Raw genomic sequence first — 56463 nt, 5'->3', positions numbered from 1 at the left:
TCGGTCCCTCGGGTTGCGGCAAGTCCACCTCGCTGCGGATGCTCGCCGGCCTCGAGGACGTCAACTCCGGCCGCATCCTCATCGGTGACCGCGACGTCACCGACGTGCAGCCGAAGGACCGCGACATCGCGATGGTCTTCCAGAACTACGCGCTCTACCCGCACATGACGGTGGCCGACAACATGGGCTTCGCGCTCAAGATCGCCGGCACCCCCAAGGCCGAGATCCGTCAGCGCGTCGAGGAGGCCGCCAAGATCCTCGACCTGACCCAGTACCTGGACCGGAAGCCGAAGGCGCTCTCCGGTGGTCAGCGTCAGCGTGTCGCCATGGGTCGCGCGATCGTGCGTCAGCCCCAGGTGTTCCTCATGGACGAGCCGCTGTCGAACCTCGACGCCAAGCTCCGCGTCCAGACGCGCACCCAGATCGCGTCGCTGCAGCGTCGCCTCGGCGTCACCACGGTCTACGTCACGCACGACCAGACCGAGGCGCTCACGATGGGCGACCGGATCGCCGTCCTCAAGGACGGCCTGCTCCAGCAGGTCGGCACCCCGCGCGAGATGTACGACACCCCGGCGAACGTGTTCGTCGCGGGCTTCATCGGCTCGCCGGCCATGAACATCGGCTCCTTCAAGGTCGCCGACGGCAAGGCCAACCTGGGCGAGACCCACATCCCGCTGTCGCGCACGACGCTCGACGCGCTCACCGAGGACGACAAGGGCGAGATCACGCTCGGGTTCCGCCCCGAGTCGCTCGACGTCACCTCCGAGGGCACCGAGGGTGCGTTCCCGGTGAACGTCAACCTCGTCGAGGAGCTCGGCTCCGACGCGTTCGTGTACGGCCAGCTCGCCTCCGCCGAGGCGGCCGAGCACATCACGTCGGGTGCGGGCGAGTCGCAGATCATCGTGCGTGTCGACCCCCGCAACACCCCGATGAAGGGTGACCGCGTGTGGGTCAAGATCCGCGAGGGCGAGCAGCACCACTTCTCGCCGGCGACCGGCAACCGTCTGCCCAACTGACGGTCGACGTCACAGCCCACGAGGGGCGGGTCCGTACGGGCCCGCCCCTCGTGGCGTCTCCGGGCGCCTCCCCGCGCCGTCGACCCGGCGCCGCGGGGTGCCGACGCCCGGCCGCGGCGGCCGGAGGCGTTATGACCTGTCGCACACGGCGCGGATCTCGCTAGGCCGCCCGTGGCGGGCCTGACAGACTTGGGGGCATGCCGGCCGCGCTCCAGATCACTGCCGCCGCGCCCGACCCGGCGCTGCTCGACCTGCCGTGGCACATCCCGCTGGCCGAGTGGCCCGAGGACATCCTCGCCGCCCTCCCCCGAGGCATCTCCCGCCACGTCGTGCGGTTCGTGCGGATGTCCGGTCGCGTGATCGCCATCAAGGAGATCGGCGAGAGCGTCGCGCACCGCGAGTACGGGCTGCTGCGCAGCCTGCAGCGCCTGGACGTGCCCGCGGTCGAGCCGGTCGGCGTCATCACGGGCCGCACGTCCCGCGACGGCGAGCCGCTGGACTCGGTGCTCATCACCAAGCACCTGCGCTTCTCGCTGCCCTACCGCGCGCTGTTCTCCCGCTACCTGGCCCCGGACATGGTGACGCGGCTCATCGACGCGCTCGCCGTGCTGCTGGTGCGGCTGCACCTCACGGGCTTCTACTGGGGCGACGTGTCGCTGTCGAACACGCTGTTCCGGCGCGACGCGGGCGCGTTCTCCGCCTACCTGGTCGACGCCGAGACCGGTGACCTGCACCCCGAGCTCACCCGTGGCCAGCGCGAGTACGACCTCGAGATCGCACGCGTCAACATCATCGGCGAGCTCATGGACCTCGAGGCGGGCGGGCTGCTCCAGGACGTCGAGGACACCGTCGAGATCGGCGGGATGCTCGTGCAGCGCTACACCGAGCTCTGGAAGGAGCTCACCGAGGCCGAGGAGTTCTCGGCCGACGAGCGGTGGCGCGTGTCCGCGCGCATCCAGCGCCTCAACCAGCTCGGCTTCGACGTGGGCGAGCTGCAGATGACCACGGACGTGGACGGCACCACGGTGCAGATCCAGCCGAAGGTCGTCGACGCCGGCCACCACCACCGCCGGCTGATGCGGCTCACCGGGCTCGACGTGCAGGAGAACCAGGCGCGCCGGCTGCTCAACGACATGGACACCTACCGGGTCGCGACCGACCGGCTCGGCGAGGACGAGGAGATCGTCGCCCACGACTGGCTGACCGAGGTCTTCGAGCCCACGATCGCCTCGATCCCGCCGAACCTGCGGCGCAAGCTCGAGCCGGCCGAGGCGTTCCACGAGATCCTCGAGCACCGCTGGTACCTCGCGGAGAAGGCGGGGCACGACATCCCCACGAGCGAGGCGGTCGCCGCCTACGTGAACAACGTGCTGCCGAACCGCCCGGACGAGGAGGCGATCCTCGAGCTCGACACCGCCACGCTGCGCGCGATCAGCGGCGACCTCGACGACGACGAGGAGTAGGCGTCCCGCGCGGCCCGGGTCCGACCCGCGCGAGACGCCGCTAGATCTCGCGCCGCAGCCGACCGGAGACGAAGATCGCGGTGTTGACGACGGCGTCGACCAGCAGCAGCGCGCCGCCGACCGCGACCACCCGCTCGCCCGCGGTGGTGCCGGTGCCCGCGCGCGAGCCGCGCCCGGCGCGCCGCAGCAGCAGCGCCCCCGCCGCGACCTCGACGGCCGCCACGGCGGGCGTCCACCAGGTCTGCCGGATCGGGACCACGACCTCCTCGGTGAAGGTCTCGGCCGCGTCGAACGCCGACTCCGCACGGACCCGGGCGGCCTCGGCGCGCTCCCGCATCTGCTCCGCACGCTCCCGCATCAGCTCGGCGCGCTCCCGCATCAGCTCCGTGCGCTCGCGCACGGACTCGCTCATCTGGGCCTGCGCGTCGGTGACCGCCCGCGCGAACGCGTGGCCGACGCTCTCGGGCTCGACCACCCGGGAGTCCTCGAGGTGCGGCAGGTCGGCGCCGTGGCCCAGGAACCCCACGAGCGACTCCGGCAGCCCGAGCGCTCCGACCAGTCGCGCCGGGCCGGCGCCGGGACCCTCGATCGCCTCGCGTACCCGGGCCGGGTCGGCGTCGGGGAGCAGCCCGACGACCTGGTCGACCAGGGCACCGGTGCCGAGCACGGCGTCGACGAACGGCGTCACGACCGCGGCGGTCTCGGGAGCCGAGGGCACCACCTCGACCGTGGCGTCCCACGTGTGCAGGTGGGCGGTGTCGCCGTCGACGACGGCGACCGCCGGGTAGGCCGTGCCCTGCTCGAGCACGAGCGCCGGCTTGAGGGCCTCGGGCCACTCGAACGCGGCGAGCGCCGGCCCGTCGGTCACGAGCACGAGCTGCCCCTCGCCGTGCGGCGCCGCGAGCACCGGGAGGTCGATCGTCGTCGCGAGCGCCATCACGTCGTCGACGGAGCCGCGCGTGAACACCACCGAGCGGTCCGGCCAGTAGGCGGAGTCGACCTCGATCTCGGGGTCGAACGGGTCGCTGGGGTCGTCGGAGGCGTCGGGGTGCTCGCCGGCGACGACGTCGTCGAAGCGCGCCTCGCCGCTCGTGGCGTCCGCGAGCGCGGTCGCGAGCTCGGCCAGGCTCGGACCGGGGACGATCGTCGAGCGGTCGTCACCGAGGACCGCGACGCGTCCCTCGTCGTCGACCGCGACGACGACGGTCACGGCGTCGGGGTTCTCGGGCTCGGACTCGACGAGCGCGGGCACGAGGGCGCCCTCGAGGAACCCGCTGCAGCGGCCGGCCAGACCGTCCGCGGTCGTGACCAGCCCCGAGCGGCGGTGCCATCCGGAGGTCATGACCCGACCCTAACCGGTGCCCCGGACGTGGCCATCAGGCACTCGCGAGGCGCCGCAGCCGGGCGACCTCGTAGAGCGCGATGCCGGTCGCGACGCCCGCGTTGAGCGACTCCGTGCTCGCGGCGATCGGGATCGAGGCGATGACGTCGCACGTCTCGCGCACGAGCCGCGACAGCCCCTTGCCCTCCGAGCCGCACACGAGCACGAGCGGCTCGGTCGCGAGCTCGAGGTCACCGATGTCGGTGGTCCCGCCGGCGTCGAGCCCGACGACGAAGCAGCCCGCCTCCTTGTAGTCCTGCAGCGCGCGGACGAGGTTCGTCGCGCGTGCGACGGGGACCCGGGCGGCGGCACCGGCGGAGACCTTCCACGCCGACGCGGTGACACCCGCGGCACGGCGCTCGGGCACCACGACGCCGTGCGCGCCGAAGGCGGCCGCGGAGCGCAGCGCGGCACCGAGGTTGCGGGGGTCGGTCACGCCGTCGAGCGCGATGATCAGCGGCGTGCGTCCGAGCCCGTGCGCCTCCTCGACGAGGTCCTCGGGGTCGACGTAGGCGTACGGCGGCACCTGCATCGCGACGCCCTGGTGCACCGCGCCGTCCGCGTGCCGGTCGAGCTCGGCCTTGCCGACCTCGAGCAGCGGGATGTTGCGCTGCGCGACCTCGCGCAGGATCTCTCGCGTGCGGTCGTCGGCGTCGATCCGGTTCGCGATCCACACCGTGGTCGCGGGCACCCCGGCCCGCAGCGCCTCGACGACGGCGTTGCGCCCGGCGACGACCTCGGTCGTGCGGTCGCCGCGCCGCTGCTGCCGCCGCTGGCCGCCCTGGCCGCTCTTCGCGCGCTGCCGCTCGGCGGCCTGCTTGCGCTTGTGCGCGACGTGGTAGGGCCGGTCCTCGGCCTTCGGCGTCGGGCCCTTGCCCTCGAGACCCTTGCGGCGCTGGCCGCCGGAGCCGACGGTCGCGCCCTTCTTGCTGCCGGGCTTGCGCACGGCTCCGCGTCGACGTGAGTTACCTGGCACGCGACGATGGTGTCACACCCGCACGCCCGGCGCGGAGCGAGACGTCAGCGCAGCGACCAGCGGGCCCCGTCGGCGCCGTCCTCGACGACCACGCCGGCCTCGGCCAGCCGGTCGCGCAGCGCGTCGGCGCGCGCCCAGTCCTTGGCCGCACGCGCCTCGGCGCGCTCGTCGAGGACCGCGCGCACCAGCACGTCCAGCGCCGCCTCGGCGCGGCCGCCGTCGCCGCTGGTGCGCCACTGCGGGGAGAGCGGGTCGAGCCCGAGCACGTCGAGCATCGCGCGCACGGCGACAGCCTCCTGGGTCGCGGCACCGCCCGCCGCGAGCGCACTGTTGCCGGCGCGCACGGTCTCGTGCACGACGGCGAGCGCCGCGGAGACGTTGAGGTCGTCGTCCATCGCGGCGACGAACGCCTCCGGGAGCGCGACCGCGGAGAGGTCGGCCGCCGCGACGTCGTCGGCGGCTCCGGCGACCTCGGCGGCCCGGGACACGAAACCGGTGATCCGCTCCCACGCCGCGCCGGCCTCGACCAGCGAGGCGCCCGGCGTGTACTCCAGCGTCGAGCGGTAGTGGACGCCGCCCAGCGCGTAGCGCAGCACCGCGGGCGAGGCGTCGCGCAGCACCTCGCGCACGAGCAGCGAGTTGCCGAGCGACTTGCTCATCTTCTCGCCGCCCACGGTCACCCAGGCGTTGTGGAACCACAGCCCGGCGAAGTCCCAGCCGGCCGCGCGCGACTGCGCCTGCTCGTTCTCGTGGTGGGGGAACCGCAGGTCGATGCCGCCGGCGTGGATGTCGAACGCCTCGCCGAGGTAGCGGTGCGCCATCGCCGAGCACTCGAGGTGCCAGCCCGGTCGGCCCCGCCCGTACGGGGTGGGCCAGGCCGCCGACGCCGGCTCACCCGGCTTGGGCGCCTTCCAGAGCGCGAAGTCGAGCGGGTCGCGCTTGTCCGGGGGCGGGGTCGTCTCGTCGTCGCCCGAGCCGAGGTGCTCGAGCTGCTGGTGGGTCAGCTCGCCGTAGCCTGCCCACGAGCGGACGTCGAAGTACACGTTGCCCGGCTCGCCGGGGTAGGCGTGACCGCGGTCGACCAGCCGCTGCATGAGCTCGACCATCTCGGTGACGTGACCGGTCGCGCGCGGCTCGTAGGTCGGCGGGAGCACCCCGACGGCGTCGTAGGCCCAGGTGAACTCGCGCTCGAACCGGTACGCCCACGCCCACCAGGGCACACCCGCCTCGGCGGACTTCGCGAGGATCTTGTCGTCGATGTCGGTGACGTTGCGGACGAGCCGGACCCGCTGCCCGTTGCGCTCGAGCCAGCGCCGCAGCACGTCGACGGCGACCGCCGCCCGGATGTGGCCGATGTGCGGGGCGCCCTGCACCGTGGCGCCGCACAGGTAGATGCCGACCTCGCCCTCGGTCCGCGGGGCGAAGGGGCGGACGGCGCGCGTCGCCGTGTCGTACAGGTGCAGTCCCACGCTCCGGGAGTCTAGGGCGTGGCCCGCCCCCGGGCGGGGTCCGCGGGCCCCTGCACCGTGACGGGCGGGCACGGTCTCACTCCCTGACACCAGACCATATGTGTGTGCTATACACATGATGGTGACCGACGACCTGACCGCCCTCGACGAGCAGGTGGTCCGGCTGCTGCAGCTGCTGCGCAGCCCCGGCTACCGGCGCGTCGTGCTGCGCGGGCTCCCCGAGGGCGTCGGCATCGGCGGGCTGCGGGTGCTGCGCACGATCGAGCGGCTGCTCGCCGGGGGCACGCTGCCCACCGTCAAGGACATCGCCGCCGACCGCGGCATCGAGCACTCGAGCGCCAGCCGCGCGGTGCAGGCCGTCGTGGCCGCCGGGCTGGTCAGCAAGAGCACGTGCGGCGACGACCTCCGCAAGGCCCGGCTGGACCTCACGCCGGCCGGTCGCGACGTGCTCGCCGTCGCCACCCGCAACCGCCGCGCGCTGCTCACCCGGATCACCGCCGACTGGCCGCCCGAGGACCTCGGACGGACGGTCGCGCTGCTGGCACGCCTCACCGACGCCTACGCCGACCGCCTCGCCGACGACCGATGACCTCCCGCGCCGCCGCCGCAGACCGCACCGCCGGACCCCGGCCGCGGCGGACGCTGCAGCTGCTCGCGGACCGCGACTTCGGCGGCCTGTTCTGGGGCAAGCTCGTCAGCATCGTCGGCATCTGGGCGTTCAGCGTCGCGACGGCGATCGCGGTCTTCGACGCGACCGGCTCGACGCTCGCGGTCGGCGTGGTCGCCGGCGCGCAGTTCGTCCCGCAGCTCGTGCTCGCGCCCGCGAGCGGCAGCTGGGCCGACCGCGGCGACCCGCGGCGCCAGATCGTGCTCGGCCGCATCCTCTGCCTCGCCGGCACCGGCGCGCTCGCGGCCTGGGTGCACCTGGCCGCGCCGACCGGCTGGACGCTGGCGGGCGGCGTGCTGGTGGGCTCCCTGACCGTCGGTCTCGGGTTCGCCGTGGGCGGGCCGGCGATGCAGTCGGTCGTGCCGAGGCTGGTCACGCGCGACGAGCTGCCGCGTGCGATGGGGCTCAACACCGCGCCGATGACGGTGGCGCGGGTGACGGGCCCGGTCGTCGGCGCGGCCCTGGTCGCCGCGGTCGGGCCCGCTGCGGGCATCGGTGCGGCAGCGCTGGGTCAGCTCGTGTTCCTCGTGCTGCTCGGGGTCGTGCGCATCCCGGCCGCAGCGCCGCGCGACCGCGACACCGACTACTCGATCCGGGCCGCCTGGCAGCACGTGCGCGCCGACAAGGGTCTGCTGCTGCTCCTGCTCGTCGTCACCGGCGTGACGTTCGGCGCCGAGCCGAGCATCACCCTCGCACCGGCGCTGGCGGCCGACATGGGCGGCGGGCCGGCCCTGGTCGGCGCGCTGACCGCGACCTTCGGCGGCGGCGCGGCGGCCGGCCTGCTCGTGCTCTCCTGGTTCGGCCGGCCGGAGCGCACGGTCACGATGGTCGCCGTCGGGCTCGGTGCGCTGACCGGCGGCATGGCGCTCGCGGCGGCGCTGGGCTGGGTGGCCGCCGCGCTGACCGGCTTCGCGATCGCGGGAGCGGGCTTCACGATCGGGCTGACGAGCCTGAGCACCGCGGTGCTGCTGCGGGTGCCCGAGCACCTGCGGGGCCGGGTGATGGCGTTCTGGATGATCTGCTTCGTCGGCTTCCGACCGGTCGCCTCGGCGCTCGTGGGCACGGTCTCCGACGCCGCCTCCGCCCGCTGGGCGATCGCCGCCACCGTGGTCGTGACGGCGGTCGCGACCGCCGCGGTGGTCCGGTACCGCGCGCTGGTCCGGCGCTGACCGTCGCACGAAATTCGCTTCCGAGCACACCGCTGCCGCGCGAGGGTGGGTGGCATGCAGGCTCACGACGACCCGTGGCAGCGGCCGCAGGCGGAGCTCTGGGACGAGCAGGCCGCGGCCACCTACGACACCCCGGGCAGCGGCGCCTTCGCGCCCGAGATCCTCGAGCCGATGGTCGCGACGCTCGCCGACCTCGCCGAGGGCGGCCGGGCTCTCGAGATGGCGGTGGGCACCGGCCGGGTGGCGATCCCGCTGCGGGAGGCGGGTGTCGACGTCGTCGGCATCGAGCTGTCGCCGGCGATGGTGGCCCAGCTGCGCACGAAGGTCGGCGAGGACGAGCTGCCGGTGACGATCGGCAGCATGGTCGACACCCGCGTCGAGGGCGAGTTCTCGCTCGTCTACCTGGTGTTCAACACGATCGGGAACCTCTACACCCAGGACGAGCAGGTCAGGTGCTTCCAGAACGCCGCCGCGCACCTGCGCCCGGGCGGCCGGTTCGTCCTCGAGCTGTGGGTGCCGCGGCCGCAGCCGGCCGGCGCCTCGCACGCCCAGGTCTTCACCGCGGGGCAGGGCTATCTCGGGGTCGACGTGCTCGACGTCTCGACGCAGCGGGGCGTGTCGCACCACGTGCGCTTCGGCACCGACGGCAGCGCGCACGTCGGGTTCTCGCCGTTCCGGTACGTGTGGCCCGGCGAGATGGACCTCATGGCACGCCTGGCCGGGCTGGAGCTCGAGCACCGCTGGGCCGACTTCACGCGGGCGCCGTTCACGTCGGCGTCGACGTCGCACGTGTCGGTGTACCGGCTGCCGGGCTGACCGCGTGTCGGGTTCGTGCAAGACCGGCCGACGGCGCCGCAGCAGCATGGCGGCATGACGACCACGACTGCACCCGTGACCGAGATCATCGCCGTCACCCTCGACACCCCCGACGCCGGCGAGCTGGCCCGCTTCTACGGCGCGCTGCTCGGCGGTGAGGTCACCGAGTACCCGGAGTACGGCATCGCCAGCGTCACCGCGCTCGGCAGCACGCTGTACTTCCAGGGCGTCGCAGACTACGCACGGCCGCAGTGGCCCTCGCAGCAGCACCCGCAGCAGGTCCACCTCGACCTGCGCGTCGCCGACCTGGACGCCGCGGTCGCGACGGCGCTCGGGCTGGGGGCCTCGGTGGCCGACGAGCAGCCGAACCCCGACGTGAGCACCGTGATGCTCGACCCGCACGGCCACCCGTTCTGCCTGTGCCCGCCCCGGGAGGCCTGATGCGGGTGGAGGGGACGTTCCGCGTCACCGAGACGCGGCCGGTCGACGGGACGGCCGACCTCGCGGTCGGCCTCCCCGTCGGACACCTGCGCATGGTCAAGGAGTTCACCGGCGACGTGCAGGGGCGCTCGATCACGCAGTTCAGCTACGTGCACGACCCCGCCGTCGGCGGCACCTACGTCGCCACCGAGAGCTTCGACGGCACCGTGGCCGGACGAGGCGGCCGGTTCGCCTTCGTCCACTCCGCCACCGACACCGGCGACGGTCGGCGGTCGGCGGAGCTCTTCCTCGTCGTGCCCGGCAGCGGCACCGACGAGCTCACCGGCATCACCGGCGGGGGCGCGATCGAGATCGACGACGACGGCACGCACCGCCTCGTCCTCGACGTCGAGCTGGGCTGAGCCGCCCGACGCGTGGCACCGCGGCCCCGCGGTGCCACGCGTCGGTGGTCGGTGCGACGATGCGGTGGTGCTGCGCCGGGACCTCGACTCGCCGATCGGAGGGGTCGTCGCGCTCGCCGACGACGACGGCCTGCGTGCGCTGCTGTTCCCCGGCGGTCCGACGGCGGCCGCGGCCGACGAGGTCCCCGTCGGCACCGCGCCGGTGCTCGACGCCCTCGCCGAGCAGCTCGCCGAGTACTTCGCCGGCGAGCGCCGCGAGTTCGACCTGCCGCTCGCCCCGCGCGGCACCCCGTTCCAGCTGCGCGCGTGGGAGGCGCTGCGCACCATCCCCTACGGCCAGACCCGCAGCTACGGCGAGCAGGCGGCCATGCTCGGCGGGCCGGATGCGGGCTGGACGCTGGCCCGCGCGGTCGGGCTCGCGAACAACCGCAACCCGATCTCGATCGTCGTGCCGTGCCACCGCGTCGTCGGGGCCGACGGCAGCCTGGTCGGCTACGGCGGCGGTCTCGAGGCCAAGCGGTTCCTGCTCGACCTCGAGAGCGACGCGCAGCCGCTCTTCTGAGCCGCCTCAGCCGAGCCGGCGGCGGTAGCGCGTCACCGCGACGACCTGCGCGACGACGAGGATGCCGACCAGCCAGGCGAGCGCGACCCAGATCTCGGTCCCGACGGGCTGCTGGGCGAGCAGCGCGCGGATCGTGTCGACGACCGCCGTCACGGGCTGGTGCTCGGCGAACCAGGCGACCGGGCCGGGCATGGTGGCGGTCGGCACGAACGCCGAGCTGACGAACGGCAGGAAGATCAGCGGGTAGCTGAAGGCACCCGCACCCTCGACGCTGCCGGCCGACAGCCCCGCGATCACCGCGACCCAGGTGAGCGCGAGCGTGACGAGGGCGAGCAGCGCCGCCACGGCGAGCCAGGCGGCGACCGACGCGCCGGAGCGGAACCCCACCAGCAGCGCCACGGCGACGACCACCGCGAGCGACGCCAGGTTGGCGACCAGCGACGTCAGCACGTGCGCCCACAGCACCGCCGACCGCGGGATCGGCATCGAGCGGAACCGCTCGACGATGCCGCCCTGCAGGTCGAGGAACAGCCGGTAGGAGGTGTACCCGACGCCGGAGGCGATCGTGATGAGCAGGATGCCCGGGAGCATGTAGTCGATGTAGCGGCCCTCGGCACCGGTCGTGATCGCCCCGCCGAGCACGAACCCGAACATGAGCATGAGCGCGACCGGGACCACCGCCGTCGTGACGATCGTGTCGGGGCTACGCAGGACGTGGCGCAACGAGCGCCGGGTGAGGGCGCCGGTGTCGCGCAGCGCGAGCGTGGTCATCGGACCTCCTCCTGGTCGGTCGGGTCGGGCGTGCCGGTCGACCCGGGGCCGACGACGGCGAGGAAGACCTCCTCGAGGCTCGGCTGCTTCTCGACGTAGGTGACGGTCGTCGGCGGCAGCAGCGCACGCAGCTCGGCGAGCGTGCCGTGGTGCACGATCGTGCCGCCGTGCAGGATCGCGATCCGGTCGGCGAGCTGCTCGGCCTCCTCGAGGTACTGCGTGGTGAGCAGCACCGTGGTGCCGTCGCGCACGAGGCCGCGCACCACCTGCCAGACCTCGATGCGCGACTGCGGGTCGAGCCCCGTCGTCGGCTCGTCGAGCACGACGACCGGCGGGTCGCCGACGAGCCCCATCGCGATGTCGAGGCGACGTCGCATGCCGCCCGAGTACGTCCCGGCGCGCCGGTCGGCCGCGTCGGTGAGCGAGAACCGCGCGAGCAGCCGCTCGGCGACGCCGGCGGGGTCGGCGAGGTGCCGCAGCCGCGCGACCAGCTCGAGGTTCTCGCGCCCGGTGAGGACGTCGTCGACGGCGGCGAACTGCCCGGTGAGGCTGATCGTGCGGCGCCCGCCGTCCGCGTCGGCCGCGACGTCGTGGCCGAGCACCTCGGCGCGGCCGCCGTCGGCGCCGGCGAGGGTGGCGAGGATGCGCACCAGCGTGGTCTTGCCCGCGCCGTTGGAGCCGAGCAGCGCGACGACGCTGCCTGCTGCGACGTCGAGGTCGACGCCCCGCAGCACCTCGAGGTCGCCGTAGGACTTCGTCACGCCCCGGACGCGGATCGCCGGGGCCGCCACGGCCGTCACGACTCCTCCTGCACGACGCGCTCGATCGTCTCGACGAGACGCGTGCGCTCCTTGTCGAGCCAGTGCCTGGCCGCGTAGGCCCGCACGAAGCTCTCGATGAACTCGACCGGGTCCTCGCCCACGACGGCCTGGACCGTCGTGCCGTCGGCCGCGGCCCGCTCCCACAGGTCGACGAGGTCGGTGAGCATCGCGACGAGCGTCTCGCCGTCGCTCACGGCCCCGGACTGTAGGACGTAGCGGTGGAAGGCCTTCGCGGCCTCACGGTGCGCGGCCGGCAGCGCCTCGATCCTGGCGAGGTCGGCCTTGTACTGCTTCTTCTGCTCGAGCGAGCCGGTGAGGGCCTCGATCCATCGGGCGACCATGCTCACGCTCCTTCGGTGTCGTGTCGGGTGTGCTGCAGCTCGTCGATCCGCGCGGCGAGGAAGCTCCAGCTGCTCCAGAACTCGGAGAGCTGCTCGCGCCCGGCGTCGTTGAGCGTGAAGACCTTGCGCGGCGGGCCCTTCTCGGACGGCACCTTCTCGACGTCGACGAGGCCGCGCTGCTCGATGCGCACGAGGAGGGCGTAGACGGTGCCCTCGGCGATGTCGGCGAAGCCGCGCTGCCGCAGCCACGCCGTGATCTCGTAGCCGTAGGCGGACCGCTCGGCCAGCAGCGCCAGCACGATCCCCTCGAGGGTGCCCTTGAGCATCTCCGTCATCTGGTTGCCCACCGGCCGCCCCTTCTACTCTGTGTCGCTGACTACCGGTACACAGTAACGCTGAGTAGCGGTACTTGGCAACAGTGAGTACCGCGGCGCGCGGGTGGGTGCCGCGTCCGGCGCAGCACGCCCGGCGCACAGCGGCCCCGCGCAGCGTCTCGAGCACGGGGCCTGCGCCACGGCGGCGGGGGTCGCCCCGCCGCCCGACACCTCCCGGCGTCAGGCCGGCACCGGCTCCCGGGCGGCGAGGAGCTCGGCGTAGCGGCCGCCGGCCGCGACGAGCTCGGCGTGGGTGCCGCGCTCGACGACGCGGCCGCCGTCGAGCACCACGACCTGGTCGGCGCCCGCGATCGTGGAGAGCCGGTGCGCGATCGTGATCGTCGTGCGGCCGACCGCCAACCGGTCGAGCGCCTCCTGCACCGCGCGCTCTGTCGTGTTGTCGAGCGCGGAGGTCGCCTCGTCGAGCACGAGCACGCGCGGGTCGCGCAGGATCGTGCGAGCGATGGCGAGCCGCTGCTTCTCGCCTCCGGAGAACCGATGGCCGCGAGCGCCGACGACGGTGTCGTAGCCCTGCGGCAGCGCGCTGATGAGGTCGTGCACCTGCGCGGCGCGCGCCGCGGCCTCGATCTCCTCGTCGGTCGCGTCCGGTCGCGCGTAGCGCAGGTTCTCCCGCACGGTCGCGTGCAGCAGGTAGGTCTCCTGCGAGACCACCCCGACGACGCTGCTGAGGTCCGCGAGCGTCATGTCGCGCAGGTCGACGCCGTCGATCGAGACCGACCCGACCGTCGGGTCCGCGAGCCGGGCCACGAGCGAGCCGAGCGTCGACTTGCCGGACCCGGTGTGGCCGACGAGCGCGAGCGAGGTGCCCGCGGGGACCACCAGGTCGATCCCGTCCAGGGCGGGCGTGGCAGCCCCCGGGTAGGTGTAGCCGACGCGGTCGAAGCGCACCTCGCCCCGCACGGCCGCGGGGTCGACGGGCACCGGGTCCTCGGGGTCGTCGATCTCGACGACGAGGTCGAGGTACTCGAACACCCGGCTGAACAGCGCCATCGAGCTGATGACCTCGACCCCGACGTTCAGCACGCCCATGAGCGGGCGGAACAGCTGCGACTGCAGCGCGGTGAATGCGACCAGGGTGCCGATCGTCATCCCGTTCGACGTCGCCGGGAGCCCGGCGACGAGGTAGATCAGCGCGGGGATCGCCGCGAAGACGATGCTCATCGTCGCCATCCGCCAGCGGCCCGCCAGCTGCGAGGCCACCTCGAGGCCCATGAGCTCCGACGACGTGCGTGCGAAGGTCGCCGACGCCGTCGGCGCGGTGCCGAGCACCTTGCCGAGCACCGCGCCGCTGACCGACAGCGACTCCTCGACCTGCGCCTGCAGGTCGGCCATCGTGCGCTGCCGGCGCGCGGTGACCTCGCGTCGCATCGTCGCGACCTTCCGGGTCAGCCAGATCGCCGGCGGCAGCACCAGCAGCGACAGCAGCGACAGCTGCCAGGACAGCACGACCATCGCGACCGCCGTACCGATCGCCGTCGTGACGTTCGCGGCGATCGAGGTGGCGGTGGACGTGACGACCGACTGCATGCCCTGGATGTCCTGGGTCAGCCGCGCCTGCACCTCGCCGCCCCGGGTCCGGGTGAAGAAGTCGACCGACTGCCGCTGCAGGTGCGTGAACACGTCGGTGCGCAGCCGGTGCATGACCCGCTGCCCGATCGTCGTCGACAACCAGGTCTGCAGCACCCCGAGCACGGCGGAGACCACCGTGACCGCGAGCAGCCCGCCGACCAGGGCGAGCAGCAGCGGCACGTCCTGGTCCGGGATCGCGTCGTCGATGAGGTGCTTGGTGATGAAGGGGGTCGCGAGCCCGACGAGCGAGGTCGCGACGATCAGCCCCACCACGACGGCGAGCCGGCCGCGGTAGGGCGTGAAGAGCGCGCCGATGCGGCGCAGGCTCACGGGGTGCTCGGCGAGCTGGGCCTTGTCGGCCGGGTCGAGCCGCGCCACCGCGGGCCCGCCGCCACGTCCGCCGCGGTCGCCCCGCGGCGCTGAGGAGTGTGTGTCGGGTGCCATGCGCACCACCTGCTTTCTCGAGACGTCTCGACGGCGTGACACCGGAGACGAGGTCCTGTTTAGTGAGGTTACCTCACGATGATGTAACCACACGGACGGCTAGACTGTTCCCGTGCACTCCGACCCCGACGCCAGCGAGCTGCTGATGCGCGCCGCTCGGGCGCTGCGGCGGCAGTGGCTGGCCTCGCTGGAACCGTGGCGGATCACCCCGCACGAGCTGCGCGCGCTGCGCGAGGCGGTGGCCGCCGACGGCGGCGCCCGGCTCTCCGACGTCGCCGAGCGCCTGCGCATCGCCCCCCGCTCGGCGACCGAGGTCGTCGACGCCCTGGAGGAGAAGGGGCTCGTCCGGCGCGCACCGAGCCCGCAGGATCGCCGCGCCACGCTCGTGCAGCCCACCCCGGCCGGGACGCGGCTGCTCGAGGAGGTGGGTGCCCGGCGCGCCGCGCTCGGCGAGCGGGCGCTGGCCGGGCTCGACCCGCGCGAGGTGGCGACGCTGCGCGAGCTGCTCGGACGGGTCGTGACGGCCGCCGAGGACGCCGCCGAGGGCGCCGCGCAGCCGCCGTCGGCGCCGCGCAGCCGCCGTCGGCGCCGCGCCGCGGCGACCGACCCGACGCCGGTTGACCGGGTCGGTGCGCGCGCGTGTGCGTAGGGTGAGGACGTCACCGCGAGGTGACCTCGCGCACGGGGGGCACGAGGAGCACGCATGCGCAGCATCAGCCGTCGAGCCGTACTCACCGGGGCGGGGGTGACGGCGATGGCCGCCGCCCTGCACCGGCCGCAGCTCGCGTTCGCCACCGGCGGCAGCACCGCCGCCACGAGCACCGAGACCCTGCTGGCGAACGTCGTCGCGGGCCGGGCGGGCACCGCCGAGACCAACGCGACCGCCGCCGTCCAGCCCAAGCTGGCCGACATCCACGCGAGGGCCACCAGCCACCTGGCCGCGCTGCTGCCCTCGCCGAGCACCGCGCTGTTCGACGGGCTGCCGCTCGGCACCAGCGACAGCAACCTCACGACCACGTACCTGCGGCTCTACGAGATCGCCCTCGCCACCGCGACCCCGATCCCCGACGGCGCGACCGTGCCGGACGACCTGAGCGGCAACGACGAGGTGCGCCAGCGTGTCGTCGACGGCCTGCGCTGGCTCCACGAGGCCTGGTTCTCCGACACCGAGAACGGCTACTACGGCAACTGGTACAACTGGGAGATCGGCATCCCGACGCACGTCAGCCGGACGCTCGCGCTGCTCGGCGAGGGGCTCGACGCCGACCCCGACCTCGCCCGCGACTACGTCGCGACGATGGACGCCTACCTGCGCAACGGCAAGGACGGCGACGTCGACCTCGACTCCCGCTTCCACACCGGTGCCAACCTCGCCGACATCACGACCAACCGGATCGTGCAGGGCGCGGTGCTGGGCGACGTCGCGCGCATCGAGAAGGCGATCGCCGACCAGCTGACCGTCTACCGCGTCATCGACCCCTACGACCTGCAGCACGGCGTCACCGACGGCTTCTACGCCGACGGCTCGTTCCTCATGCACTCCTCGGTCCCCTACACCGGCAGCTACGGCGTCGGCCTGCTCGACCGGGTCACGACGACCGTCGCGATGCTCGACGGCACCGAGCACGCGACCGACCCGGAGCTGCAGCAGCGGATCGGCGACTGGCTGGCGACCGCGTTCGCGCCGGTGATCGTCGAGGGCTGGATGATGGAGATCATCAAGGGCCGCTCGGTGTCGCGCACCACCACCGGCTACCAGAGCGCGACGAGCGTGGTCGAGTCGGTCGTCGACCTGTCGGCGCACACGACGCCCGAGTCGGCCGAGGCGCTGCGCGCCTACGTCGCCCACCTGCACGGGATCGAGCAGATGAGCATCTCGCCGGCGTCGTTCGACGACCCCGCGAACATCGTCCGTCACAGCGAGATCGTCGCCGACGACGACCTCGTGCCAGCCGACCTGGTGCCGGCGTCGGCGACGTTCGCCCTCAACGCGATGGACCGGCACGTGCACCACCGGCCGGGGTGGACGTTCACGCTCGCACGCAGCTCGGAGCGGGTGAGCATGTACGAGTACATGAACGGCGAGAACCTACGGCCGTGGTTCCAGGGCTCCGGCGTGCACTACCTCTACCTCGGGGGCGAGGACCAGCAGCAGGCGTTCGGCGTGGACTACGTCACGGTCGTCGACGCGCACCGCCTCGCGGGTGCGATCGCCCCCGACGAGGAGCGCCTCCCCGTGCCGGAGCTGTACGGGCAGCCGTTCTACGACAACCCGGACGAGGGCTTCACCTCCTCGTCGGAGAAGCAGAACGCCTACGTGTACTTCCCGCTCGCCACCAACGCGTGCTCGGGCGGCACCACGCTCGGCGACCGCGCGGTCGCGGCGATGCAGCTCTCGGACGACGCCGCGTGGGTCGCGAAGCAGGCGGGCGAGCTGCCGGAGGACTTCGTCGCCTACGCGAGCGCGCGTGCCTCACGGTCGTGGGTGATGCTCGACGACGAGGTGGTCGCGCTCGCCACCGGCGTCTCCGACGAGCACGGCCGCGCGACGCTCACCACGCTCGACGCCCGCATCAGCGACCCGACGGAGGAGATCCGCGTGGTCGGGGCGACGCGGCAGGGCGAGCCGGTGACCGGTCCGGGCGTCGTCGGCGACCTCGCGTGGTTGCGCTACGAGAACGTCACGCGCGGCACCGCGGTCGGGTACGTCCTGCTCGCGCCCGCCGAGGTCGAGATCCGGGTCGAGACCGTCGAGCGGTCGCGGCGCTGGGTGCGCACCTCCAACAGCGCGACGCCGATCACCAAGCGGGTGTTCGACGTCGTCCGCACCCGGCCGGCCGGGGCCGCGCCCGACGCGCTCGCGTGGGCGATCCTCCCGGGCGCCGACGAGGCCACGCTCGCCTCCTACGCCGGTGTCGAGGTCGTGGCGCACGACGAGACCGTGCACGCGGTCCGGCACAGCGGCCTCGGCCTGCTGGCGGTCACCACCTTCGGGCCGGGCACGCACCGGGTCGGCAACCTGACGGTCGACGGCGCGGCCGCCGTGCTCGCGCAGGACGCCCCGCAGGGGCGCACGGCGATCGCGGTCTCGGACCCGACCTTCGGGCGCGACGCGGTCACGGTCACGGTGCCGGGGCGGCGCGCGGTGCTCGACGGCGACCCGGAGGTGACGGTCGAGCACGTGCCCGGCGGCACCCGGCTGAGGTTCGGGACCCACCACGCGTACGGCGCGACGCGCACCGTGACGGTGCGCGGCGGCGGGCTCACCTGACCCGGGGGCGGCCGAACCGGGCGGGGCTCACGCTCGCGGGTCGAGGACCAGCGCGGTCGCGATCGCGGCCAGCCCCTCGCCGCGGCCGGTGAGGCCGAGGCCGTCGGTGGTGGTGGCGCTGAGCGACACCGGTGCCCCGGCGGCCTCGGTCAGCCGACGCTGAGCCTCGTCGCGCACCGCGGCGAGCTTCGGGCGCGGCCCGACGACCTGGATCGCGACGTTGCCGATCCGGAACCCCACGGCGCGCACCCGCTCGGCGGCCTCGGACAGGATCGCGACGCCGCTGGCCCGCGCCCAGCGCGGGTCGGAGGTGCCGATCTGCGACCCGAGGTCCCCGAGGCCGGCCGCCGAGAACAACGCGTCGGCGGCCGCGTGCGCGGCGACGTCGCCGTCGGAGTGGCCCTCGAGCGCGGGCTGGTCGGGGAACTCGACGGCCGCCAGCCACAGGCCCAGCCGGCCGTCGGCGGCGAACGCGTGCACGTCGACGCCGACGCCCACCCGCGGCGTCACGACCAGGTCCCTTGCGCGAGCATCGTCTCGACCAGCGCGAGATCGGTGACGGTGGTGATCTTCATGGCCCGATCCTCCCCCGGCACGACGTGCACCGGCAGCCCGACGAGCCGCTCGACGAGCCCGGCGTCGTCGCTGGCGGCGGTCCGCTCGTCCTCCGCGAGGTGCGCGCCGGCCGCGTGCGCCGCCCGGAGCGCCCCGAGGCGGAACACCTGCGGCGTCTGCACGGCGACCAGCTCGCGGCGGTCCACGGTCGCCTGCACGACGCCGTCGACCACCCGCTTGATCGTGTCGGTGACCGGCAGCCCGGGCAAGACCGCCTCCGCGCCGTCCTCCACGGCCGCGACGAGCCGCTGCATCAGCGCGGTCGAGGCCAGCGGGCGGGCGGCGTCGTGGACGAGGACGACGGCCGCGTCGTCGTGCGCGGCGAGTGCGTCGAGACCCAGCGCGACCGAGCGCTGCCGGGTGGCGCCGCCGGGCAGGCAGCGCACCGGCAGGTCGGCGAGCGCGGCGGCGAACGCCTGCGCGTGCGCCGCGGGGCAGGTGACGACCACGTCCGTCGTGCCGGCGTCGACGAGCCGGCCGGCGGCGTGCCGCACGAGCGGCACGCCGGCGAGCGGCACCAGGGCCTTGGGCTCCGACCGCCCGAGCCGGGTGCCCGATCCTGCGGCCGTGAGGACCGCGACGAGCTCGGTCAGCTGGCGAGGACCTCGTCGAGGATGGCCTCGGCCTTCTCCTCCTCGGTCTGCTCGGCGAGCGCGAGCTCGGAGACCAGGATCTGGCGGGCGCGCGCGAGCATCCGCTTCTCACCGGCGGAGAGGCCGCGGTCGGCGTCGCGGCGCGAGAGGTCGCGCACGACCTCGGCGACCTTGATGACGTCGCCCGAGGCGATCTTCTCGACGTTCGCCTTGTAGCGGCGGGACCAGTTCGTGGGCTCCTCGGTGTAGGGAGCGCGCAGCACCTCGAACACCTTCTCGAGGCCCTCGTGGTCGACGACGTCACGGACGCCGACGAGATCGCAGTTCTCGGCCGGCACCTCGATCGTGAGGTCCCCCTGCGCCACCTTGAGCTTGAGGTACAGCTTCTCCTCGCCGCGGATCACCCGCTTGGAGATCTCCTCGATGAGAGCCGCACCGTGGTGCGGGTAGACGACGGTCTCGCCGACAGTGAAGGTCATGAGTTGGCACTCCCCTTTCCAGCGACCGATTCTATCATGGTCAGGACCTCCGACATCCGGGCGCTCCTGACGTTTTCGCAGGTCACCGGCCCGCAGGTCGGCCTCGGTCACGACGACGACGGGCGCCTCCCACCTCGCGACACCCGGCCGCGACCACCCGACCGGGCCCCGCTGGGCCGACCGACGCACCCCCGCCCGCGGCCCGCGACCCGGCTCGCGCACCCCGGCTCGCGCCGGGGCCGGACCCCGACGCACTAGGCTGCGACCGAGCACGACGACACCCGAGCATCGCGAGGAGCGCAGGACATGGCAGGTCGCACCGGTTACCGACACCCACGGCGGTGGACCCGGGCGCTCGCCGCGCTGTCGATCGGCGCCGCGGCGGCGGTCGCGACGGCGTGCGCACCGATCACGACGCAGAAGCCCTACGCCCCCAGCGACGGCTCCCGCGCCGTCCTCGGCGACGAGATCCGCGTCGAGAACCTGCTGATCCTCACCGAGGCCGAGGGCGAGCCCGCGCTCGTCGTCGGCGCGATCACCAACCACGGCGACGACGTCGCCCCGGTCACGCTCACCTTCGGCGAGGACCAGGCGACCAGCACGACCGTGCAGGTGCCGCCGTCGGACACCGTGCTGCTCAACCCCGCGAACCCCGACGGCCAGTCGCTCGTGCTCGACGAGACGCCCGACCGGCCGGGCAGCAGCGTGCCCGTGACGATCAGCACGCCGTCGTCCGGGTCGACCACGGTCCGGGTGACCGTGCTCGACGGCACCCTCGACCCCTACGGCGACTGGCTCGAGCTCATCGACTCCTGAGCCGGCTCAGCCGACCAGCTTGTACCCGAGCCCCCGGACGGTGACGAGCACGCGCGGCTCGGACGGGTCCGGCTCGATCTTGGCGCGGATGCGCTTGACGTGGACGTCGAGCGTCTTGGTGTCGCCGACGTAGTTGGAGCCCCACACCCGGTCGATCAGCTGTCCGCGCGTCAGCACCCGGTCGGGGTTGCGCAGGAACATCTCGAGCAGCTCGAACTCGCGCAGCGGCAGCGCGACCTCCTCACCGCCGACCGTGACGACGTGGCGGTCGGTGTCCATCCGGATCGCGCCGACCTCGAGCACCTCGGTGCCGTCCGCGAGGTCGGTCGCGTCGCCGCCTCTGCGCAGCACCGCACGGACCCGCGCGAGCAGCTCGCGGAACGAGTACGGCTTGGTGACGTAGTCGTCGGCGCCGAGCTCGAGCCCGACCACCTTGTCGATCTCGCTGTCCTTGGCGGTCACCATGATGACTGGCACGTTCGAGCGCTGCCGCAGCGCGCGGCACACCTCGACGCCGGACATGCCGGGCAGCATGAGGTCGAGCAGCACGAGGTCGGCGCCCCGGCTCTCGAACACCTCCAGCGCGGCGGGGCCGGTCGCGACCGCGATCACCTCGAACCCCTCGCGCGTCAGCTGGAACGTCAGCGGGTCGCGGTAGGCGTCCTCGTCCTCGACCACCAGGATCGTCGTCATGCCACTTCCTCGTCGTGGGTGCGGCCGGTCTCGGCCTCAGGGATGCGGAGCGTGAAGGTCGACCCGCGCTGCGGCACCGACCAGAGACGGACGTCGCCGCCGTGCCGGGCGGCCACGTGCTTGACGATGCTCAGGCCCAGACCGGTGCCGCCGGTGTCGCGCGCACGGGCCGGGTCGACACGGTAGAAGCGCTCGAAGACCCGCTCGACGTCGCTGCGGCTGATCCCGATGCCCTGGTCGACGACCGCGACCTCCACGAAGCCCTCGACGGCCCGGGTGCCGACCGTGACGGTCGAGCCGTCGGGCGAGTACCGCAGCGCGTTGTCCAGCAGGTTGCGCAGCGCGGTCACCAGCAGCGCGTGGTCGCCGTAGACCCGCAGCCCGGTCGTCCCGCCGACGACCACCTTCGAGCCCCGCGAGCGGGCGGCGACCGCGACCCGGTCGACCGCCTCCTCGACGACGGCGTCCACCTCGAGCTCCACGAGCTCGGTCTCGGCGTCCGGCGCCTGCAGCCGGGAGAGGTCGATGATGTCGGCGACGAGCGCCGACAGGCGCGCGGCCTCGGTGCGCATCTGCTCGCTGAAGCGGCGCACGGTCGCCGGGTCGTCGGCGGCCGCGGCGATGGTCTCCGCGAGCAGCGACAGCGCGCCCACCGGTGTCTTGAGCTCGTGGGAGACGTTCGCCACGAAGTCGCGGCGCACCTCCTGCAGCCGCAGCGCCGCCGTCATGTCCTCGGCGAGCACGAGCACACGGTCGCCCGACAGCGGTGCCACCGCGACGTCGAACACCGAGCTCTCGGCGGTGCTCAGCGTCGACCTCGGCACCCGCACGGTGCTCTGCTGCGCCGACCCGGTGCGGCGCGCCTCGGCCACGAGCGCGGTCACCTCGGCCGGCAGGATGCGACCGTTGCGCACCAGCCCGTGGCCGTAGGCGTCCGGGCTGACCCGGAGCACCTCCTCCCCCGGGCCGAGCAGCACCGAGGTCGCTGACAGCGCACCGAGCACCTCGGCGACGTCGTCGGGGACCGGGGCCGGCGCGACCGCCAGCGGGGCCTGCCGCTGCTCTCGCTCGCTGTGGAGGAAGGCGCCCACGCTCGCGGCGCCCACGGCGACGCCGAGGACCGCCACGAGCACGAGCAGCCCGATCCCGTAGTCCTCCACGTCGGTCAGCGTAGGCGGCGTCGCAGCCCGTGACCGGCCGGGTTAGGCTCTGGTCCCCTGAGACAGGGTCGTTGTTCACCGTCGGGGCACCGGGCGTTCACCATCGCCTGTCACCGTGGCCGCGGTGCGCGCGCGACCGTCGTGCGCGGTCCTGCCCCGGCACGCGAGACCCGCGACCCGCGGGCGCACCGACCCAGACGTGAGGAGCCACCCACCGTGCGAGCGATCTTCGACCAGGAGCTCGAGCAGATCGGCGACGACCTGCTCCGGATGAGCCGCCACGTCGCCGACGCCATCCGCGACGCGTCGGAGGCGCTGCGCACGGCCGACCTGGAGCTCGCCCAGCGGGTCATCGACGCCGACGCGAAGGTCGACGAGCTCGAGCGCGAGCTCGACGAGCGCTGCGTGCTGCTGCTGGCGCGGCAGCAGCCGGTCGCCACCGACCTGCGCACGATCGTCTCGGCGCTGCGCATCAGCGCCTCGATCGAGCGGATGGGCGACCTCGCCCGTCACATCGCCCAGGTGGTGCGGCTGCGCTACCCCGAGCCCGCCGTGCCCGCGAGCGCGCAGCGGCTCTTCGACGGTCTCGCGGAGGCGGCGGTCAAGGTCGGCACCGACGTCGTCACGCTGCTGGAGACGCACGACCTCGAGCTGGCCTCCGCCGTCGAGCGCGACGACGACGTGCTCGACGACCTGCACACGCAGACCTTCCGGCTCACGCTCGCCGACTCCTGGCAGGGCAGCACGGCCGAGACCGTCGACGTCACGCTGCTGGCGCGGTTCTTCGAGCGGTTCGGCGACCACGCGGTCTCGGTCGCGCGCCGCATCACCTACCTCGTGACGGGCGACCTCGTCGCCGGCAACGGCAACGCCGACGGCTGACGGTCTCAACCCACTCCTGCCCCCTCGACAGGTTTCAACCCACACCTGCCCCCTCAACGGGTTTCAACCCACTCCTGCCCTCCGTCTCGCGGGTCGGGACGCCACCACCCGCCTGATCGCCCGCACCGTGGGCACGGGGGGCAGAAGTGGGGTTGAACGCGGATGGGTGGGTAGGGCCGTGTGAGGCGGATCACCGTGACATCTCAGATCTGAGATATAGCATGGCCGGCATGACGACAGCTGCACTCGAGGACACCATCCACGCCCCGCTCGCCGAGATCGGGGCGCTGATCCGGGCGACCCGCCAGGCCAAGGGCGTCACCCAGGCGCAGCTGGCCGACCTGCTGGGCACCAGCCAGAGCGCGATCGCGCGGATCGAGGCCGGCGGTCAGAACCTCTCCGTCGAGATGCTCACCCGCATCAACGCGGCCCTCAACGCCGACCTCGTCACGATCGGCACCAAGGGCCCGACCCACCTGCGCGTCACCGGCGGCCACCAGCTGTCGGGCAGCATCGACGTCAACTCCTCGAAGAACGGCGCGGTCGTGCTGCTGTGCGCGGCCCTGCTCAACCGCGGCCGCACGGTGCTGCGCAACGTCGCCCGCATCGTCGAGGTGGAGCGGATCGTCGCCGTCCTCACCTCGATCGGCGTCGAGGCGCACTGGTCGACCAACGGCCGCGACCTCGAGCTGATCACCCCGGACACGCTCGACCTCGACGCGATCGACGTCGACACCGCGACGCGCACCCGCAGCATCATCATGTTCCTCGGGCCGCTCCTCGGCCGCCTCGACGCCTTCGCGATCCCCTACGCGGGCGGCTGCGACCTCGGCACCCGCACCGTCGAGCCGCACATGATCGCGCTGCGGCACTTCGGGCTCGACGTCGTCGCGACCCAGGGCGCCTACCGCGCGACGGTCTCGCGCGACCGCGACGGCGACCTCAACGTCGTGCTCACCGAGCGCGGCGACACCGTCACCGAGAACGCGATCATGGCCGCGGCCCGCCACCCCGGCGTGACCACGCTGCGCAACGCCTCGCCCAACTACATGGTCCAGGAGCTCTGCTACTACCTGGAGCTGCTCGGCGTGCGCATCGAGGGCATCGGCACCACCACGCTGCGCATCCACGGCGTCGAGCACATCGACGCCGACGTCACCTACACGCTCGCCGAGGACCCGGTCGAGGCGATGAGCCTGCTCACCGCCGGCATCGTCACCGGCTCGGAGATCACGGTCCGCCGGGTCCCGATCGAGTTCATGGAGATCGAGATCGCGACCCTCGCCGAGATGGGCCTGCGCTACGACATCAACGAGGAGTACACCTCCGCGAACGGCCGCACCCGGCTCGTCGACGTCACGGTGCACCCGAGCGAGCTGCGGGCCCCCATCGACAAGATCCACCCGATGCCGTTCCCCGGTCTCAACATCGACAACCTGCCGTTCTTCGCGGTCATCGCGGCGTGCGCGTCGGGCTCGACCCTCATCCACGACTGGGTGTACGACAACCGCGCGATCTACCTGACCGACCTCAACCGGCTCGGCGCGAACGTGCGGCTGCTCGACCCGCACCGGCTCGACGTCACCGGCCCCACCCACTGGTCGGGCGCCGAGGTGAGCTGCCCGCCCGCGCTGCGCCCCGCCGTCGTGATCCTGCTGGGCATGCTGGCCGTGAAGGGGACCTCCGTGCTGCGCGGCGTCGACATCATCGCCCGCGGCTACGAGCACCTCGCCGACCGGTTGATCTCGCTGGGCGCCCAGATCGAGACCTTCCGGGACTGAGCCCGAGCACACGAACGGGTCCGTGCCGATCGGCACGGACCCGTTCGTCGTTCGTGGGGCTCCTCGGCCGGTCAGCGACCCTGGTTGGCGACGGCGGCGATCGCCTCGGCGGCCGCGTCGGGGTCGAGGTAGCGGCCACCCGCGGTGACCGGGGCGAGGTCCTCGTCCAGCTCGTAGACCAGCGGGATGCCGGTCGGCACGTTGAGACCCGCGATCGTCGCGTCGTCGATGCCGTCGAGGTGCTTGATGATCGCGCGCAGCGAGTTGCCGTGGGCGGCGACCAGCACGGTCTTGCCGGCGCGCAGGTCGGGCACGATCGCGCTCTCCCAGTAGGGCAGCGCGCGCTCGAGCACGTCCTTGAGGCACTCGGTGGCCGGCACCGGCTCGCCCGCGTAGCGCGGGTCGCCGTCCTGGCTGAACTCCGAGCCGGGCTCGATCGGCGGCGGCGGCACGTCGTAGCTGCGGCGCCACGTCATGAACTGCTCCTCGCCGAACTCGTCGCGGATCTGCTTCTTGTCCTTGCCCTGCAGCGCGCCGTAGTGGCGCTCGTTGAGGCGCCAGGAGCGCGCGACGGGGATCCAGTGACGGTCGGCCGAGTCGAGCGCGAGGTTCGCGGTCATGATGGCGCGGCGCAGCAGCGAGGTGTGCACCACGTCGGGCAGCACACCCTCCTGCGCCAGCAGCTCACCGCCGCGGACGGCCTCGTCGCGCCCCTTCTGCGACAGGGGCACGTCCACCCAGCCGGTGAACAGGTTCAGGGCGTTCCACTCGCTCTCGCCGTGGCGGAGCAGCACCAGCGTGTAGGTCATGCCGTCAGTCTGCCGCATCGACGGCGGCGCGGACGCACCCGGTCAGCGGGCGGGGAGCAGGCACATCGGCGCGGGCGTGGCGATCGTCTCTGCGAGCTCTCCGAGGCGGGTCCCCCGCGGGTGCACGCCGATCGCGTCGGCGCGCTCGCCCGCGACCAGGACCGCGCCGTCGACGACGGTCAGGTGCCGCGGCCACGCGACCGTGAGCACCTCCTGCAGCAGCCGGTCGGCGACGCCGTCGGTCAGCCCGACGACGGCGAGGGAGTCCGCGCCGCGCACCCCGACCACCAGGGTGCGTGCGTCGAGCGGCTCGATGTGGGACAGCGTGTGCTCGGTGCCGGTACGCGGCGGCAGCGTGACCACCGTCACGGCGCCGAGGACCTCGGCGCGGCCGCTCGGCTCGTCCCACGCCAGGGTGACGACCTCGCAGCTGAGCTCGCACGCGACGTGCACGCGGTCGCCGACGACGGCGGCGTGCCGGGGTCCGCTCCCCGCGGGCAGGTCGCTCAGCACGGGCTCGCCGCCAGGGCGACCGCCCTCGAGCCGATAGGCGCGCAGCTGGTCGGTGCCGAGGTCGGCGGCGACCAGCCAGCCGCCGCCCGGCGACACCCAGGTCGAGTGCGCGTGCGGCCCCTGCTGGCGGTCCGGGTGCGGCCCGCGGCCGTGGTGCGGCAGCACGACCGGGTCGCCCGTGAGGTCGCCGTGCACGTCGAGAGCCAGCGCGGAGACCACCCCGTCGCCGTAGCACGCCGCGTACAGCCAGCCACCGTCGGGGTGCACGGTGACGTGGCACGGTCCGGCACCACCGATCTCGGCGACGCCGGTGCGGGTGAGGGCCCCCTCGGGGCCGACGGCGAACGCCGCGACCCGGCCGGGGTCGCGCTCGTCGACCGCGTACAGCCGAGGTAGCCGCGGGTGCTCGGCCAGGAACGTGGGAGCGGCCGCGGACCCCGCAGGGGTCACGCGACCGCCGTGCAGCCGCCCGATGCGCTCGGCGGCGCTCCCGACCCAGAAGGGTCGCATCAGTGCGCGGCGGCGTAGGCCTCGCGGATCTCGGCCGACACGCGGCCGCGGTCGCTCACCTGGTAGCCGTTCGCGCGGGCCCACTCGCGGATCGCGGCGGTGTCGCCGCCGCGGCTGCTCGACGAGGAGGTCGACGACGAGCGGCGCGGGGTGCTGCGGCGGCCGCCGGCCTTGCGCGCGTGCCCGATCCACTTCGCAAATGTCTCGCGCAGCTCGGCCGCGTGCGCGGAATTGAGGTCGATCTCGTAGGAAACGCCGTCGACGGCGAAGGAGATCGTCTCGTCCGCCTCGCTCCCGTCGAGGTCGTCGATCAGCAGGACCTTGACCTTCTGTGCCATGTCGTGGCCTCTTTCATGTGGGTGAAGAAATACACGCAGGGACGACGACGTGAATCCGATCGTCGGCGACGAAATAGTGTCATCGACACGCATGGCGTGTCAAAGCCGAGATCTCATTTCTCGACATTTCTCGACGCGGACGAGCAGAGCTCTAGGCGCCGTCGGAGCGCGGCGGCGCGGCCTCGTCGTCCGCTCCGGCCCCGCCCGGCCCGGTGCCTCCGGTGCCGTCGGCCCCGGTCGCCGGCGCCGCCGGACCCGGGCGGGTGCTCGCCTGCTCGGCTGCGATCTCGTCACGGATGCGCTCGCGCGCGGCGCGCTCGCGGCGGTCGGCCCCGACGAGCGCCCGGATGACGACGACGAACAGCAGCAGCACCCCCAGCGGGGGCAGCACGGCGGCCAGGACGTCGTTCATCGCGGCTTCACCAGCGGGAACAGGATCGTCTCCCGGATGCCCTGCCCGGTGAGCGCCATCAGCAGCCGGTCCAGCCCCATGCCGAAGCCGCCCATCGGTGGCATGCCGTGCTCCATGGCCTCCAGGAAGTCCTCGTCGACGCGCATGGCGTCGTGGTCGCCCTTGGCAGCCAGCAGCGCCTGCGCCTCGAAGCGCTCGCGCTGCACGACCGGGTCGACGAGCTCGGAGTAGCCGGTCGCCAGCTCGACGCCGCGCACGTACAGGTCCCACTTCTCCACCACGCCCGGCTGGCTGCGGTGGGCCCGCACCAGCGGCGAGGTGTCGACCGGGTAGTGCAGCACGAACGTCGGCTCCACGAGGTGGTCCCCGACGTAGTGCTCGAACAGCAGCTCGCTGACCTTGCCCGGGATGACGTGCGCCGGGTTGACCTCCAGGCCGGCGGCGTCGGCGAGCGTCATCAGCTCCTCCAGCGGCGTCTCGGGCGTGATCGTCGTGCCCATCGCCTCCGAGGTCGCCGAATACATCTCGATCTGGGGCCAGTCACCTCCGACGTCGTATTCCGTGCCGTCGGCGAGCGTCACGGTCGTGCTCCCGAAAGCGGCGACCGCGGCCGCCTGCACGAGCTCACGGACCAGCGTTGCGACGGTCTGGTAGTCGCCATAAGCCTGATAGGCCTCGAGCATCGCGAATTCGGGGGAATGCGTGGAATCGGCGCCTTCGTTGCGGAAGATCCGATTCAGCTCGAAGACGCGCTCGATTCCGCCGACGACGGCCCGCTTGAGGAACAGCTCGGGCGCGATCCGCATGTACAGATCGATGTCGTAGGCATTCATGTGGGTGACGAACGGCCGTGCCGCGGCACCACCTGGCTGCGTCTGCAGGATCGGCGTCTCGACCTCGATGAACCCGCGCTGGTGCAGCTCCTCGCGCAGCGACCGCACGACGGCGGAGCGCACCCGCACCATCTCGCGCGCCGCGGGGCGGGCGATGAGGTCGAGGTAGCGCCGGCGCACGCGGTTCTCCTCGGAGGACTCCTTGTGCAGCGTCGGCAGCGGTCGCAGCGCCTTGGCCGCCAGCTGCCAGTCGTCGGCGAGCACCGACAGCTCGCCCCGCCGGGAGCTGATGACGCGGCCGTGGGCGAACAGGTGGTCGCCCAGGTCGACGTCGTCCTTGAAGGCCTCGAGCGACTCCTCGCCGACCTCGGCGAGAGAGAGCATCACCTGCAGGCGCTCCCCCGCGCCGTCGGCGAGCGAGACGAAGCAGAGCTTGCCGGTGTTGCGCAGGTGCACCACGCGACCGGCGACGCCCACGACATCGTCGGTCTCGGCGCCCGGCTCGAGGTCGGGGTGGGCGGCCCGCACCTGCGCGATCGTGTGCGTGACCGGGACGGAGACCGGGTACGGGTCGCGGCCCTCCGCGAGGAGCCGGGCTCGCTTCGCGAGGCGGACACGGTGCTGCTCGGGGAGGTCGAGGGAGTCGTCGTGCAGATCAGTCACCGGGATAGTCAATCACCGCATTGTCGATGAGCCGTGTCGCGCCGACCCGGGCGGCCACCGCGAGCATGGTCGCGCGCGTCGGCTGGTCGGCCGGCGCCGGCTCCAGGGTCGTGGGGTCGACGAGCACGAGGTAGTCCGGCACGACGACCGGGTCGGCGCCGTCGAGCACCCGCTGCGCGGCGGCGAGCACGGCGTCGGGACCGTCGGCGGCGGCTGCGGACCCCGCCTGCAGCGCACGCGACAGCACGAGCGCGGCCTCGCGCTCGTGCGGCGCCAGGTACGCGTTGCGGCTGGACAGCGCGAGACCGTCGGGCTCCCGCACGGTCGGCACCGCGACGATCTCGACGTCGAGGTCCAGGTCGGCGACCATCCGCCGGATCAGCGCGAGCTGCTGCGCGTCCTTCTGCCCGAAGACGGCGACATCGGGCCGGGTGAGGTGCAGCAGCTTGAGCACGACGGTGAGGACACCGTCGAAGTGCCCGGGTCGCACCACGCCCTCCAGCACCTGCCCCATCGGCCCGGCCTGGACCCGGACGCGCGGCTCGCCCTCGGGGTAGACCTCGTCGGCCGCGGGCGCGAACACGAGGTCGACGACGCCGGTCGAGGTCAGCCTCTCGAGGTCGGCCTGCAGGGTGCGCGGGTAGCGGTCGAGGTCCTCCTGCGGGCCGAACTGCAGGGGGTTGACGAAGATCGTCACGACGACCTCGTCGGCGAGCTGGGCCGCTCGCCGCACGAGCGCGAGGTGCCCGTCGTGCAGCGCACCCATCGTCATGACGACGGCGCGGCGCCGCGGCGTGAGCGCGGCGCGCAGGTCGGCGACCGTGGTGACGAGCCGGGGCGAGGTGGTCGCGCCGCGCACCGGGTGACCCGCGAGCGCCGAGCGCAGGCCGTCGGCCTGCTGGGCCCGCAGCCGGCCGCTGCGCTCCGCGCGGCGCACCGTCGCCTCGGCGAGCGCGCGGTAGGTGGGCAGCACGTCGTCCTCGGTGCCGTCGGCACCCAGGACCGTGACGTGCTCGGCGACCGTGCCGGCGTCGCCCCGCGACACCGGGCCGGTGAGGGCGCCGTCGCCGGCGCGGAGGGCGCCGTCGAGAGCGGCCTGCGCGAGCGGTGCGAGCGTGGTGCCGGGGTCCTCGACGCCGGCACCGGCGAGCACGCCGCGCGCCTGCGCGACGAGCGTCACGAGGTGGTTCGACGCGTGCGCGAGCGCGGCGTGGTAGCGGCCGCGGGCCTCCTCCGCGACGACGACCGGCTCGCCGCCGAGCTCGACGACGAGCGCGACGGCGATCGGCTGCGCGTCCTCCTCGGCGGTCACCGCGAACGGCGCGCCGGCCAGCCGGGCGAGGTCGAGGCGGGTCCCGGTGAAGGTCATCGCGGGGTGGACGGCGAGCGGGATCGCACCTGCCGCGCGGGCAGGCGCGAGCACGCCGGTGCCGTAGCGGCCCGCGGTGTGCACGACGATCTGCCCCTCGTGGAAACGGCCGAGCCGGGCGAGCCCGTCGACGAGCCCGGGCAGCTCGTCGTCGGGCACGGTGAGCAGCACGAGCTCGGCCCGCTCGACGACCTGCTCGACCTCCAGCAGCGGGACCCCGGGAAGCAGGTCGGCGGCCCGGTCGCGGCTCTCCCGGGACACGCCGCTGGCACCGACGACCGCGTGGCCGGCCTCTCGGAGCGCGTGCCCGAGCACGGCGCCGACCCGCCCCGCGCCGACGACGCCGACCCCGAGGCGTGCGGGACGCTCGCTCACGGCATCTCCTCACGGGCCGGTACGGCCGGCAGCACACCGGCGTACCCGGCGCGCAGCGCCGCCGCGTCGGGCTCTCCGCCCCCGCGGCGGCTCATCCATCGCTCGGGGCCGGCGTGACGACGGGCTCGGCGCGCGCGCTCGGCCTGCTCGAGCAGCAGCGTGCGCGCCGTCTCGACGTCGAGGTGCACGATCGTCGCGGTGACCGGGCCGCTCGTCGAGTGCAGGTCGACACCGGCGAGCCCGCGTCGACGCTCGAGCGGGCCCTGCGTCATCGCCAGCGACTGCGTGCGCTCGTGCGGGACGACGGCGAGCGTGCGCCACCACAGCCCGGTCCGGATCAGCACCGCGGTGTCGGTGATGCGGACGCCGTTGCGGCGCCAGGTGAGCGGGTCGAACACCCGCGCACGGCGCGGCGAGATGATGAAGCCCTCGTCGGTGCCGGTGCCGGTGAGGGCCGCCTGCAGCACCTCCAGCGGGCGGTCGGTGCCGAGGTCGGGCAGCACGAGCGGCAGGATCAGCGCCACCTCCTCGGTGGTCGCGACCGGGTAGAGGACGGTGGTCGTCTCCTCGCCCTCGCCGCCGTAGCCGGCGACGTTCATGCGGACGCGCCACCAGCCCTTGCGGCGCCACAGCGGCGGCTGGGAGAACGACAGCGCCTGCACGCGACCGGGCGGCACGGTGCGGGCCTTCGCCTCGAGGAGACCGTGCCGCAGCCGGATGCCGTCGGCGGAGAGCCCGAGGCGGAACGAGAACTCGCCGGCGAACCGGGACCACGCGTAGCCGACCGCGGCGAGCACGCCGGGCAGGGCACCCGCGAGCTGGAACGTCCTCGTGAGGGCGATGGCCAGCACGAGACCCGCGACGAGCAGGATCGTGACGATCATGAAGCCCGAGCGCACCAGCGAGCCGACGAGCCGGCCGGCGCCGAGCTCGAGCAGCGGCCGCTCCGGCGCCTCCTGCGCGGGTGCGGGAGCCGCACCGGGCGCCTGCCCGGTCCGCCGGACGCCCGCGGCGCGCGCGAGGATCTCGTTGCGGACCCGCTGGGCCTCGGTGTCGGTGAGGTAGGAGAGCGTGAGGTTGGAGCCGGCGCCGCCCGCGGACTCGATCTTCAGCGAGGAGAACCCGAACAGCCGGGCGAGCAGCGGCTGCGTGACGTCGACCGCCTGCAGCCGGTCCAGGCGGACGTGGCGCTGCTGACGCCAGAGCACGCCGGAGTGCAGGAAGACGCTCTCCTCGCCGATGCCGTACCGGGTCCTGCGCCACGCGATCGCGCCGTAGACCAGACCGATGATCGCGCCCAGCACGATCGCCCCGACGACCAGCAGGATCTTCATGGCCCAGGCGAGGTCGAGCTGGGCGAGGTCCTCGCCGTAGTTCCACACCGCCAGACCGAGGATGACCGCGGCCGCCTTCCAGGCGTTGAGGAGCGGCGTCACCTTGTGCAGCCGACGCCACTCGATCCGCTCGTCGGCCCCGGGTTCGCCGGGCGCCGCCGGGGCGTCGGGCGGCGGGTCGCCGGCGTCGGGCCGGGGCTGCTCCGCGGCGGTGGCCGACGGCGGCGGCGCCCAGGGGTTCGGCGTGCTCACAGGCCGGCCAGCCTCGCCTCGCCGGCCTCGGTCAGCCGGTCACGCAGCCGCGACGCCTCGGCCTCCAGGAGGCCGGGGATCGAGGCGTCGGTGCTCGCCGACGCCGTGTGGAGCTGCACCTGCGCCATCCCGGCGCGCCGCATCAGCGGCCCGGCCTGCACGTCGACGTACTGCATGCGGCCGTACGGCACGACGGTGAGGCTGCGGAACAGCACGCCCTTGCGGATCAGCAGGTCGTCCTCGAGCTCGGCGTAGCCGATGGCGCGCACCTGGCGCGGGATCAGCCACCATGCCCAGGCGACGAGCAGCACCAGCACCGCCGGGAGCAGCCACATCGCGGAGCCGACGATCACGGCGGGCACCACGGTCGCGAGCGCGGGGACACCGAGGAACACCGCCACGGTGAGCCGACGCACCCCGATCAGCCTGTCGGACACCCGGTTCCAGGTGACGCCTGGTACGTCGAACGCTGCGGACTCCATACCCCCATTGTGCTGGGTGCGCCCGCCGCGGCCGATCCGTCGGACGGATGAGACCCTCGGCCCTGCGGCGGAGGAGCGTGCGGCGGCGTCAGCCCGCGAGCGGTTCCTCGTCGTCGTCGGACGGCGGCACCTGGCAGCACCACTGCGTGACCATGCCGGCGGCCACCATCGCCAGCGAGGCGAGCAGCGACAGGCCGGACGCGAGCGCGACCGAGCGCGGCTCGGGCGCCTCCAGCCGGGTCAGCGCCAGCCCGAGCGAGGCGGTGAGGTACCCGGCGAGCACCGCGCCCGCGAGCGCAGCGGTCTGGCCGAGCACGAGCGTGCGCGTGGCACCCACGCCGTCGACCTGCTCGCCGCGGCGCACCCAGCGGCGCACGCGGAGCCCGAGGACGAGCGTGACCGCGGCGACGAGCACGAGCAGCACGGCGAGCACGAGCGGCAGCACCGGCAGGTCGCCACCGCGGCTCTGCCACCAGCGCAGCGCGACCGCGCTGACGGTCGCGACCACGAGGAAGGCGGCGCCGAGGGTCGCCCACCGCAGCCGCAGGGTGGGGTCGGGTTCCGCCACGGCCGGCTACCCGTCGGCGTCGTCGCGGCGCACCGGCGCCCAGCGCGGGCGGATGCGCGTCTGCGTCGACTCCTCCCCGCCGTCCCACGGCGCCCGCGGCGGCGACGACGGCTGCGGGGCGACCGGAGGCTCGGGCTGCGGCAGGGGCTCGGGCTGCGGCATCGGCTCGGGCTGCGGGACCGGGCTCGGCTGCGGCTCGGGGACCGGCTGCGGCTGCGGGACCGGGCTCGGCTGCGGCTCCGGCGTCGGCTCGGGCTGCGGGACCGGGCTCGGGGCCGGCTGCGGCACCGCATCGGGCTGCGGGACCGGGAACGCGTCGGGGACGGGCGGCGCGAACGGCGACCCGTCGGGCTCCGGCTCCAGCTGCGACTCCGGGTCCGGCTCGACGGACGCGACAGGCTCGACGGGCTCTGCTGGCTCGTCGGGCGCTGGCTCCACGTCCGCCGCGGCGGCGGCCGGGGCCTGCTCGACCGGTGCGGCCTCGGGCTCGACGGGCTCGGGCTCGCTCTCGCGCCGCACGCGCGAGGTCGACACGTCCTCCGGCGGTGCCGGCGGGGCCACCGGCGCGCCCGGCGGCCCGGGCTGGTACCAGTCGAGCGCGAGCCAGCGCACGCCGTCGCGGTCGGGTGCGGTGTCGGCCAGCGCGGCGACGGGACCGCCGCCGAGACCCGGGAGGAACGCGTCGGGGTCGAGGTGGGCCCAGGGCACGAGCACGAAGGCGCGCTCGTTGGCCCGCGGGTGCGGCAGGCTCAGCTCCGGGTCGGAGCTGGCGACCGTGCCGTAGGTGATGACGTCGATGTCGAGCGTGCGCTCGCCCCAGCGCTTGTCGCGCGAGCGGCCGTGCGCGGCCTCGATCGCGTGCGCGACCTCGAGCACGCGGCGCGGCGAGGCGCTCGTGCGCGCCACGACGACGGTGTTGAGGTAGTCGGGCTGCGCGACGGCGTCCGGCTGCAGCACCGCCGCGGTCTTCGCCAGCGGCGCCACCCCCACGACCTCGAGCACGCCCGAGGAGGCCAGGTCGTCGATGGCGCGGCGCAGCGTGGCGCGCACGTCGCCGACGTTGCCGCCCAGCCCCAGCACCACGTCGACGGGCTCCTCCGGCTCCGCGTCGAGGTCGACCCCGCGCGCCGGCTCGGGCTCGGCGGCCGGCTCCGGCTCGGGCTCGGGCGCCTCCGGCTCGACGACCGCGGGCATCGGCGCCGCGGCGGCGGGCACGACCTCCGCCACCGGTGCGGCGGCACCCGCGCGGTCGCGGCGGATCGAGACCTGGACGTCGGAGAACGGCACCCCGACCGGTGCCTCGGGCTTGTGCACCGTGACCTCGACCCGCTCGACGGCGGGGCGCGCCAGCACCGCGTCCGCGATGCGCTGGGCGAGCGTCTCGACGAGGGCGACAGGGTCGCCCTCGATGATGTCGACGACGTCGCGCGCGACCGCCGCGTAGTCGACCGTGAGCCGCAGGTCGTCCTGCTGCGCCGCGGCCCGGGTGTCGACGTGCATCGTCACGTCGACGGTGAACAGCTGCCCGGCCTGCCGCTCCTCCGGCAGCACGCCGTGGCGGCCCGAGCCACCGAGCCCGACCAGCCTGATGATGTCCGTCGTCGCGGCCTCGCCGTCCGTCGTCATGCGATCTCTCCCGTCCCGATCGTCGTCGAACCCTGCCGCAGCTCCGCCTCCGCGGCACGCCACGCCGTCGCCACCCTGACCGCGTCGACCGATCCGGGCACGTCGTGCACCCGGACGGCCCACACGCCCCGGGCCGCGGCGAGCGCGGACACGGCCGCCGTCGCCCGGTCACGGTACATCGGCAGCAGCGGGACGCCGTCGCGCGCGAGCAGGTCCCCGAGGAACCGCTTGCGGGAGGCGCCCACCAGCACCCGGAAGCCGGTGCCGAGCAGGGTGTCGAGGCCGGCGAGCAGCTGCCAGTTGGCGTGCGCGTCCTTGGCGAACCCCAGCCCCGGGTCGAGGATGATCCGGCTCTCGTCGACACCGGCCGCCGTCAGCGCCTCGACGCGCTCCATGAGCTCACGGTGCACGTCGGCGACGACGTCGTCGTAGGTCGCCATCTCGTTCATGACGTCGGACGGCCCGCGCCAGTGGTTGACGACGTACTCGCAGCCCCGCTCGGCGACGAGGTCGACCATCGCGGGGTCGGCGAGCCCGCCCGAGACGTCGTTGATGCACCACGCGCCTGCGTCGAGCGCCTGCTCCGCGACCGTCGCGCGCATCGTGTCCACGCTCACGCGGGCGCCGTCGCCCACGAGCGCGGTGACGACGGGCATCACGCGCTCCAGCTCGACGGCCTCCGGCACGCGCGCCGCCCCGGGCCGGGTGGACTCGCCCCCGATGTCGAGGATGTCCGCGCCCTGGTCGAGCATGTGGCGCGCGTGCGCGATCGCCACCTCGGGCTCCAGCCACTGGCCGCCGTCGCTGAAGGAGTCCGGGGTGACGTTGACGACGCCCATGACCTCGGTGCCCACGACCTGCGCCCTGGAGCTCACCCGACCAGCCTAGTGCGCACGCGTCGCGGACCTGCGGCCGCGTGCCGCGCGTGGCCGAGGTCCGGTCAGGAGCGGGTGATGAGGCTCATCGCCTCGGCGCGCGTGGTCGGGTTGTGCAGCGAGCCGCGGACGGCGGAGGTCACCGTGCGCGAGCCGGGCTTGCGCACGCCGCGCATCGACATGCACAGGTGCTCGCACTCGATGACGACGATCGCGCCGCGGGCGCCGAGCTGCTCCATGAGGGCGTCGGCGACCTGGGAGGTGAGCCGCTCCTGCACCTGCGGCCGCTTGGCGTAGACGTCGACGAGCCGGGCGAGCTTGCTCAGCCCGGTGACGCGGCCGTCGACCGCGGGGATGTAGCCGACGTGCGCGACGCCGTGGAACGGCAGCAGGTGGTGCTCGCAGGTGGAGTAGACCTCGATGTCGCGCACCAGCACGAGCTCGTCGTGGCCGATCTCGAAGAACGTCTGGAGCACGTCGCCCGGCTCGAGCCCGAGCCCGGAGAACGCCTCCTTGTAGGCGCGCGCCACCCGGCGCGGGGTGTCGCGCAGCCCCTCCCGGTCCGGGTCCTCGCCGAGGGCGGCGAGCAGCGCGCGGACGGCCGCGATCGCCGCCTCCTCGTCGTAGCCGGGCGGGGCGTGCTCGAGGTCGTCCAGGTCAGCCATCGCTGTCCACGGGCGCGTCGGGCGGCAGCTCGCGGTACGACTCGGCCGGGTTCTCGTCGTTCCCGGCGGCGGCCGCCTCGTCCTGCGGCAGCATCGTCGGCGCACCGGTCGCGATCTCCTTGGGGGATCGCACCGGCGGGATCTCGCTGACCGTGCGGTTGGAGCTCGACAGCCAGATCGGACGCGGGGGGCGCTTCTCGACCGGGGCGAACACCTCGGCGAGCTCGGCCTGGTTGAGCGTCTCGCGCTCCAGCAGCGCGTAGGCGAGGGCGTCGAGCACGTGCCGGTAGGCGGTGAGGATCTCCCACGCCTCGTCGTGCGCGGCGTCGATGAGCCGGCGCACCTCGTCGTCGACGAGACCCGCGACCTCCTCGGAGTACTCGCGCTGGTGGCCCATGTCGCGTCCGAGGAACACCTCGCCGTCGGCCTGGCCGAGACGGAGCGCGCCCACGCGCTCGCTCATGCCGTACTCCTTGACCATCTTGCGCGCGGTCGCGGTGGCCTTCTCGATGTCGTTCGACGCGCCGGTGCTGGGGTCGTGGAAGACGATCTCCTCCGCGACCCGGCCGCCCATCGCGTAGGCGAGCTGGTCGAGCAGCTCGTTGCGGGTGACCGAGTACTTGTCCTCGGACGGCATCACCATCGTGTAGCCGAGCGCGCGACCGCGGGGCAGGATCGTCACCTTGGTGACCGGGTCGGTGTAGCGCAGCGCCGCCGCCACGAGCGCGTGACCGCCCTCGTGGTAGGCGGTGAGCTTGCGCTCCTTCTCGTTCATCACGCGGGTGCGCTTCTGCGGGCCGGCGATGACGCGGTCGATCGCCTCGTCGAGCGCGCGGTCGTCGATCATCGTGCGGCCGGTGCGCGCCGTCAGCAGCGCGGCCTCGTTGAGCACGTTGGCCAGGTCCGCGCCGGTGAAGCCCGGGGTGCGCTTGGCGACGGCGTGCAGGTCGACGTTCGGCGCCATCGGCTTGCCCTGCGCGTGCACCTTGAGGATCGCCTCGCGGCCGCGCAGGTCGGGCGCCTCGACGGCGACCTGGCGGTCGAAGCGACCGGGGCGCAGCAGCGCGGGGTCGAGGATGTCGGGCCGGTTGGTGGCCGCGATCATGATGACGTTCTGGTTGCCGTCGAAGCCGTCCATCTCGACGAGCAGCTGGTTGAGGGTCTGCTCCCGCTCGTCGTGACCGCCGCCCAGACCGGCGCCGCGGTGGCGACCGACGGCGTCGATCTCGTCGACGAAGATGATCGCCGGGGCGTTGGCCTTCGCCTGCTCGAACAGGTCGCGTACGCGGGAGGCGCCGACACCGACGAACATCTCGACGAAGTCGGAGCCGGAGATCGAGTAGAACGGGGCGCCGGCCTCGCCGGCGACCGCGCGGGCGAGCAGCGTCTTGCCGGTGCCGGGCGGGCCGTAGAGCAGCACGCCCTTGGGGATCTTCGCGCCCACCGCCTGGAACTTGGCCGGGTCGGCGAGGAACTCCTTGATCTCGCCGAGCTCCTCGACGGCCTCGTCGACGCCCGCGACGTCGGCGAAGGTCACCTTCGGCATCTCCTTGGTGACCTGCTTGGCGCGCGACTTGCCGAAGTTCATCATCCGGCTGCCGCCGCCCTGCACGCGCGACATGAGGAACCAGAACAGACCGCCCAGCAGCAGCACGGTCAGCAGCAGCGGCAGGATCGAGGCCCAGATCGAGGGCTGCGGCACGATCGAGTTGTAGCCCTCGGGGAGCCGGTCGTCGGCGCGCGCGGCGGCGACGGCCTCCGCGACCGCCTCCGCCTGCGAGGAGGCGTAGTAGAACTGCACGACCTCGCCGACCTCGGTGTCGTCGACGACGAGCGGCTCGCTCAGGCTGAGGGTGACGCGCTGGTAGCCGTCGTTGATCTCGACGGCCTCGAGGGTGTCGCCCTCGAGCAGCTCCATGCCCGTGGAGGTGTCGATCGGCTGGGGGCCGCCGCCGGCGAGCAGCCGGAAGCTGGTGAACACGACGAGGAGCGCGATCAGCACCCAGATCAGGGGTCCGCGCAACAGCTTCTTGACGTTCATGTCGTTGGCGACCCCAGGGGGGCCGGAACCTTCTTTCCCTCAGTACCTAGGCGGTGACGCTATACGACCAACGCACAAGAGGCCGAAAAGGTTCGCACGCGTTCGCCGTCGGCATGAGAGCCCGGTCACCTCCGCGGAGCCCGGGGCGCCGTCGGAGCGGGCGCCGTCAGGAGGAGTAGACGTGCGGTGCGAGCGTGCCCACGAACGGCAGCGTCCGGTAGCGCTCGGCGTAGTCCAGCCCGTACCCGATGACGAACTCGTTGGGGATGTCGAACCCGACGTAGCGCACGTCGACGTCGACCTTGGCGGCCTCCGGCTTGCGCAGCATCGTCGCGACCTCGATGCTCTCCGGGTTTCGGGAGCGCAGGTTGGAGACCAGCCAGGACAGGGTGAGCCCGGAGTCGATGATGTCCTCGACGATCAGCACGTGCTTGCCGAGGATGTCGGTCGTGAGGTCCTTGAGGATGCGGACCACGCCCGAGGACTTGGTGCCCGACCCGTAGGACGAGATCGCCATCCAGTCCATCGTCACCTGCGTCTGGAGCTTGCGCGACAGGTCGGCCATCACCATGACGGCGCCGTTGAGGACGCCGACCAGCAGCACCTCGCGGCCGGCGTAGTCGGCGTCGATCTGCTGCGCCATCTCGGCGAGCCTGGTCTGGATCTGCTCCTCGGTGTAGAGCACCTTCTCGAGGTCGTTCCCCATCACACTGGCGTCCACGACGCTGTCTCCTCCACCCTGCTCGCGCCGTGCTGGCCCTGCGCCATCACTCGCCCGACATGGCGAGCACAAGCCTGCCACAGACCCGGCGGGCGACGACCCGACCCGGGAGGTCGACCTCGCCCTGCCCGTGCCAGTCGACGACGAGCGCCTGCAGGGCGTCGACGTGGACGGCCAGCAGGTCGCCGGGCGGCGCACCGGCCGCGACCGCCGCCCGGCGCAGCACCCGGGTGCGCAGCGCCTCGTGCTCGGCGGCGAGCGCTGCGACGTCGAGACCGAGCTCGGGAGAGGCCCCGTCGGCGCAGCGCGACCACGCCTCCTCGGCGAGGGCGTCGAGGAGGTCGGCGTCGGCGCGGGCCAGCCGCGCGGTGCGGGCGAGCGCGGGCGCGGGGTCGCGCCCGAGGGCGTCGGCGAGCGCGGGCAGCACCCGGTCCCGGACGGCGGCGCGCGGCACGGCCCCGCCGTCGGCGCGGCGCCAGGGGCCGTCGACGGCGTTGCTCGGGTCGATCCGGTACCGCAGCCCGAGCGCCTCGCACGCCGCGAGCGTGTCGGCGCGCCGCACACCGAGCAGCGGCCGCCAGAAGGGTCCCCGCACCTCGGCCATGCCGGCGAGCGTGCGGGTGCCCGACCCACGCCCGAGCGCGAGCAGCACCGACTCGGCCTGGTCGTCGAGCGTGTGACCGAGCAGCACGCCGACGGCGCCGGTCGCGGCCCGTGCGTCCTCCAGCTCGGCGTAGCGGGCCTCGCGCGCGGCGGTCTCGGTGGCGCGGCCGCCGTCGGGCGCGGTGCGGACCACGACCGGGTCGAGACCGAGCGCGTCGCAGCCGGCCGCGGTCTCGGACGCGGCCGCCGCGCTGCCGGGCAGCAGGCCGTGGTCGACGACGACGGCGCCCGCCCGCAGCTGCAGCCGGGGCGCGAGGAACGCGACCTGGGACGCGAGCGCGACCGAGTCCGGTCCGCCCGAGCACGCGACCAGCACGAGGTCGCCGGTGCCGAGCGAGCCGGCGTCGAGCAGCCGGTCGAGCAGGTCGCGGACCGCCACGCGGACCGCGGCGACCGGGGCGGCGGGTCCGGGCACCGCGCGCCCTCAGCCGTGCACGCGGCGCACCCACGCCGCCGGGTCGGCGATCTCCTCGGCGCGCGGCAGCTGCTCGGGCCCGGTCCACACCGCGTTGAGCCCGGCGTGCCCGACGGCGTCGAGCACGCCGCGCACGAACGCCGCGCCCTGGCGGTACTGGGCGAGCTTGGCGTCCAGGCCGAGCAGGCGGCGCAGCAGCACGTCGACCAGGCCTGCGCCGTCGCGGCGCGCCTCGAAGACCCGCCGGATGCGCGCGACCGTCGGCACGACAGCGGGTCCGGCCGCGTCCATGATGACGTCCGCGTGACCCTCGAGCAGCGACATCACCGCGAGCACCCGCTCGAGCTCGGTGCGCTCGTGCTCGTCGAGCACGGCGGCGACGATCGGGCCGCCGGTGGTCGCGTCGACCGGGCCGCCCGCGAGCGCGCGCGGCAGCGCCTCCAGCAGCGCGCGCAGCCGCCGGGCGGCGCCCTCGCTGCTCGAGACCGACGTCGACAGGTTCCCCATCGCGGCACGCAGGTACCCCGGCAGCCAGGGCGCGGCCGCGATCTGCACGGCGTGGGTCTGCTCGTGCAGGCACACCCACAGGTGGAAGTCGGCGGCGTCGAGCCGCAGCTCGCGCTGCAGCCGCAGCACGTTGGGCGCGACCAGCAGCAGCCGCCCCGGTCCGGCCGGGTCGGGGCTGAAGGGGTCGAGCTGGCCGAGCACGCGGGTCGCGAGCAGCGACAGCATGAGCCCGAGCTCCTCCCCCGCGAGCCTGGCCGACCCCTCCGGCATCGGCAGCCCGTCGAGCAGCTCGGCGAACATCGTCACGTTCGCCGACGCCCAGCCCGGCCGGTCGACGACGTAGACCGAGCGGGTCGCGGCGGTCGCCGCGGCGTCGGCCAGGTCGGTGACCTCGCCGACGACGGCGGGGGCCCGCACCGCGGCCGCCCGCAGCGAGGCGACCAGGTCGAGCGCCTCGTCCCGCGTGACGCGCGGCCCCGGCGGCACGACCACCGCGGCCCGCCGGCGCGCGGCCGTCCAGTCGATCGCACCCGGCCCGCTGGTGGCAGTCATGGGAAGGAGCCTACGGACCCCGGGCCCACCCCTGCCCGGCTCCACCCACGACCGGCCCCAGCACCGCCGCTCTCAACCCACCTCTGCCCCCGGTCCCGGTCGTGAGACACGCGAGACGGTCCACGTCCCGGATGGCGGGCAGGTGGGCAGACGCGGGTCGCGAGCGGATGTCTCAGCAGCCGCACGCGGCGAGCGCGGCGGTCCAGGTGTCGATCGCCCCGCGCGCGCCGGCGATCGCACCGGTGGGTACGTCCCCGACCATGACGGCGAACGCGACCAGCCGGCCGTCGTCTGTCGTCGCGTAGCCCGCCAGGGTCGCGGTCGCCCGCAGCGTCCCGGTCTTGGCGGCGACGAGACCCGCCGCCGGCGGCTCGCGCAGCCGGTCGGAGAGCGTGCCCTCCAGGCCCGCGACCGGCAGCCCGCGGGCCACCGCCCCGAGCTCGGGCCGCTCGGCGACCGCGAGCAGCGACGCGACCAGGGTGCGCGGCGAGATCCGGTTGGTCGAGGACAGCCCCGAGGTGTCGTGGAGCTCCAGGCCCGCGACGTCGACACCGAGACCGTCGAGCACCTCGGCGATCGCCAGCCCCGCCCCCGTGAAGCTCGGCTCCTGCTCGGTCGCGTGCGCGACCAGCCGCCCGATCCCCTCGGCGAGGATGTTCTCGGAGTGGCGCAGCATGTAGGCGGCGAGGTCGCCGAGCGGCGCCGAGGCGACCGAGGCGATCTCGACGGCGTCCGGCGAGACCGTGACGTCGGCCACCTCGCCCTCGACGGTGACGCCCTCGGCGACCAGCGCGTCGACGAACGCCGCGACGGCCTCGCCGGCGGGGTCGGCGACGCGCTCACGCCGCCCCTCCTGGCGGCCGATGTCGATCGCGAGCGGCGCCATGTGCATCGCGTCGCCGATCGCGAGGTCCTCGTCGTCCCACCGCGGTGGCATGTCGGGCCCGACGTAGTAGCCGACGTCGAGACCGACGGTGACGCTCGTCACCCCGCGCTCGGTGAGGCTCGCCGCGGTCGCCGCGGCCAGGTCCGCGAGCCCCGCGTGCCCGACGACCGCGTCCGGGTCGCCGACGCCCTCGGCGAGCGCGAGGTCGCCACCGCCGACGAGCACGACCCGGTCGCCGTCGTCGACCACCCGGGTCTCGAACCGGTGGTCCGCACCTGCTGCGGCCACGGCGGCCACGGCGGTGAGCAGCTTGGTCGTCGAGGCCGGCACATGGGTCTCGTCGGCCGCGACCGCGTGCAGGTCCTCACCCGTGAGCACGTCGGTGACCAGCACGCCGGCGCTGCCGACCGCGGCGTGCCCGAGCAGCTGCGCGGTGATCGCGTCGAGGTCGTCGGCGGCCGGCTGCGCGGCCGTCTCGTCCGGGCCGGTGACGGCGTCCGGCGCCTCGGCCGCGGGCACCTCGGCCTGCGGGAACGGCGGGTCCGGGCGCCGCTCGGGACGCGTCGTCAGGACCCCCGGGACGACGTCGGCGACGTCGGCTGCGACGTAGCCGCCACCGAGCAGCACGGCCAGCAGCGCGACCGGGACGAGCACGCGCCCGCGACGCCGTCGAGCCCGCCCTGCCATGCGGGGAGTATCTCGCACCCGCGCCGGTGCGCCACACTAGGGCCAGACGACCGCAGGTATGGAGGCGCAGGGTGGAGTTCGACGTCACGATCGAGATCCCGAAGGGGCAGCGCAACAAGTACGAGGTGGACCACGAGACCGGTCGCATCCGGCTCGACCGGATGCTGTTCACCTCGACGCGCTACCCCGACGACTACGGCTACATCGAGGGCACCCTCGGCGAGGACGGCGACCCGCTCGACGCGCTCGTGCTGCTCGAGGAGCCGACGTTCCCGGGCTGCCTCATCCGGTGCCGCGCGCTCGGCATGTTCCGCATGCGCGACGAGGCCGGCGGCGACGACAAGGTGCTGTGCGTGCCCAAGGGCGACCAGCGCGCGTCGTGGCGCTCGGACATCGATGACGTCTCGGAGTTCCACCGGCTGGAGATCCAGCACTTCTTCGAGGTCTACAAGGACCTCGAGCCCGGCAAGTCCGTCGAGGGCGCGCACTGGGTCGGCCGCGAGGAGGCCGAGGCGGAGATCCGGCGCTCGTTCCAGCGCGCCAAGGACACCGGGTACACCCACCCCCAGCCCCACATCGGCTGATGCGCGACGAGGTCGTCGACACCTTCACCGGCGACGACCTCGACCGTGCGCGGTGGCTGCCCGCATACCTGCCGGCGTGGGCCTCGCGCGCCGAGAACGCCGCGCGCGACCGGCTGACCGGCGACGGCCTCGTGCTGGAGGTGCCGCCGGACCAGGGTCTGTGGTGCCGTGACACCCACCAGCCGCCGCTGCGCACCTCGACGATCGCCTCCGCCGACTGGTCCGGGCCGCTCGGCAGCGAGCGAGGCCCGCAGCCCTTCCGACCCGGCCTGCGCGTGCGCGAGGAGCAGCCGCGCTTCGTCGGCTGGCTGGTCGACGGCGGGTACGTCGAGATCCGCTGCCGCATGTCGCTCACACACCGCTCGATGGCGGCGCTGTGGCTGGCCGGCTGGGACGAGGACCCGCACGACTCGGGCGAGCTGTGCGTCGTCGAGGTGTTCGGCTCGGCCGCCGAGCCCGGGCGCTCCGCCGAGGTCGGGATGGGCATCAAGGCGCTGCGCGACCCGCGGCTGCGGGACGACGTCGCCGCACCCCGGCTGCCGATCGACGTCGCCGACTGGCACACCTACCGGGTGGACTGGGACGACGCCGAGGCGCGCTTCGCCGTCGACGGCGTCACGCTGCGCACGTGCCCGCGGCCGCCGCGCTACCCGCTGGTGCTGATGATCGGCGTGTTCGACTTCCCCGACGGCACCGAGACCACCCACACCCCGGCCCTGGAGATCAGCCGGGTCGCCGGGACCGCGACGCGCGAGGGTCAGGGACGCACGGCGTAGGGCAGCACGTTCGGCCACCACATCGAGACGAGCTCGACCTTCTTGCCCGGCGACGGCGCGTGCAGGCGCATCCCGTTCCCGGCGTAGATCGCGACGTGGTAGATCCCGCTGGGCGAGCCGTTGCTCGAGTAGAAGAACAGGTCGCCCGGCTGCATCTGCCCGACCGGCACCCGGTCGCCCGCGTAGTACTGGGCGCCGCTGGTGCGGGGGATGCTGATGCCCGCGTTGCGGTAGGCCATCATCGTCAGCCCCGAGCAGTCGTAGCCGTTCGGGCCGGCGGCGCCGTACACGTAGGGCTTGCCGATCTGCGTCTTCGCCCAGGCGAGAGCGGCCGCGTTCGCGCTGCTCGGCGGCGGCGGGGGCGGCGGGGTCGTCGCCGGCGGCGGGGTCGTCACCGGCGGCTTGGTCGTCGGCGGCGTCGTGGGAGCGGGCGTCGTCGGCGCCGGGGTCGGCCGCACGGTCGGGGACTGCGTGGGCGTCGGCGTGGGCCGCTGCGTCGGCGCCTGGGTCGGTGCCTGCGTGGGGGCCTGGGTCGGCGCCTGCGTGGGCGCCTGCGACGGGCGGCTCGTGCTGGGCTCGCCGCCGGGCTCGGCGGCGGGCGCCTCGGGCGCGGTCGCCGCGGGAGCCTCCTCGACGCCGAGCCGTTCCGCGGCCGCGGCGTTCTGCTGGGCGAGCCGTGCGGCCTCGGCGGCGGCCTGCCGCTCCTGCTCCATCTCGACGCTGGTCTGACGCAGCGCGGCGAGCTGGACGACCAGCTCGGTCCGCCGGGCCTCGGTGTCGGCGAGGATGCGCGCGGCGTCGGCGGCGGAGGCCTCCGCCTCCTCCTTGGCGACGGCGAGCTCCTCCGCGGCGGCGGCGCGCGCCTCGACGGCCGCGGCGGCACGCTCGTCGGCCGTCCGCGCGGCGAGGTCGGCGTCGGCCCAGCGCTGCTCGGCCTGCGCGCTGCTGGTGCCGAGCACCTGGAACGTCGTGGCCTGGGCGAGCGCGTCCTCGAGGCCGTCGGCCGACAGCAGCGCCGAGAGCTGGGCCAGGTCACCACCGGAGCGGTAGCTGGCCATCGCCAGCTCGCCGAGCGCCGTCGTCGCGGCCTCGAGCTCGACCTGCGCGGCGGCGGCCTCCGCCTCGGCCTCGGCCTTCTCGGCCTCGGCCTCCTCGAGCGCGATCACCGCCTGGTTGTACTCCTCGGCGGCGACCGCGGCGGCCACGCCCGCGGCGTCGGAGGCGGCGCGGCTGCTCGCGAGCTCGGCCTCGAGGGCGGCGATCGCGGCAGCGGCCTCGCCGGCGGCTGCGTCGACCGCGGCGATGTCGTCGTCGGACGGGATCGTGGGCGAGGCGACCGCCGCGCCGGCGAACAGCCCGAAGCCCGCGAGGAGCGCCACCGTCACGCCCAGCGGGCTCACAACTCTGCGTCGCACGCCATCCCCCGTCGCTCTTTCGTGGTCAAGCACAGGCATGCGTCGGCGTGTCGCGTTGACACACGCAGCGCATGCGTCCCACACGGTAGTGCACAAATCGCTCTCGCGACACACCAGTCACAAGATTCACATGTGTCCCATCCTGTGCTAGCGCGAATGACATCGGTGTGGTTCCGACGGCGTCCGGTCGCCGGGCAGGGCGCCCTCCTCGTCCGAGGGGGCGACGGGCCGCGGATGTAACGCGGAGCAGGTGGCCGCACGGCCGCGCGCCGAGGAGAGAGCGCGCGTGGACGACTGTCCGGAGACGGCCACGTCTCGCCATGCAAGACGTTTCGCCCGCGGGCTGGTCACGGTGCGGCGTCTGGCCCTAACGTCACCCACATGTTCCGTCGAATGTGCCGCTGACGCGCACGTTCGGCATGCCCTGACGAGGTCACCGCGCTCTGCGGAGTCGTCACAGCGCACGTGCGCACCGAACCCCCACCACCTGGGATCGGCTGTCGGCGCACGTCTGCCCTGCCGGTCCTACCGAACGCAGGAGACAGACAACCGATGAGCACTCCCTGGAACTTCGAGACCCGTCAGATCCACGCCGGGCAGGAGCCCGACGCCGAGACCGGCGCCCGGGCGCTGCCGATCTATCAGACGACGTCGTTCGTCTTCAAGAACACCGACGAGGCCGCCGCGCGCTTCGCGCTCGCCGAGCTCGGGCCGATCTACACGCGCATCACCAACCCGACGCAGGCCGCCGTCGAGGACCGCATCGCCTCCCTCGAGGGCGGCGTCGGCGCGCTCCTCGTCTCCTCCGGCCAGGCCGCCGAGACGCTCGCGATCCTCAACATCGCCGAGGCCGGCGACCACGTCGTCGCCTCGCCGTCCCTGTACGGCGGCACGTACAACCTGCTCCACCACACGCTGCCCAAGCTGGGCATCACGACGACGTTCGTCGACGACCCGCAGGACCCGGAGTCGTGGCGCGCGGCCGTCCAGCCGAACACCAAGCTGTTCTTCGGCGAGGTCATCCCCAACCCCAAGGGCGACATCCTCGACATCGAGGCGATCGCGGGCGTCGCGCACGAGGTCGGCGTGCCGCTCGTCGTCGACAACACGGTCGGCACCCCCTACCTGGTGCGGCCGCTGGAGTGGGGCGCCGACGTCGTCATCCACTCGGCGACCAAGTACCTCGGCGGGCACGGCACCTCGATCGCCGGCGTGATCGTCGACGGCGGCTCGTTCGACTTCGGCGCGCACCCGGAGCGGTTCCCGAACTACAACACCCCGGACCCGAGCTACAACGGCCTGGTCTACGCCCGCGACCTGGGCGAGGGCGGCGCGTTCGGCGTCAACCTGTCGTTCATCCTCAAGGCGCGCGTGCAGCTGCTGCGCGACCTCGGCACCGCCGTCGCACCGTTCAACGCGTTCCTGCTCGCGCAGGGGCTGGAGACGCTGTCGCTGCGCGTCGAGCGGCACGTCGAGAACACCCGCAAGGTCGCCGAGTACCTCGAGCAGCACCCGCAGGTGCGCTCGGTCGCGTGGGCCAGCCTCCCGTCGAGCCCGTACTACGAGCTCGCCCAGAAGTACACTCCCAAGGGCTCGGGCGCCGTGCTCGCGTTCGAGATCGAGGGCGGGCTGGACGCCGGCAAGGCGTTCGTGGACGGCCTCGAGCTGCACTCGCTGGTCGCCAACATCGGCGACGTCCGCTCGCTGGTGATCCACCCGGCGTCGACCACGCACAGCCAGCTGACGCCCGAGGAGCAGGCCGCGAGCGGGGTCACCCCCGGCCTGGTGCGCCTCGCCGTCGGCATCGAGCACATCGACGACATCCTCGCCGACCTCGACAAGGGCTTCCAGGCCGCGGCCGACCGGCTCCGTGCGCCGGCCGCCGCCGAGGCCCAGACGACGCAGGCGTGACCAGGTGCGGCCCGAGGTGAGGATCGTGAGCTCCCCGAACCCGTGGGACCGGACCGACCCCGCACGCACCCCCGTGCGGCCGGTCCGGCACCCTGCGCGCCCCCGGCAGCCGCTCGGTCCGGTGCCCGCCACCGGTGCCTGGCGTGCCGAGGAGGGCGTCGGGAACCGGAGGTTCGTGCACCTCGGGCCGCTGCACCTGGAGGCCGGCGGCAAGCTGCCGGACGTCACGATGGCGTACGAGACCTGGGGTCGGTTGAACGAGCGCGGCGACAACGCCGTGCTGGTGCTGCACGCGCTCACCGGTGACAGCCACGTCACCGGCGACGCGGGCCCCGGGCACCGCACCGCCGGCTGGTGGTCGGAGATGGTCGGGCCGGGGCGCCCGATCGACACCGACCGGTACTACGTCGTCGCCCCCAACGTGCTAGGCGGCTGCCAGGGGTCCACCGGCCCGTCGTCACCGGCGCCGGACGGCACGCCCTGGGGCTCGCGCTTCCCGTATGTGACGGTGCGCGACCAGGTGCGGGCCGAGGCCGAGCTCGCCGACCGGCTCGGGATCGGCTCGTGGGCGCTGGTGATCGGCGCGTCCATGGGCGGGCACCGGGCGCTGGAGTGGGCGGCCGGCTACCCCGAGCGGGTGCGCCGCCTCGCCGCGATCGCGACCACGGCGCAGACGTCGGGCGACCAGATCGCGTGGGCCCACAGCCAGCTCGCGGCCATCCGGGCCGACCCGCGGTTCCGGGGCGGCGACTACTACGGCGCGGCCGACGACGACGGCCCCCACGTCGGGCTCGGGATCGCGCGCCAGATCGCGCACACCACCTATCGCAGCGCCGCCGAGCTCGACGAGCGCTTCGGGCGGCTGCCGCAGGGCGGCGAGGAGCCCCTGGGCGGCGGTGGCCGGTTCGCCGTGCAGTCCTACCTCGACCACCACGCGGGCAAGCTCGCCCGCCGCTTCGACGCCAACAGCTACGTCGTGCTCACCGAGTCGATGCTCACCCACGACCTGGGCCGCGACCGCGGCGGCGTCGCGTCCGCGCTGGCGGGCATCACCGCGAGGACGCTGGCGGTCGCCGTCGACAGCGACCGGCTGTTCCTGCCCGAGCAGTCCGCCCGCATCGCCGCCGGCGTGCCCGACGGCGAGCTCCGCGTCATCCGCTCCGCCTACGGCCACGACGGCTTCCTCATCGAGTTCGACCAGCTCGGCCCGATCGTCGCGGACTTCCTCGCCACCGACGACGACGCCCTGCCCGACCCGGAGTACGTCATCTAGCCACCGCGCACCCGCCACTTTCACCGCACTTTGCAACAGCCCGCGGTTTCACCGCACTTTGCAACAGTCCGCGGTGTCGCAGCCCTACGTGCCGCGGCCCGGTTCCGCAGCTCTCGCCGCGGCCTCGCCTGATCTCCTCCACGGGCCGCCCGCAGACGTCGACGGCGGATCTCCCTGCGCGCGCACGGCGGACGTTCCGTACGCCTGGGCGACGGCGCCCTCCCCGCTCGTCTACAGCGTGCGCCGACGGGCGCCGCGGCACGAAGTGCGGTGAAAGTAGCCAATGTTGCAAACAGCGGTGAAACTAGCCGATGTTGCAAACAGCGGTGAAAGTGCTCGATGTTGCAAAGTGCGGTGAAAGTGGGCCGGGGGTCAGCGGGGGTGGTCGTGGAGGGCGACGCCGACCTGGTCGGCGGCCTGCTGGAGCACGGCCTGGACGGCGAGGGTGTCGGCGAGAGGCATCGTCGGCGACTCGAGCAGGCCCTCGGCGAGGCAACGGTTCACCTCGTCGATCTCGAGCGAGTAGCCGGTCCCGGGCGGGGGCGCCACGATCTCCTCGGGGTCGTGGCCGCGGCGGTGCAGCACGATGCGGTCCGGGTGGTGGAAGCGGGGCGGCACGTCGACCCAGCCCTCGGTGCCGAGCACGCGCGCGGCTCCCGGCGTCTGGTAGAACGCCGTGCGCAGGGTGGCCGACCGGCCGTCGCCGTAGCCGAGCAGGTAGCCGACCTCGCCGTCGACCCCGGTCGGCAGCAGCGACCCGGTCGCGTGCACCTCGGTCGGGTCGCCCAGCACCATCTGCGCCAGGCTGACGACGTAGACCCCCAGGTCGAGGATCGTGCCGCCGCCGAGGTCGAGGGAGAACAGCCGGTCCTCCGGGTCGAGGTCGCGCGCCGCACCGAGGTCGGCGACGACGCCGCGCACCTCCCCGATCGCGCCGTCGGCCAGGAGCTCGCGCAGCCGGACGATCGCCGGCTGGAAGCGCGTCCACATCGCCTCCATCGCGAAGACGCCGCGCTCGCGCGCCGTCGCCACGACGGTCTCGGCACCCGCGAGCGTCGCGGTGAACGACTTCTCCATGAGCAGCGCCTTGCCGGCCTCGAGCACCGCGCAGCCGTGCGCGACGTGCCACGAGTGCGGGGTGGCGACGTAGACGGCGTCCACCTCGTCGTCGGCGAGCAGCGCCTCGTAGCTGCCGTGCGCCCGCGGGATGCCGTGGCGCTGCGCGAACGCCTGCGCCCGCTCCGCGGACCGGGAGCCGACGGCGACCAGCTCGCCGTCACGCACGTGGCCGAAGTCGGCGACGACCGACTCGGCGATCCGACCAGGTCCGAGCACCGCCCAGCGCACCATGAGCGCGAACCTATCGCGCATGATGGGCACATGCCGACCCTGGCCGCGACCGCGACGGACCTCCGCGAGCAGTGGGAGCGGCTGCGCGCGTGGCTGGAGGAGCTGCCCGACCCCGCGAGCGACGAGCCCTCGACGCTGCCGGGCTGGTCGCTCGGTGTGCTGGTCGCGCACCTGGGGCGGGTGTGGGACTCGATCCGGGCGCTGCGCACGCCCGAGCCCGGCGACGACGCCGAGCCGCTGACCCTCGCGGAGTACCTGGCGACCTACCGCGCGGACGACCCGGAACGGCTGGACCGGCTCGCGCACGAGGTCGCCGCGTCGGTGCGGCAGGACCCGCTGGCGGCGATCGACGCGCTCGCCGAGGACGCCCTCGCACGTGTCGACGACCTCGTCGCCGAGGGCGACGTCGTGCTCCTCGCCCGTCGCGGCCCGATCCGGCTGGGCGACTTCCTCGTGAGCCGGCTGATCGAGCTGGTCGTGCACGCCTACGACCTCGCGCCCACGCTGCCGCTGCCGCCCCCCGTCGACCCCACCGCCCGCACCCTCGTCGCGCAGGCCCTGCTGGACGTCGGGACGCAGCGCACCGGCACCGCGATCGAGGTCGCCGACGAGACCGCCTGGGTGCTCGCGGCGAGCGGACGGCTCGACTGGCGCAGCGCCGTCGCCCGCGGCGCCGTGCGCCCGAGCGCCGTCTCCGACGGCACACCGGACCTGACCGACGCGCTGCCGCTGCTGTGAGCACCACGGGCAACCGCGGTCGTCGGCCGCCACGGACCAGACCGGCGCGCCCGCGCTCCGACCCGCCGCCGCGCCCCGTCGACGAGCGGCACGCCGAGCCGGTCGCTCCGCCGCCGCCGCCCGTCGGCCGGTGGGGTCGGGACATCCTCGGCGACGACTTCCAGGCGCGCACCTTCCCGCAGCCGGACGACGACGAGGGTGCCGTCGTCACGACGCTGGTCCGGTACCGGCCGGGCGGGCGCCCGCTGCCTCGCCGCCCACGGCTGGCGGTCGTGTACGTGCACGGGTTCGCCGACTACTTCATCCAGACCGAGCTGGCCCGGTTCTGGGCCGATCGCGGCGCGGTGTTCTACGCCGTCGACCTGCGCAAGTCGGGCCGCAGCATCCGCCCGCACCAGACGCCCTGCTTCGTCGAGTCGCTGGAGGAGTACGACGAGGACCTGCAGCTCGCCGTCGACGTCGTGCGGCGCATCCACGGCGCGTCCGTGCCGCTCGTCGCGGTCGCGCACTCGCAGGGCGGGCTGACGACGGCGCTGTGGGCCGCGCGGCACCCGGACACCTTCCGCGGTCTCGTCCTCAACGCGCCGTTCCTCGAGGTGCACGGCTCCACCCTCGCGCGTGCGCTCGGGCACCCGCTGATCAGCCAGGTCGCGCGCAAGCAGGCCCGGTGGCCGGTGCCGATCTCGGCACCGGGGTTCTACGACCGCACGATCAACGCCCGCATGGAGGGCGAGTGGCAGATCGAGCCGGCCTGGCGCCCGGTGCCGACCCACCCGGTGCGGCCCGGCTGGCTGGCGGCGGTGCTCGCCGGGCACGCCAAGGTCGCGGCGGGGCTCGACCTCGAGATCCCGATCCTCGTGCTGACGTCCCACCGCACGGTGATCGGCCCGCGCTGGCGCGAGGAGATGCGCTCCGCGGACACGGTCATCGACGTCAAGCAGGTGTGGCGCCGCGCGCCCTCGTTGGGGCGCACCGTCACGCTGGCGAAGGTCACCGGAGGGCTGCACGACGTGCTGCTCTCCCCGCAGCCGGTCCGTGAGCAGGCCTACCGGGAGATCGACCGCTGGTTCCGCGGCTACGTCGAGCCGGAGCTCTGACGGCCGGGGCGGCTCACCGCGGCGTCCTCGCCGCGCTCGCGCGCGCCGCCGCGTGCCCGGCGGGCACGGTCACGTCACGCGCTCCCGCGCCCCGCGCGTGAGCAGCTCGGCGAGCGTCACCCCCGTGACGCCGGCGAGCTGGTCGGCCTGCGTGCGGCAGGAGAACCCGTCGGCGAGCAGCACCGCGCCCTCGGGCGCCTCGCGCAACGCCGGCAGGATGCCGTTCTCCGCGACCGCGACGCTGACGTCGTAGTGGCCCTTCTCCATGCCGAAGTTCCCGGCGAGGCCGCAGCAGCCGGCGATCGTGCGCACCGTCGCACCTGCGCGCTCGAGCAGCGCGAGGTCGGGCCCGTAGCCCATCACCGCGTGCTGGTGGCAGTGGGGCTGTGCGACGACCTCGAGGCCGGCCAGGTCCGGCGGCTGCCAGTCCTCCCCCGGCCCGAGCGGCGCGGGTGCGGTCAGCAGCTCGGCGAGCGTGTGCACGCCGCGCGCGAGCCGCTGCGAGCGCGGGTCGTCGCCGAGCAGCTCCAGCAGGTCGCTGCGCAGCACCGCGGTGCAGCTGGGCTCGATCCCGACGATCGGCACGCCACGCTCGACCCACGGCGAGAGCACGTCGAGGGTCTGGCGCAGCCGGGCGCGGGCGCCGTCGAGCTGGCCGGTGGAGATCCAGGTGAGGCCGCAGCACGCCTGCTGGTCGGGGAGCCGCACGGTGTACCCGGCGTCGGTGAGCAGCCGCACCATCGCCTGCGCGCCCGCGGTCGAGAGGGTCTCGCTGAAGGAGTCGACCCACAGCAGCACCTCCCGCTCGCCGCCCGACGGCGTCCCGCGCCGCGCGCGGTCGCGGAACCATCGCGTGAACCGGGTCGTCGCGAACCGCGGGACGCCGCGCCGGGTGTCCATGCCGCCGCCGGCGAGCACGGCCTTGCGGACGGGCGCGACACCGAGCGCCGCGTTGGCGAGCGCGGCCAGCCCGGGCACCGAGGTCACCAGCCGGGACCAGCGCGGCAGCCAGCCGAGCGCGTAGTGGCTCACGGGGCGCAGCCGGCCGCGGTAGCGGCGGTGGGTGACCTCGGCCTTGTACGTGGCCATGTCGACGCCGGCCGGGCAGTCGGAGCCGCACGCCTTGCAGGACAGGCACAGGTCGAGCGACTCCTCGACCTCGGGGGCGTCCCAGCCGCGCACGAGCGAGCCGTTGGCGAGCTCCTGCAACACGCGGGCGCGGCCGCGGGTGGAGTCCTTCTCGTCCCGGGTCGCGAGGTAGGACGGGCACATGAAGCCGCCGGCGGCGGAGGTGTCGGCGCGGCACTTGCCGACGCCGACGCACCGGTGCACCGCGGTGGTGAGGTCGCCGCCGTCGTGCGCGAACGAGAACCCGCCGGGCACCACCGGGAGCGGGCGGGCGTGCGGGCGGCGCAGGTCCTGCGCGACACCGCGGGGGCGCACGACCACACCCGGGTTGAGCCGGTCCTCGGGGTCGAGGAGGCCCTTGACCTGCTCCATCAGACCGATCGCCTCGGGCGAGTAGATGTAGGGCAGCAGCTCGCCGCGTGCGCGGCCGTCGCCGTGCTCGCCCGAGAGCGAGCCGCCGTGGCTGGCGACCAGCGCGGCGGCGTCGTGCATGAAGTCCCGGAACACCGTGCTGCCGCCCGGCCGGTCGAGCGGCAGGTCGATCCGCACGTGGATGCAGCCGTCGCCGAAGTGGCCGTAGGGCAGGCCGTCGACGCCGTAGCGGTCGAGCAGCGCGTTGAAGTCGCGCAGGTAGGCACCGAGCCGCTCGGGCGGCACGGCGGCGTCCTCCCAGCCGGGCCACGCCTGCGCCCCGGACGGCGTGCGCCCGGCCAGGCCGGCGCCGTCGGCCCGGATCTGCCAGATCCGGCTGGCCTCGGGACCGGCGGGCAGGATGCGGACCGCGCGGGTGCCGGCGTCGGCCGCGAGCGCCTGGGCGTTGGCGAACGCCTCCTCCTGGGTGGCGCCGCCGACCTCGACCAGCAGCCACCCGGCGCCCTCGGGCAGGTCGGGGATCGGGGCGGTCGAGTGCCGACGGACGACGTCGAGCAGCCGGTCGTCGAGGCCCTCGACGGCGAGCGGGCGGTGGGCGAGCATCGCGGGGACGGCGTCCGCGGCGCTCGGCATGTCCGGGTAGCCGAGCGCGACGATCGTGGGCGAGCCGGGGATCGGCACGAGGTCGACCGTCGCCTCCAGGACCGTGACGAGGGTGCCCTCGGTGCCGACGAGGAACTTCGCGAGGTCGCGCCCGTTCTCCGGCAGCAGGTGCTCGAGCGAGTAGCCGCTCACCTGCCGCCCGAAGCGGCCCATCTCGGTGCGGATCGTCGACAGGTTCCCCGCGACGAGCTGCTCCAGGCCCGGCACCGCCGCGAGGTCGCCGCGACCGGCGGTGAACCGGCGCCCGGTGCCGTCGACGACGTCGAGCGCCGCCGTGTTGTCGGCGGTGCGGCCGTAGGCGACCGCGTGCGGGCCGCACGCGTTGTTGCCGATCATCCCGGCGATCGTGCAGCGGTTCTGCGTCGAGGGGTCGGGCCCGAACCGCAGCCCGTGCGGCTTGGCCGCCGCCTGCAGCGTGCTCATCACCGTGCCCGGCTGCACGCGGGCGGTGCGCGCCTCGGGGTCGATCTCCAGGACCTTGTCGAGGTGGCGGGAGAAGTCGAGGACGACGCCTGGCCCGACGGCGTTGCCCGCGACCGAGGTGCCGCCGCCGCGTGCGGTGACCGGGCTGCCGTGCGACCGGGCGACCTCGAGGGCGGCGAGCACGTCGTCGGTGCTGCGCGGGAACACCACGACCTCGGGGACGACCCGGTAGTTGGAGGCGTCGGTGCTGTACTCCGCACGCCGGCGGGCCGAGGCGTCCACGTCGCCGCTCACGGCGGCCCTCAGATCGGCGAGCAGGTCGGGCACGTGCTCAACCTACCGACCGCCGAGCGGTCCGTGTCCGCTGTGCCCGCGAGGCGGGCAGACGTGGGTCGCGACCTCGTCGTGGGCGGAAGTGGGTTGAAACCTCGTGAGGGGGCAGAAGTGGGTTGACACCGTCAGCGGGCGTCGAAGTCGAGCGCGTCGTCGGCGAGCGCGAGCACCGACCAGGTGAGCCCGTCCGGGCTGGACAGCGACCACGTCGGCAGCAGCACGTAGGCGCCCTCGGGCAGCGTGTAGCCGGCCAGTCCGAGCTCGGCGTCGGTGATCTCGTAGGCGCTCACCGGCCACGGGATGTCGGCGCCGGGCGCCACGGGCGCCGGCGCGGAGGGGACCTCGGGCGACACCGGGTCGCCGACGCTGCCGCCGTCGTCGAGGATCGTCACGCCGCCGCCGTCGACGGGTCCGGTCGGGTGGCCCGGACCGAACCGCGGGTCCATCAGCCGCTCGACGGCGTCCTCCGCCGAGATCACGTCGTAGCTGCCGAGCGAGACCCGCGGCGCCAGCCGTCCCCACGCCGAGTACACGCCGTCGGCGCCGACCATCAGGTTCCACTCCGGCGCGCCGCTGCCGACGAGCTCGGGCAGCGACGCCTCGACAGCGGTCACGCCGCCGCCGACCTCGGAGGTCACGATCTCGAGGCCGGCGGTGTCGACACCGAGCGTGGTGAGGAAGTCGCGTGCCGCGCCGGCCGGGTCCGGGTGGCCGGTGCCGTCCTCGGGGCAGCCGGCGAACGACGAGCTGGTGCCGTCGCCCTCGTCGCCGCCGCTGTCGGGCACGGGCTGGTCGCGGCCCTCCTCGGTGCACAGCCACGGGTCGACGGTCGGGTCGTTGTAGCCGACGGAGCCGGTGCCGTCGGGGTGGACCTCGATCGTGCGCCCGTCGCCGCCCTGCACGGTCCAGGACCAGCCCTGGTCGACCGCCTCGCCCTCGATGCCGAGCGCGGCCGCGAGGTCGGCGACCGTGCTCGCCGGGTCGACGGCGGTCGCGTCGTAGCCGAACGCCTCGGCGCTGCCGGGCTCGTCGGAGAGCCCGGAGGAGGTGAAGACCGCCCGGTCCCAGGCGATCATGATGTCGGCGTCCCCCGCGCCGGCCACGCCGTCCTCGGTCGCTCCGCCTGCGCTCTCCTCGGCCGCGCCGCCGGCGCTGCCGTCGGCCGCGCTGTTCGGCACCGCACCCTCGTAGGCCGCGTCCGCGCCGCCGCCCGCGCTGTCCGCGGTCGGCGCGGCGGTGCCGACACCCGCGAGGTAGCCGCCGGTCCCGACGACCAGCGACGCCGCGGCGCCCGCGAGCCACGCGCGGCGCC

General features: G+C 74.1%; 51 protein-coding genes and 3 pseudogenes (1 of these 54 only partly in view). 19 read left to right on the top strand and 35 right to left on the bottom strand.

All coding sequences use genetic code 11. The annotated features are described in order from the left end of the window. A protein-coding gene (locus tag GPA02_RS13740; protein ID WP_156200644.1) for an ABC transporter ATP-binding protein crosses the window boundary here: on the top strand, nucleotides 1-1016 show its 3' portion. 109 nt of this gene lie to the left of the window's left edge; the window shows 1016 of its 1125 coding nt (coding positions 110-1125); its start codon lies off the left edge, out of view; the stop codon is at nucleotides 1014-1016. Nucleotides 1017-1213: 197 nt separating this feature from the next. Further along, nucleotides 1214-2479 carry a DUF4032 domain-containing protein gene (locus tag GPA02_RS13735; protein ID WP_156200643.1) on the top strand — a complete coding sequence of 422 codons (1266 nt, stop codon included), beginning with the start codon at nucleotides 1214-1216 and terminating at the stop codon, nucleotides 2477-2479. A 40-nt stretch (nucleotides 2480-2519) separates the two neighbouring features. Here the strand turns inward: GPA02_RS13735 and GPA02_RS13730 are convergent, their stop codons facing one another. From GPA02_RS13730 to cysS, 3 genes are read right to left on the bottom strand one after another with little or no spacing between them, the layout of a single operon-like run. Next, on the bottom strand, nucleotides 2520-3821 hold the full coding sequence (locus GPA02_RS13730) for a hypothetical protein (protein WP_156200642.1): 1302 nt from the start codon (nucleotides 3819-3821) through the stop codon (nucleotides 2520-2522). A gap of 34 nt (nucleotides 3822-3855) precedes the next feature. Further along, nucleotides 3856-4836: a 23S rRNA (guanosine(2251)-2'-O)-methyltransferase RlmB gene (gene rlmB / locus GPA02_RS13725; protein WP_156200641.1), complete on the bottom strand. Its 981-nt coding sequence runs from the start codon at nucleotides 4834-4836 to the stop codon at nucleotides 3856-3858. A gap of 44 nt (nucleotides 4837-4880) precedes the next feature. After that, on the bottom strand, nucleotides 4881-6305 hold the full coding sequence (cysS, locus tag GPA02_RS13720) for a cysteine--tRNA ligase (RefSeq protein ID WP_156200640.1): 1425 nt from the start codon (nucleotides 6303-6305) through the stop codon (nucleotides 4881-4883). A gap of 115 nt (nucleotides 6306-6420) precedes the next feature. On the opposite strand from cysS, the gene GPA02_RS13715 reads away from it, so the two are divergent. From GPA02_RS13715 to GPA02_RS13690, 6 genes are all read left to right on the top strand, one after another. Then, complete coding sequence (locus GPA02_RS13715; RefSeq protein ID WP_156200639.1) at nucleotides 6421-6894, top strand: MarR family winged helix-turn-helix transcriptional regulator; 474 nt, start codon at nucleotides 6421-6423, stop codon at nucleotides 6892-6894. Further along, a complete protein-coding gene (locus GPA02_RS13710) occupies nucleotides 6891-8141 on the top strand; it encodes an MFS transporter (protein ID WP_156200638.1) in 1251 nt (416 codons plus the stop codon). The genes GPA02_RS13715 and GPA02_RS13710 overlap by 4 nt, the downstream gene beginning before the upstream one ends. 54 nt (nucleotides 8142-8195) lie before the next feature. Beyond that, the gene (locus GPA02_RS13705) at nucleotides 8196-8957 is read left to right on the top strand and encodes a class I SAM-dependent DNA methyltransferase (protein ID WP_156200637.1); all 762 of its coding nucleotides are present in this window, start codon (nucleotides 8196-8198) and stop codon (nucleotides 8955-8957) included. Nucleotides 8958-9011: 54 nt separating this feature from the next. Then, a complete protein-coding gene (locus tag GPA02_RS13700) occupies nucleotides 9012-9398 on the top strand; it encodes a VOC family protein (protein ID WP_156200636.1) in 387 nt (128 codons plus the stop codon). Beyond that, the gene (locus tag GPA02_RS13695; RefSeq protein WP_156200635.1) at nucleotides 9398-9799 is read left to right on the top strand and encodes a DUF3224 domain-containing protein; all 402 of its coding nucleotides are present in this window, start codon (nucleotides 9398-9400) and stop codon (nucleotides 9797-9799) included. Before GPA02_RS13700 ends, GPA02_RS13695 begins: the two co-directional genes overlap by 1 nt. 67 nt (nucleotides 9800-9866) lie before the next feature. Next, nucleotides 9867-10361: a methylated-DNA--[protein]-cysteine S-methyltransferase gene (locus GPA02_RS13690; protein WP_170296851.1), complete on the top strand. Its 495-nt coding sequence runs from the start codon at nucleotides 9867-9869 to the stop codon at nucleotides 10359-10361. A gap of 6 nt (nucleotides 10362-10367) precedes the next feature. On the opposite strand, the gene GPA02_RS13685 is transcribed toward GPA02_RS13690, so the two are convergent. From GPA02_RS13685 to GPA02_RS13665, 5 genes are all read right to left on the bottom strand, one after another. Then, nucleotides 10368-11132, bottom strand: a complete 765-nt coding sequence (locus GPA02_RS13685; protein ID WP_156200633.1) for an ABC transporter permease — start codon at nucleotides 11130-11132, stop codon at nucleotides 10368-10370. Beyond that, a complete protein-coding gene (locus GPA02_RS13680; RefSeq protein ID WP_275689726.1) occupies nucleotides 11129-11932 on the bottom strand; it encodes an ABC transporter ATP-binding protein in 804 nt (267 codons plus the stop codon). Before GPA02_RS13680 ends, GPA02_RS13685 begins: the two co-directional genes overlap by 4 nt. After that, the gene (locus tag GPA02_RS13675) at nucleotides 11929-12294 is read right to left on the bottom strand and encodes a DUF1048 domain-containing protein (protein ID WP_156200632.1); all 366 of its coding nucleotides are present in this window, start codon (nucleotides 12292-12294) and stop codon (nucleotides 11929-11931) included. The genes GPA02_RS13680 and GPA02_RS13675 overlap by 4 nt, the downstream gene beginning before the upstream one ends. Nucleotides 12295-12296: 2 nt before the next feature. Then, complete coding sequence (locus GPA02_RS13670) at nucleotides 12297-12641, bottom strand: PadR family transcriptional regulator (protein ID WP_156200631.1); 345 nt, start codon at nucleotides 12639-12641, stop codon at nucleotides 12297-12299. A 207-nt stretch (nucleotides 12642-12848) separates the two neighbouring features. Then, a complete protein-coding gene (locus GPA02_RS13665) occupies nucleotides 12849-14702 on the bottom strand; it encodes an ABC transporter ATP-binding protein (RefSeq protein ID WP_156200630.1) in 1854 nt (617 codons plus the stop codon). 112 nt (nucleotides 14703-14814) lie between these two features. On the opposite strand from GPA02_RS13665, the gene GPA02_RS13660 reads away from it, so the two are divergent. Continuing rightward, entirely contained in the window at nucleotides 14815-15351 is a 537-nt protein-coding gene (locus GPA02_RS13660; RefSeq protein ID WP_240134052.1) for a MarR family winged helix-turn-helix transcriptional regulator, read from the top strand. 54 nt (nucleotides 15352-15405) lie between these two features. Further along, nucleotides 15406-17973, top strand: coding sequence for a polysaccharide lyase family 8 super-sandwich domain-containing protein (locus GPA02_RS13655; RefSeq protein ID WP_156200629.1), 2568 nt, complete (start codon nucleotides 15406-15408; stop codon nucleotides 17971-17973). Between the two features lie 27 nt (nucleotides 17974-18000). On the opposite strand, the gene ispF is transcribed toward GPA02_RS13655, so the two are convergent. Genes ispF through GPA02_RS13640 form a run of 3 tightly spaced genes read right to left on the bottom strand, consistent with a single transcriptional unit; the run spans nucleotide 18001 to nucleotide 19660 of the window. Beyond that, entirely contained in the window at nucleotides 18001-18489 is a 489-nt protein-coding gene (ispF, locus tag GPA02_RS13650; RefSeq protein ID WP_204986615.1) for a 2-C-methyl-D-erythritol 2,4-cyclodiphosphate synthase, read from the bottom strand. Next, nucleotides 18480-19181: a 2-C-methyl-D-erythritol 4-phosphate cytidylyltransferase gene (gene ispD / locus GPA02_RS13645; RefSeq protein ID WP_156200628.1), complete on the bottom strand. Its 702-nt coding sequence runs from the start codon at nucleotides 19179-19181 to the stop codon at nucleotides 18480-18482. The genes ispF and ispD overlap by 10 nt, the downstream gene beginning before the upstream one ends. Then, a complete protein-coding gene (locus GPA02_RS13640) occupies nucleotides 19178-19660 on the bottom strand; it encodes a CarD family transcriptional regulator (protein WP_156200627.1) in 483 nt (160 codons plus the stop codon). The genes ispD and GPA02_RS13640 overlap by 4 nt, the downstream gene beginning before the upstream one ends. 306 nt (nucleotides 19661-19966) lie before the next feature. Here GPA02_RS13640 and GPA02_RS13635 point away from each other — a divergent pair, with 306 nt between their 5' ends. Beyond that, nucleotides 19967-20476: a hypothetical protein gene (locus tag GPA02_RS13635; protein WP_156200626.1), complete on the top strand. Its 510-nt coding sequence runs from the start codon at nucleotides 19967-19969 to the stop codon at nucleotides 20474-20476. A gap of 6 nt (nucleotides 20477-20482) precedes the next feature. Here the strand turns inward: GPA02_RS13635 and GPA02_RS13630 are convergent, their stop codons facing one another. Next, nucleotides 20483-21169: a response regulator transcription factor gene (locus GPA02_RS13630; RefSeq protein WP_156200625.1), complete on the bottom strand. Its 687-nt coding sequence runs from the start codon at nucleotides 21167-21169 to the stop codon at nucleotides 20483-20485. Continuing rightward, the gene (locus tag GPA02_RS13625) at nucleotides 21166-22329 is read right to left on the bottom strand and encodes a sensor histidine kinase (protein ID WP_156200624.1); all 1164 of its coding nucleotides are present in this window, start codon (nucleotides 22327-22329) and stop codon (nucleotides 21166-21168) included. Before GPA02_RS13625 ends, GPA02_RS13630 begins: the two co-directional genes overlap by 4 nt. Before the next feature lie 216 nt (nucleotides 22330-22545). On the opposite strand from GPA02_RS13625, the gene phoU reads away from it, so the two are divergent. Then, complete coding sequence (phoU, locus tag GPA02_RS13620) at nucleotides 22546-23211, top strand: phosphate signaling complex protein PhoU (RefSeq protein ID WP_156200623.1); 666 nt, start codon at nucleotides 22546-22548, stop codon at nucleotides 23209-23211. Nucleotides 23212-23441: 230 nt separating this feature from the next. After that, nucleotides 23442-24992, top strand: coding sequence for a helix-turn-helix domain-containing protein (locus GPA02_RS13615; RefSeq protein WP_156200622.1), 1551 nt, complete (start codon nucleotides 23442-23444; stop codon nucleotides 24990-24992). 71 nt (nucleotides 24993-25063) lie between these two features. On the opposite strand, the gene GPA02_RS13610 is transcribed toward GPA02_RS13615, so the two are convergent. The 18 genes and pseudogenes from GPA02_RS13610 to dacB form a co-directional block, all read right to left on the bottom strand. Further along, nucleotides 25064-25801 carry a phosphoglyceromutase gene (locus tag GPA02_RS13610; protein ID WP_156200621.1) on the bottom strand — a complete coding sequence of 246 codons (738 nt, stop codon included), beginning with the start codon at nucleotides 25799-25801 and terminating at the stop codon, nucleotides 25064-25066. A gap of 42 nt (nucleotides 25802-25843) precedes the next feature. Beyond that, nucleotides 25844-26824, bottom strand: a complete 981-nt coding sequence (locus GPA02_RS13605; RefSeq protein WP_156200620.1) for a lactonase family protein — start codon at nucleotides 26822-26824, stop codon at nucleotides 25844-25846. Continuing rightward, entirely contained in the window at nucleotides 26824-27162 is a 339-nt protein-coding gene (locus tag GPA02_RS13600) for a histone-like nucleoid-structuring protein Lsr2 (protein ID WP_156200619.1), read from the bottom strand. Before GPA02_RS13600 ends, GPA02_RS13605 begins: the two co-directional genes overlap by 1 nt. 151 nt (nucleotides 27163-27313) lie before the next feature. Then, on the bottom strand, nucleotides 27314-27574 hold the full coding sequence (locus GPA02_RS13595) for a hypothetical protein (RefSeq protein WP_156200618.1): 261 nt from the start codon (nucleotides 27572-27574) through the stop codon (nucleotides 27314-27316). After that, nucleotides 27571-29076, bottom strand: a complete 1506-nt coding sequence (lysS, locus tag GPA02_RS13590; RefSeq protein WP_156200674.1) for a lysine--tRNA ligase — start codon at nucleotides 29074-29076, stop codon at nucleotides 27571-27573. Before lysS ends, GPA02_RS13595 begins: the two co-directional genes overlap by 4 nt. Continuing rightward, a pseudogene (panC, locus tag GPA02_RS19325) lies at nucleotides 29063-29842 on the bottom strand (pantoate--beta-alanine ligase); the annotation flags it as partial. The pseudogene panC and the gene lysS, both read right to left, overlap by 14 nt. A gap of 99 nt (nucleotides 29843-29941) precedes the next feature. Continuing rightward, nucleotides 29942-30814 (bottom strand): annotated as a pseudogene (locus GPA02_RS19320) (Rossmann-like and DUF2520 domain-containing protein); the annotation flags it as partial. Beyond that, entirely contained in the window at nucleotides 30811-32400 is a 1590-nt protein-coding gene (locus GPA02_RS13580; RefSeq protein WP_240134050.1) for a PH domain-containing protein, read from the bottom strand. The pseudogene GPA02_RS19320 and the gene GPA02_RS13580, both read right to left, overlap by 4 nt. Further along, the gene (locus tag GPA02_RS13575) at nucleotides 32397-32882 is read right to left on the bottom strand and encodes a PH domain-containing protein (RefSeq protein WP_156200616.1); all 486 of its coding nucleotides are present in this window, start codon (nucleotides 32880-32882) and stop codon (nucleotides 32397-32399) included. The genes GPA02_RS13580 and GPA02_RS13575 overlap by 4 nt, the downstream gene beginning before the upstream one ends. An 88-nt stretch (nucleotides 32883-32970) precedes the next feature. Next, nucleotides 32971-33450 carry a DUF3180 domain-containing protein gene (locus GPA02_RS13570; protein ID WP_156200615.1) on the bottom strand — a complete coding sequence of 160 codons (480 nt, stop codon included), beginning with the start codon at nucleotides 33448-33450 and terminating at the stop codon, nucleotides 32971-32973. Between the two features lie 6 nt (nucleotides 33451-33456). Then, nucleotides 33457-35076 carry a 2-amino-4-hydroxy-6-hydroxymethyldihydropteridine diphosphokinase gene (folK, locus tag GPA02_RS13565; protein WP_156200614.1) on the bottom strand — a complete coding sequence of 540 codons (1620 nt, stop codon included), beginning with the start codon at nucleotides 35074-35076 and terminating at the stop codon, nucleotides 33457-33459. Continuing rightward, nucleotides 35073-35915, bottom strand: coding sequence for a dihydropteroate synthase (folP, locus tag GPA02_RS13560; protein WP_156200672.1), 843 nt, complete (start codon nucleotides 35913-35915; stop codon nucleotides 35073-35075). Before folP ends, folK begins: the two co-directional genes overlap by 4 nt. Before the next feature lie 101 nt (nucleotides 35916-36016). Then, entirely contained in the window at nucleotides 36017-36616 is a 600-nt protein-coding gene (gene folE / locus GPA02_RS13555) for a GTP cyclohydrolase I FolE (protein WP_156200613.1), read from the bottom strand. Then, nucleotides 36609-38657, bottom strand: a complete 2049-nt coding sequence (gene ftsH / locus GPA02_RS13550) for an ATP-dependent zinc metalloprotease FtsH (RefSeq protein ID WP_156200612.1) — start codon at nucleotides 38655-38657, stop codon at nucleotides 36609-36611. The genes folE and ftsH overlap by 8 nt, the downstream gene beginning before the upstream one ends. Before the next feature lie 166 nt (nucleotides 38658-38823). Further along, nucleotides 38824-39363, bottom strand: a complete 540-nt coding sequence (hpt, locus tag GPA02_RS13545; RefSeq protein WP_156200671.1) for a hypoxanthine phosphoribosyltransferase — start codon at nucleotides 39361-39363, stop codon at nucleotides 38824-38826. A gap of 61 nt (nucleotides 39364-39424) precedes the next feature. Then, on the bottom strand, nucleotides 39425-40456 hold the full coding sequence (tilS, locus tag GPA02_RS13540; protein ID WP_156200611.1) for a tRNA lysidine(34) synthetase TilS: 1032 nt from the start codon (nucleotides 40454-40456) through the stop codon (nucleotides 39425-39427). Between the two features lie 9 nt (nucleotides 40457-40465). Continuing rightward, nucleotides 40466-41515: a zinc-dependent metalloprotease gene (locus tag GPA02_RS13535; RefSeq protein ID WP_156200610.1), complete on the bottom strand. Its 1050-nt coding sequence runs from the start codon at nucleotides 41513-41515 to the stop codon at nucleotides 40466-40468. Nucleotides 41516-41687: 172 nt separating this feature from the next. Beyond that, the gene (gene dacB, locus GPA02_RS13530; RefSeq protein WP_156200609.1) at nucleotides 41688-43088 is read right to left on the bottom strand and encodes a D-alanyl-D-alanine carboxypeptidase/D-alanyl-D-alanine endopeptidase; all 1401 of its coding nucleotides are present in this window, start codon (nucleotides 43086-43088) and stop codon (nucleotides 41688-41690) included. Between the two features lie 71 nt (nucleotides 43089-43159). On the opposite strand from dacB, the gene GPA02_RS13525 reads away from it, so the two are divergent. Together GPA02_RS13525 and GPA02_RS13520 are read left to right on the top strand one after the other, a co-directional pair. After that, the gene (locus tag GPA02_RS13525; RefSeq protein WP_156200608.1) at nucleotides 43160-43672 is read left to right on the top strand and encodes an inorganic diphosphatase; all 513 of its coding nucleotides are present in this window, start codon (nucleotides 43160-43162) and stop codon (nucleotides 43670-43672) included. Beyond that, nucleotides 43672-44448, top strand: a complete 777-nt coding sequence (locus GPA02_RS13520; protein WP_156200607.1) for a glycoside hydrolase family 16 protein — start codon at nucleotides 43672-43674, stop codon at nucleotides 44446-44448. The genes GPA02_RS13525 and GPA02_RS13520 overlap by 1 nt, the downstream gene beginning before the upstream one ends. On the opposite strand, the gene GPA02_RS13515 is transcribed toward GPA02_RS13520, so the two are convergent. Next, entirely contained in the window at nucleotides 44430-45863 is a 1434-nt protein-coding gene (locus tag GPA02_RS13515; protein WP_156200606.1) for a C40 family peptidase, read from the bottom strand. The genes GPA02_RS13520 and GPA02_RS13515 overlap by 19 nt on opposite strands. A gap of 552 nt (nucleotides 45864-46415) precedes the next feature. Here GPA02_RS13515 and GPA02_RS13510 point away from each other — a divergent pair. After that, entirely contained in the window at nucleotides 46416-47774 is a 1359-nt protein-coding gene (locus GPA02_RS13510; protein WP_156200605.1) for a bifunctional o-acetylhomoserine/o-acetylserine sulfhydrylase, read from the top strand. 73 nt (nucleotides 47775-47847) lie between these two features. After that, nucleotides 47848-49047, top strand: a complete 1200-nt coding sequence (gene metX, locus GPA02_RS13505) for a homoserine O-acetyltransferase MetX (RefSeq protein WP_240134055.1) — start codon at nucleotides 47848-47850, stop codon at nucleotides 49045-49047. Between the two features lie 372 nt (nucleotides 49048-49419). On the opposite strand, the gene GPA02_RS13500 is transcribed toward metX, so the two are convergent. Next, nucleotides 49420-50418 (bottom strand): Gfo/Idh/MocA family protein, encoded by a 999-nt coding sequence (locus GPA02_RS13500; RefSeq protein ID WP_156200603.1) that lies wholly within the window; start codon nucleotides 50416-50418, stop codon nucleotides 49420-49422. A 9-nt stretch (nucleotides 50419-50427) separates the two neighbouring features. Between GPA02_RS13500 and GPA02_RS13495 the strand changes: the two genes are divergently transcribed. Continuing rightward, nucleotides 50428-51135, top strand: a complete 708-nt coding sequence (locus tag GPA02_RS13495; RefSeq protein WP_156200602.1) for a maleylpyruvate isomerase N-terminal domain-containing protein — start codon at nucleotides 50428-50430, stop codon at nucleotides 51133-51135. Next, nucleotides 51132-52232 (top strand): alpha/beta hydrolase, encoded by a 1101-nt coding sequence (locus tag GPA02_RS13490; protein ID WP_240134049.1) that lies wholly within the window; start codon nucleotides 51132-51134, stop codon nucleotides 52230-52232. The genes GPA02_RS13495 and GPA02_RS13490 overlap by 4 nt, the downstream gene beginning before the upstream one ends. 69 nt (nucleotides 52233-52301) lie before the next feature. On the opposite strand, the gene GPA02_RS13485 is transcribed toward GPA02_RS13490, so the two are convergent. Together GPA02_RS13485 and GPA02_RS18830 are read right to left on the bottom strand one after the other, a co-directional pair. Next, on the bottom strand, nucleotides 52302-55145 hold the full coding sequence (locus GPA02_RS13485) for an FAD-binding and (Fe-S)-binding domain-containing protein (RefSeq protein WP_156200601.1): 2844 nt from the start codon (nucleotides 55143-55145) through the stop codon (nucleotides 52302-52304). A 131-nt stretch (nucleotides 55146-55276) separates the two neighbouring features. Then, nucleotides 55277-56463: pseudogene (locus tag GPA02_RS18830) on the bottom strand (hypothetical protein); the annotation flags it as partial.

The sequence above is a fragment of the Actinotalea caeni genome, assembly GCF_009733795.1.
GTDB classification, from domain to species: domain Bacteria; phylum Actinomycetota; class Actinomycetes; order Actinomycetales; family Beutenbergiaceae; genus Pseudactinotalea; species Pseudactinotalea caeni.
This window is presented reverse-complemented; position numbering and strand designations above follow the sequence as displayed.

Excerpts from the sequence above, each read along its gene's own strand:
- GPA02_RS13575 (WP_156200616.1), bottom strand. The coding sequence starts at position 32,882 with ATGGAGTCCGCAGCGTTCGACGTACCAGGCGTCACCTGGAACCGGGTG.
- GPA02_RS13675 (WP_156200632.1), bottom strand. The coding sequence starts at position 12,294 with ATGGTCGCCCGATGGATCGAGGCCCTCACCGGCTCGCTCGAGCAGAAG.
- GPA02_RS13735 (WP_156200643.1), top strand. The coding sequence starts at position 1,214 with ATGCCGGCCGCGCTCCAGATCACTGCCGCCGCGCCCGACCCGGCGCTG.
- GPA02_RS13705 (WP_156200637.1), top strand. The coding sequence starts at position 8,196 with ATGCAGGCTCACGACGACCCGTGGCAGCGGCCGCAGGCGGAGCTCTGG.
- GPA02_RS13630 (WP_156200625.1), bottom strand. The coding sequence starts at position 21,169 with ATGACGACGATCCTGGTGGTCGAGGACGAGGACGCCTACCGCGACCCG.
- GPA02_RS13510 (WP_156200605.1), top strand. The coding sequence starts at position 46,416 with ATGAGCACTCCCTGGAACTTCGAGACCCGTCAGATCCACGCCGGGCAG.
- GPA02_RS13495 (WP_156200602.1), top strand. The coding sequence starts at position 50,428 with ATGCCGACCCTGGCCGCGACCGCGACGGACCTCCGCGAGCAGTGGGAG.
- GPA02_RS13605 (WP_156200620.1), bottom strand. The coding sequence starts at position 26,824 with ATGCGACCCTTCTGGGTCGGGAGCGCCGCCGAGCGCATCGGGCGGCTG.
- folP (WP_156200672.1), bottom strand. The coding sequence starts at position 35,915 with ATGGGCGTCGTCAACGTCACCCCGGACTCCTTCAGCGACGGCGGCCAG.
- GPA02_RS13535 (WP_156200610.1), bottom strand. The coding sequence starts at position 41,515 with ATGACTGCCACCAGCGGGCCGGGTGCGATCGACTGGACGGCCGCGCGC.
- GPA02_RS13635 (WP_156200626.1), top strand. The coding sequence starts at position 19,967 with ATGGCAGGTCGCACCGGTTACCGACACCCACGGCGGTGGACCCGGGCG.
- folK (WP_156200614.1), bottom strand. The coding sequence starts at position 35,076 with ATGACGACGGACGGCGAGGCCGCGACGACGGACATCATCAGGCTGGTC.
- GPA02_RS13695 (WP_156200635.1), top strand. The coding sequence starts at position 9,398 with ATGCGGGTGGAGGGGACGTTCCGCGTCACCGAGACGCGGCCGGTCGAC.
- GPA02_RS13520 (WP_156200607.1), top strand. The coding sequence starts at position 43,672 with ATGCGCGACGAGGTCGTCGACACCTTCACCGGCGACGACCTCGACCGT.
- GPA02_RS13655 (WP_156200629.1), top strand. The coding sequence starts at position 15,406 with ATGCGCAGCATCAGCCGTCGAGCCGTACTCACCGGGGCGGGGGTGACG.
- GPA02_RS13665 (WP_156200630.1), bottom strand. The coding sequence starts at position 14,702 with ATGGCACCCGACACACACTCCTCAGCGCCGCGGGGCGACCGCGGCGGA.
- GPA02_RS13710 (WP_156200638.1), top strand. The coding sequence starts at position 6,891 with ATGACCTCCCGCGCCGCCGCCGCAGACCGCACCGCCGGACCCCGGCCG.
- GPA02_RS13700 (WP_156200636.1), top strand. The coding sequence starts at position 9,012 with ATGACGACCACGACTGCACCCGTGACCGAGATCATCGCCGTCACCCTC.
- folE (WP_156200613.1), bottom strand. The coding sequence starts at position 36,616 with ATGGCTGACCTGGACGACCTCGAGCACGCCCCGCCCGGCTACGACGAG.
- hpt (WP_156200671.1), bottom strand. The coding sequence starts at position 39,363 with ATGGGGAACGACCTCGAGAAGGTGCTCTACACCGAGGAGCAGATCCAG.
- GPA02_RS13600 (WP_156200619.1), bottom strand. The coding sequence starts at position 27,162 with ATGGCACAGAAGGTCAAGGTCCTGCTGATCGACGACCTCGACGGGAGC.
- GPA02_RS13500 (WP_156200603.1), bottom strand. The coding sequence starts at position 50,418 with ATGCGCGATAGGTTCGCGCTCATGGTGCGCTGGGCGGTGCTCGGACCT.
- ftsH (WP_156200612.1), bottom strand. The coding sequence starts at position 38,657 with ATGAACGTCAAGAAGCTGTTGCGCGGACCCCTGATCTGGGTGCTGATC.
- GPA02_RS13685 (WP_156200633.1), bottom strand. The coding sequence starts at position 11,132 with ATGACCACGCTCGCGCTGCGCGACACCGGCGCCCTCACCCGGCGCTCG.
- GPA02_RS13610 (WP_156200621.1), bottom strand. The coding sequence starts at position 25,801 with ATGACCTACACGCTGGTGCTGCTCCGCCACGGCGAGAGCGAGTGGAAC.
- dacB (WP_156200609.1), bottom strand. The coding sequence starts at position 43,088 with ATGGCAGGGCGGGCTCGACGGCGTCGCGGGCGCGTGCTCGTCCCGGTC.
- GPA02_RS13615 (WP_156200622.1), top strand. The coding sequence starts at position 23,442 with ATGACGACAGCTGCACTCGAGGACACCATCCACGCCCCGCTCGCCGAG.
- GPA02_RS13640 (WP_156200627.1), bottom strand. The coding sequence starts at position 19,660 with ATGACCTTCACTGTCGGCGAGACCGTCGTCTACCCGCACCACGGTGCG.
- GPA02_RS13715 (WP_156200639.1), top strand. The coding sequence starts at position 6,421 with ATGATGGTGACCGACGACCTGACCGCCCTCGACGAGCAGGTGGTCCGG.
- GPA02_RS13730 (WP_156200642.1), bottom strand. The coding sequence starts at position 3,821 with ATGACCTCCGGATGGCACCGCCGCTCGGGGCTGGTCACGACCGCGGAC.
- GPA02_RS13595 (WP_156200618.1), bottom strand. The coding sequence starts at position 27,574 with ATGAACGACGTCCTGGCCGCCGTGCTGCCCCCGCTGGGGGTGCTGCTG.